General features: G+C 69.1%; 57 protein-coding genes (2 of these 57 only partly in view). 27 read left to right on the top strand and 30 right to left on the bottom strand.

All coding sequences use genetic code 11. The features are described from left to right. The 4 genes in view from VPH46_RS05350 to VPH46_RS05335 are tightly spaced (at most 24 nt apart) and all read right to left on the bottom strand, a layout consistent with a single transcriptional unit that may run on beyond the window. On the bottom strand, positions 1-350 hold the start of the coding sequence (locus VPH46_RS05350; RefSeq protein WP_416609536.1) for an MDR/zinc-dependent alcohol dehydrogenase-like family protein. 628 nt of this gene lie to the left of the window's left edge; 350 of the gene's 978 nt are visible here — the first part of the coding sequence; its start codon is at positions 348-350; its stop codon lies off the left edge, out of view. 24 nt (positions 351-374) lie between these two features. Next, the gene (locus VPH46_RS05345) at positions 375-1,310 is read right to left on the bottom strand and encodes a glycosyl hydrolase (RefSeq protein ID WP_416609534.1); all 936 of its coding nucleotides are present in this window, start codon (positions 1,308-1,310) and stop codon (positions 375-377) included. Beyond that, complete coding sequence (locus tag VPH46_RS05340; RefSeq protein WP_416609532.1) at positions 1,307-2,113, bottom strand: TIGR04290 family methyltransferase; 807 nt, start codon at positions 2,111-2,113, stop codon at positions 1,307-1,309. Before VPH46_RS05340 ends, VPH46_RS05345 begins: the two co-directional genes overlap by 4 nt. Next, positions 2,110-2,697: a histidine phosphatase family protein gene (locus VPH46_RS05335; RefSeq protein WP_416609530.1), complete on the bottom strand. Its 588-nt coding sequence runs from the start codon at positions 2,695-2,697 to the stop codon at positions 2,110-2,112. Before VPH46_RS05335 ends, VPH46_RS05340 begins: the two co-directional genes overlap by 4 nt. Positions 2,698-2,925: 228 nt before the next feature. On the opposite strand from VPH46_RS05335, the gene VPH46_RS05330 reads away from it, so the two are divergent. The 8 genes from VPH46_RS05330 to VPH46_RS05295 all read left to right on the top strand — a co-directional run bounded on the left by VPH46_RS05330 (position 2,926) and on the right by VPH46_RS05295 (position 10,862). Next, complete coding sequence (locus VPH46_RS05330) at positions 2,926-4,038, top strand: NAD-dependent epimerase/dehydratase family protein (protein WP_239435446.1); 1,113 nt, start codon at positions 2,926-2,928, stop codon at positions 4,036-4,038. Then, positions 4,035-5,135, top strand: a complete 1,101-nt coding sequence (locus tag VPH46_RS05325; RefSeq protein WP_416609527.1) for an SDR family NAD(P)-dependent oxidoreductase — start codon at positions 4,035-4,037, stop codon at positions 5,133-5,135. The genes VPH46_RS05330 and VPH46_RS05325 overlap by 4 nt, the downstream gene beginning before the upstream one ends. Continuing rightward, positions 5,135-6,238, top strand: a complete 1,104-nt coding sequence (locus tag VPH46_RS05320) for a glycosyltransferase family 4 protein (protein ID WP_416609525.1) — start codon at positions 5,135-5,137, stop codon at positions 6,236-6,238. The genes VPH46_RS05325 and VPH46_RS05320 overlap by 1 nt, the downstream gene beginning before the upstream one ends. Next, positions 6,235-7,347 carry a CgeB family protein gene (locus tag VPH46_RS05315; protein WP_416609523.1) on the top strand — a complete coding sequence of 371 codons (1,113 nt, stop codon included), beginning with the start codon at positions 6,235-6,237 and terminating at the stop codon, positions 7,345-7,347. Before VPH46_RS05320 ends, VPH46_RS05315 begins: the two co-directional genes overlap by 4 nt. After that, positions 7,344-8,432 (top strand): CgeB family protein, encoded by a 1,089-nt coding sequence (locus VPH46_RS05310; RefSeq protein WP_416609520.1) that lies wholly within the window; start codon positions 7,344-7,346, stop codon positions 8,430-8,432. Before VPH46_RS05315 ends, VPH46_RS05310 begins: the two co-directional genes overlap by 4 nt. After that, the gene (locus VPH46_RS05305) at positions 8,429-9,514 is read left to right on the top strand and encodes a CgeB family protein (protein ID WP_416609518.1); all 1,086 of its coding nucleotides are present in this window, start codon (positions 8,429-8,431) and stop codon (positions 9,512-9,514) included. The genes VPH46_RS05310 and VPH46_RS05305 overlap by 4 nt, the downstream gene beginning before the upstream one ends. After that, positions 9,514-10,566, top strand: a complete 1,053-nt coding sequence (locus VPH46_RS05300; protein ID WP_416609516.1) for a UDP-glucuronic acid decarboxylase family protein — start codon at positions 9,514-9,516, stop codon at positions 10,564-10,566. Before VPH46_RS05305 ends, VPH46_RS05300 begins: the two co-directional genes overlap by 1 nt. 146 nt (positions 10,567-10,712) lie before the next feature. After that, on the top strand, positions 10,713-10,862 hold the full coding sequence (locus tag VPH46_RS05295; protein WP_165889986.1) for a hypothetical protein: 150 nt from the start codon (positions 10,713-10,715) through the stop codon (positions 10,860-10,862). A gap of 26 nt (positions 10,863-10,888) precedes the next feature. On the opposite strand, the gene VPH46_RS05290 is transcribed toward VPH46_RS05295, so the two are convergent. Further along, on the bottom strand, positions 10,889-12,178 hold the full coding sequence (locus tag VPH46_RS05290; protein WP_416609514.1) for an MFS transporter: 1,290 nt from the start codon (positions 12,176-12,178) through the stop codon (positions 10,889-10,891). A gap of 131 nt (positions 12,179-12,309) precedes the next feature. Between VPH46_RS05290 and pgsA the strand changes: the two genes are divergently transcribed. The 3 genes from pgsA to VPH46_RS05275 are packed head-to-tail and all read left to right on the top strand — an operon-like array spanning position 12,310 to position 13,567. After that, positions 12,310-12,876, top strand: a complete 567-nt coding sequence (gene pgsA, locus VPH46_RS05285; RefSeq protein WP_132882722.1) for a CDP-diacylglycerol--glycerol-3-phosphate 3-phosphatidyltransferase — start codon at positions 12,310-12,312, stop codon at positions 12,874-12,876. Continuing rightward, positions 12,876-13,133, top strand: a complete 258-nt coding sequence (gene moaD, locus VPH46_RS05280) for a molybdopterin converting factor subunit 1 (RefSeq protein WP_416609512.1) — start codon at positions 12,876-12,878, stop codon at positions 13,131-13,133. Before pgsA ends, moaD begins: the two co-directional genes overlap by 1 nt. After that, complete coding sequence (locus VPH46_RS05275; protein WP_416609510.1) at positions 13,130-13,567, top strand: molybdenum cofactor biosynthesis protein MoaE; 438 nt, start codon at positions 13,130-13,132, stop codon at positions 13,565-13,567. Before moaD ends, VPH46_RS05275 begins: the two co-directional genes overlap by 4 nt. Positions 13,568-13,604: 37 nt before the next feature. Here VPH46_RS05275 and VPH46_RS05270 read toward each other — a convergent pair whose 3' ends face one another. Beyond that, entirely contained in the window at positions 13,605-14,261 is a 657-nt protein-coding gene (locus tag VPH46_RS05270) for a fasciclin domain-containing protein (protein ID WP_416609508.1), read from the bottom strand. A gap of 108 nt (positions 14,262-14,369) precedes the next feature. Next, positions 14,370-15,272: a hydrogen peroxide-inducible genes activator gene (locus VPH46_RS05265; protein ID WP_239435456.1), complete on the bottom strand. Its 903-nt coding sequence runs from the start codon at positions 15,270-15,272 to the stop codon at positions 14,370-14,372. Between the two features lie 154 nt (positions 15,273-15,426). Between VPH46_RS05265 and epsC the strand changes: the two genes are divergently transcribed. Together epsC and VPH46_RS05255 are read left to right on the top strand one after the other, a co-directional pair. After that, a complete protein-coding gene (epsC, locus tag VPH46_RS05260; protein WP_125960587.1) occupies positions 15,427-16,107 on the top strand; it encodes a serine O-acetyltransferase EpsC in 681 nt (226 codons plus the stop codon). Then, positions 16,107-16,451: a DUF2794 domain-containing protein gene (locus VPH46_RS05255; protein ID WP_125960586.1), complete on the top strand. Its 345-nt coding sequence runs from the start codon at positions 16,107-16,109 to the stop codon at positions 16,449-16,451. The genes epsC and VPH46_RS05255 overlap by 1 nt, the downstream gene beginning before the upstream one ends. A gap of 107 nt (positions 16,452-16,558) precedes the next feature. Here VPH46_RS05255 and VPH46_RS05250 read toward each other — a convergent pair whose 3' ends face one another. The 8 genes from VPH46_RS05250 to VPH46_RS05215 all read right to left on the bottom strand — a co-directional run bounded on the left by VPH46_RS05250 (position 16,559) and on the right by VPH46_RS05215 (position 24,139). Next, positions 16,559-16,885, bottom strand: coding sequence for a hypothetical protein (locus VPH46_RS05250; protein WP_125960585.1), 327 nt, complete (start codon positions 16,883-16,885; stop codon positions 16,559-16,561). A gap of 71 nt (positions 16,886-16,956) precedes the next feature. Further along, a complete protein-coding gene (phoB, locus tag VPH46_RS05245; protein ID WP_125960584.1) occupies positions 16,957-17,649 on the bottom strand; it encodes a phosphate regulon transcriptional regulator PhoB in 693 nt (230 codons plus the stop codon). A gap of 10 nt (positions 17,650-17,659) precedes the next feature. After that, positions 17,660-18,358, bottom strand: coding sequence for a phosphate signaling complex protein PhoU (gene phoU / locus VPH46_RS05240; RefSeq protein WP_125960583.1), 699 nt, complete (start codon positions 18,356-18,358; stop codon positions 17,660-17,662). Positions 18,359-18,368: 10 nt separating this feature from the next. Next, positions 18,369-19,115 carry a phosphate ABC transporter ATP-binding protein PstB gene (gene pstB / locus VPH46_RS05235; RefSeq protein WP_239435476.1) on the bottom strand — a complete coding sequence of 249 codons (747 nt, stop codon included), beginning with the start codon at positions 19,113-19,115 and terminating at the stop codon, positions 18,369-18,371. Between the two features lie 35 nt (positions 19,116-19,150). Then, the gene (gene pstA, locus VPH46_RS05230) at positions 19,151-20,446 is read right to left on the bottom strand and encodes a phosphate ABC transporter permease PstA (protein WP_416609504.1); all 1,296 of its coding nucleotides are present in this window, start codon (positions 20,444-20,446) and stop codon (positions 19,151-19,153) included. Next, a complete protein-coding gene (gene pstC / locus VPH46_RS05225; RefSeq protein WP_416609502.1) occupies positions 20,439-21,815 on the bottom strand; it encodes a phosphate ABC transporter permease subunit PstC in 1,377 nt (458 codons plus the stop codon). Before pstC ends, pstA begins: the two co-directional genes overlap by 8 nt. A gap of 7 nt (positions 21,816-21,822) precedes the next feature. Continuing rightward, positions 21,823-22,854: a substrate-binding domain-containing protein gene (locus VPH46_RS05220; protein WP_125960580.1), complete on the bottom strand. Its 1,032-nt coding sequence runs from the start codon at positions 22,852-22,854 to the stop codon at positions 21,823-21,825. Between the two features lie 73 nt (positions 22,855-22,927). Continuing rightward, the gene (locus VPH46_RS05215) at positions 22,928-24,139 is read right to left on the bottom strand and encodes an ATP-binding protein (RefSeq protein ID WP_416609500.1); all 1,212 of its coding nucleotides are present in this window, start codon (positions 24,137-24,139) and stop codon (positions 22,928-22,930) included. A gap of 119 nt (positions 24,140-24,258) precedes the next feature. On the opposite strand from VPH46_RS05215, the gene VPH46_RS05210 reads away from it, so the two are divergent. The 4 genes from VPH46_RS05210 to VPH46_RS05195 are packed head-to-tail and all read left to right on the top strand — an operon-like array spanning position 24,259 to position 26,844. After that, positions 24,259-24,666, top strand: coding sequence for a hypothetical protein (locus VPH46_RS05210; protein WP_416609498.1), 408 nt, complete (start codon positions 24,259-24,261; stop codon positions 24,664-24,666). Between the two features lie 23 nt (positions 24,667-24,689). Then, a complete protein-coding gene (locus VPH46_RS05205; RefSeq protein WP_416609496.1) occupies positions 24,690-24,983 on the top strand; it encodes an HPr-rel-A system PqqD family peptide chaperone in 294 nt (97 codons plus the stop codon). Beyond that, positions 24,980-25,843 carry an HprK-related kinase A gene (locus tag VPH46_RS05200; RefSeq protein ID WP_416609494.1) on the top strand — a complete coding sequence of 288 codons (864 nt, stop codon included), beginning with the start codon at positions 24,980-24,982 and terminating at the stop codon, positions 25,841-25,843. The genes VPH46_RS05205 and VPH46_RS05200 overlap by 4 nt, the downstream gene beginning before the upstream one ends. Further along, positions 25,840-26,844: a nucleotidyltransferase family protein gene (locus tag VPH46_RS05195; RefSeq protein ID WP_416609492.1), complete on the top strand. Its 1,005-nt coding sequence runs from the start codon at positions 25,840-25,842 to the stop codon at positions 26,842-26,844. The genes VPH46_RS05200 and VPH46_RS05195 overlap by 4 nt, the downstream gene beginning before the upstream one ends. A 3-nt stretch (positions 26,845-26,847) precedes the next feature. Here the strand turns inward: VPH46_RS05195 and VPH46_RS05190 are convergent, their stop codons facing one another. From VPH46_RS05190 to VPH46_RS05180, 3 genes are read right to left on the bottom strand one after another with little or no spacing between them, the layout of a single operon-like run. Next, positions 26,848-27,321: an OsmC family protein gene (locus VPH46_RS05190; RefSeq protein ID WP_416609490.1), complete on the bottom strand. Its 474-nt coding sequence runs from the start codon at positions 27,319-27,321 to the stop codon at positions 26,848-26,850. Positions 27,322-27,329: 8 nt separating this feature from the next. Then, on the bottom strand, positions 27,330-28,121 hold the full coding sequence (locus VPH46_RS05185) for an SDR family NAD(P)-dependent oxidoreductase (protein WP_416609488.1): 792 nt from the start codon (positions 28,119-28,121) through the stop codon (positions 27,330-27,332). 7 nt (positions 28,122-28,128) lie between these two features. After that, positions 28,129-28,812 (bottom strand): HAD-IA family hydrolase, encoded by a 684-nt coding sequence (locus VPH46_RS05180; protein ID WP_416609485.1) that lies wholly within the window; start codon positions 28,810-28,812, stop codon positions 28,129-28,131. 75 nt (positions 28,813-28,887) lie between these two features. Between VPH46_RS05180 and glmU the strand changes: the two genes are divergently transcribed. From glmU to VPH46_RS05130, 10 genes are all read left to right on the top strand, one after another. Continuing rightward, entirely contained in the window at positions 28,888-30,246 is a 1,359-nt protein-coding gene (gene glmU, locus VPH46_RS05175; RefSeq protein ID WP_416609483.1) for a bifunctional UDP-N-acetylglucosamine diphosphorylase/glucosamine-1-phosphate N-acetyltransferase GlmU, read from the top strand. A gap of 1 nt (position 30,247) precedes the next feature. After that, complete coding sequence (glmS, locus tag VPH46_RS05170; protein ID WP_416609481.1) at positions 30,248-32,071, top strand: glutamine--fructose-6-phosphate transaminase (isomerizing); 1,824 nt, start codon at positions 30,248-30,250, stop codon at positions 32,069-32,071. A gap of 141 nt (positions 32,072-32,212) precedes the next feature. Beyond that, positions 32,213-34,078, top strand: a complete 1,866-nt coding sequence (locus tag VPH46_RS05165) for a putative bifunctional diguanylate cyclase/phosphodiesterase (protein WP_416609479.1) — start codon at positions 32,213-32,215, stop codon at positions 34,076-34,078. Between the two features lie 80 nt (positions 34,079-34,158). Next, positions 34,159-35,859, top strand: coding sequence for an ATP-binding protein (locus tag VPH46_RS05160; RefSeq protein WP_416609477.1), 1,701 nt, complete (start codon positions 34,159-34,161; stop codon positions 35,857-35,859). Between the two features lie 132 nt (positions 35,860-35,991). Further along, positions 35,992-38,046 carry a carbon starvation CstA family protein gene (locus VPH46_RS05155; RefSeq protein ID WP_416609646.1) on the top strand — a complete coding sequence of 685 codons (2,055 nt, stop codon included), beginning with the start codon at positions 35,992-35,994 and terminating at the stop codon, positions 38,044-38,046. Next, positions 38,043-38,237 (top strand): YbdD/YjiX family protein, encoded by a 195-nt coding sequence (locus tag VPH46_RS05150; protein ID WP_132882743.1) that lies wholly within the window; start codon positions 38,043-38,045, stop codon positions 38,235-38,237. Before VPH46_RS05155 ends, VPH46_RS05150 begins: the two co-directional genes overlap by 4 nt. An 81-nt stretch (positions 38,238-38,318) precedes the next feature. Then, positions 38,319-39,611 (top strand): Hsp70 family protein, encoded by a 1,293-nt coding sequence (locus VPH46_RS05145; protein WP_416609475.1) that lies wholly within the window; start codon positions 38,319-38,321, stop codon positions 39,609-39,611. A gap of 95 nt (positions 39,612-39,706) precedes the next feature. Further along, the gene (locus tag VPH46_RS05140; RefSeq protein WP_132882747.1) at positions 39,707-40,279 is read left to right on the top strand and encodes a putative colanic acid biosynthesis acetyltransferase; all 573 of its coding nucleotides are present in this window, start codon (positions 39,707-39,709) and stop codon (positions 40,277-40,279) included. An 85-nt stretch (positions 40,280-40,364) separates the two neighbouring features. After that, the gene (locus VPH46_RS05135; RefSeq protein WP_132882749.1) at positions 40,365-40,799 is read left to right on the top strand and encodes a hypothetical protein; all 435 of its coding nucleotides are present in this window, start codon (positions 40,365-40,367) and stop codon (positions 40,797-40,799) included. Then, a complete protein-coding gene (locus tag VPH46_RS05130; RefSeq protein WP_416609472.1) occupies positions 40,796-41,950 on the top strand; it encodes an SGNH/GDSL hydrolase family protein in 1,155 nt (384 codons plus the stop codon). Before VPH46_RS05135 ends, VPH46_RS05130 begins: the two co-directional genes overlap by 4 nt. A 4-nt stretch (positions 41,951-41,954) precedes the next feature. Here VPH46_RS05130 and VPH46_RS05125 read toward each other — a convergent pair whose 3' ends face one another. From VPH46_RS05125 to VPH46_RS05070, 12 genes are all read right to left on the bottom strand, one after another. Then, positions 41,955-43,235 carry a hypothetical protein gene (locus tag VPH46_RS05125; protein WP_416609470.1) on the bottom strand — a complete coding sequence of 427 codons (1,281 nt, stop codon included), beginning with the start codon at positions 43,233-43,235 and terminating at the stop codon, positions 41,955-41,957. Then, complete coding sequence (locus tag VPH46_RS05120; RefSeq protein ID WP_416609468.1) at positions 43,235-44,002, bottom strand: glycosyltransferase; 768 nt, start codon at positions 44,000-44,002, stop codon at positions 43,235-43,237. The genes VPH46_RS05125 and VPH46_RS05120 overlap by 1 nt, the downstream gene beginning before the upstream one ends. Beyond that, positions 43,999-45,210 (bottom strand): glycosyltransferase, encoded by a 1,212-nt coding sequence (locus VPH46_RS05115; RefSeq protein ID WP_416609466.1) that lies wholly within the window; start codon positions 45,208-45,210, stop codon positions 43,999-44,001. The genes VPH46_RS05120 and VPH46_RS05115 overlap by 4 nt, the downstream gene beginning before the upstream one ends. A gap of 26 nt (positions 45,211-45,236) precedes the next feature. Further along, the gene (locus VPH46_RS05110) at positions 45,237-46,148 is read right to left on the bottom strand and encodes a glycosyltransferase family 2 protein (protein WP_416609464.1); all 912 of its coding nucleotides are present in this window, start codon (positions 46,146-46,148) and stop codon (positions 45,237-45,239) included. Next, entirely contained in the window at positions 46,145-47,446 is a 1,302-nt protein-coding gene (locus VPH46_RS05105; protein ID WP_416609462.1) for a hypothetical protein, read from the bottom strand. The genes VPH46_RS05110 and VPH46_RS05105 overlap by 4 nt, the downstream gene beginning before the upstream one ends. After that, a complete protein-coding gene (locus tag VPH46_RS05100; RefSeq protein ID WP_416609460.1) occupies positions 47,443-48,666 on the bottom strand; it encodes a WcaI family glycosyltransferase in 1,224 nt (407 codons plus the stop codon). The genes VPH46_RS05105 and VPH46_RS05100 overlap by 4 nt, the downstream gene beginning before the upstream one ends. Continuing rightward, positions 48,654-49,610, bottom strand: a complete 957-nt coding sequence (gene fcl / locus VPH46_RS05095) for a GDP-L-fucose synthase (RefSeq protein WP_416609458.1) — start codon at positions 49,608-49,610, stop codon at positions 48,654-48,656. Before fcl ends, VPH46_RS05100 begins: the two co-directional genes overlap by 13 nt. Beyond that, a complete protein-coding gene (gene gmd, locus VPH46_RS05090) occupies positions 49,600-50,667 on the bottom strand; it encodes a GDP-mannose 4,6-dehydratase (protein ID WP_416609456.1) in 1,068 nt (355 codons plus the stop codon). Before gmd ends, fcl begins: the two co-directional genes overlap by 11 nt. Before the next feature lie 25 nt (positions 50,668-50,692). Next, positions 50,693-51,370, bottom strand: coding sequence for a hypothetical protein (locus VPH46_RS05085; protein ID WP_416609454.1), 678 nt, complete (start codon positions 51,368-51,370; stop codon positions 50,693-50,695). Between the two features lie 74 nt (positions 51,371-51,444). Beyond that, a complete protein-coding gene (locus VPH46_RS05080) occupies positions 51,445-53,631 on the bottom strand; it encodes a GumC family protein (RefSeq protein WP_416609452.1) in 2,187 nt (728 codons plus the stop codon). Between the two features lie 11 nt (positions 53,632-53,642). After that, positions 53,643-54,329 (bottom strand): polysaccharide biosynthesis/export family protein, encoded by a 687-nt coding sequence (locus VPH46_RS05075; RefSeq protein ID WP_132882762.1) that lies wholly within the window; start codon positions 54,327-54,329, stop codon positions 53,643-53,645. Continuing rightward, positions 54,326-55,450, bottom strand: partial view of an O-antigen ligase family protein gene (locus VPH46_RS05070; RefSeq protein ID WP_132882763.1) — the 3' portion only. Its footprint extends 258 nt past the window's final position; the window shows 1,125 of its 1,383 coding nt (coding positions 259-1,383); the start codon falls outside the window, past its right edge; it ends in the stop codon at positions 54,326-54,328. Before VPH46_RS05070 ends, VPH46_RS05075 begins: the two co-directional genes overlap by 4 nt.

Raw genomic sequence — 55,450 nt, 5'->3', positions numbered from 1 at the left:
GGCTTGCCGGCCAGCGCCTCCGGCAGCTTCACCAGCGCGTCGACGTCGGCGACGTCATATTCGGCGTAGCTCTTGCCCGACAGCATCGCCACGCGGTCCCCGATCGCAATGCCGGTGACGTCCGGGCCGAGCGCGTCGACGATGCCCCAGCCTTCATGCCCCATGCCGCCCGGCTCTCCTGGGAACTGGGACCAAGGCTGGCCCTCGAACGGCTCGACGTTGGAGGCGCAGACGCCGCAGCCTTCCAGCTTTACGCGTACCTGGCCTGGGCCAGGCTCGGGCAGGGCGACCTGCTGCAGTTCCATGGTGGCGGGCGCGGCGAGCACCGCCGCGCGCATCGTCTCGGTCATCGTCATTCCTGGTTGGATCTAGGATCAGGCGCGCACTTCGAGCGCGGGCTCGGCCGCGGCCTGGATGCCGCCCGCGGGGGCATAGCGGTCGATCATCCACGCGCAGAAATCGGCGAACTGCTGCGGCTCGTACGGCGGGCTGGTGTGATGCTTGCCCGGCCCCAGATGCTCGGGCGTGAAGCAGAAGGTGACGGTCACGTCGAAGTCGGCGATCGCCTCCATCTGCCGGTCGAACCAGTCGAGCGCATTGGGGCGGAAGCTGTCGGCCCAGCTGAGGCCTGTGCGCAGCTTCTTCGTGCCCAGTCGCTTCATCCAGGCGACCGCCTCGTCCAGGCGCGGATCCTCATAATGGAACCACTGCATCAGCCCCATCTCGGAGGCGACCTTGGCATAGTCGTCGAGCGCGGGCTTGGGGGTGCCGTCTTCGCGGATCAGCCCCATGTAGAAATGGCGGTAGTAGCTCGACCCTTCCGCCTCGCGATGGCGGGTGGTGGCGCCCCAGCTCTGCGGCAGATCATAGAGCGAATACCAGAAGATGCGCGGCACGCGGCCGATCAGAAGCTCGGCGGTCTTGTTCACGCCAAACACCTGCACCTCCTCGGCGCCGAACGATCCGACGCCGACCTCGGTCACCCAGATCGGCTTGTCCGTCACCGCTTCGATCTCGGCGATCTTGTCGGGCCAGGCGTGGATCGGCCACAGGTTCCAGTCGAGCGGAAAGCCGTGCACCGCGACCGCATCGACCGCGTCGAGCACGCCGCGTGCTTCCATCCGCTGCACCCAGGCCGGATCGATCGGCGACATGCCCCCGAGCACGCGGGTGACGTTCGGATTGATCGCCTGGATCGCATTGCCTGCCCGGACCATCGTGTCGGCGAAGATCGCCCACTCGGGATCGAGCTCGGGATCCCAGTGCGACTTGTTGTTCGGCTCGTTCCAGAGCATCGCGGCTTCGATCACTTGCTTCCCCCCTGTTCCGGCCCGCGGGCCGGGTAGACTGCCGCAGGGCCGTATTCCGCATAGGGAACGGGCGCCACGCGGCACAGATAGACGTCACGCTCCGGGCGCGCCTCGACCGTGAAGCCCGAGGCGCGCAGCATCGCCTCCGACGCGGCATGGTTGGGTGCCCACCAGTTGGTCCAGTCGTGCGCGTATTCGCGCTCGATGAAGTGCATCTTGGGATAGCCCGGATCGTCGAAATAGGCGGGCGCGTCATAGGTGCCCGGCACATAGAAGGGATGATCCTCCGGCACCTCGCACACGTCGTCCGACCCGCGCTGCAGCGTCTGGAACAGCATCATGTCGCCGGCGACATGCTCGCGGATGAGGTCGAGTGCCAGCAGCGGATGGCGCAGGTGGTAGAGCACGCCCATGAAGATCACGAGGTCGAACTTCTCGCCCAGCGACGCCACGTCATAGACGGACAGCTTTGCGAACTCGACGCCGGTGAAGCCCAGCGCCTCCGTCGCGAGCCGTGCCTGCGCCAGGTAGCGCTCGTCGCTGTCGATGCCGAGCACCCGCGTGGCGCCGCGCCGCTTCATCTCCACCGAGTAGAAGCCGGCGTTGCAGCCGATGTCGAGCACGGTCTTGCCCGTCATGTCCTCGGGCAGGGCAGGGCCGAAGCGCTCGAACTTGAAGCGGGGGTAGTCGCCCAGGAAATGCTCGGGCGCGGTCTGGATGCCGTTCCCTAAGTCGATGTTGTGGAACCAGGGCGCGAGCCGCGCCACTTCCTCGCGGAGCCGGTCGGTCGGCATCTTGGTCATTGCGGCACCTCGTTCAGCGTGACGATGCGGCCCTGGCCTCCTGCCAGTGCCAGCGTGGTAAGCGAGCCCGGCGCACAATCGAACGCGAGCAACCGGTCGAGGCCGAGCCCCAGGACGTGCGCGGCCACGCCGCGGATGATGTCGCAGTGACTGACGCAGAGGGTCGTGCCGCCGTCGCCTTCGAGCGAGGCGATGTGCGCCGTCGCACGCGCGACGGCCGCCGCCATCGTCTCCCCACCTGGGGTAGAGGCGGTCGCGCGCTCCGCATTCCAGCGGTCCCAGTCCGGATCGCCATCAAGGCTGTCGAAGCTGCGGCCGGTCCAGGCGCCGAAGTCGACCTCGTCCAGCGCGTCCACCAGGGTCACGGGCAGGCCGTGGCGGGCGGCGACGATCTCGGCGGTTTCCCGCGTGCGGCGGCGGGGGCTGGCGTGGATCGCGCGGAGCGGTGTGGAGGCGAGGCGGTCCGCCAAGCGCGCCGCTTCTGCGCGGCCGGCGGCGTTGAGCGCGATCTCCGATCGGCCGCTCAGAACCGCGCCGACTTCATCATGGCTTCCGTGACGCGCAAGAAGGACGGTCGCGCTCAATGCGCGCCCGTAAAAGGCAGGATCAACATAGATGCTGCAATCGCATCGCGTCCCCCTTTGGTTCCCCGCTCCGGGAAAAATGTTTCCCGCCCGGAATGATTTTCGGGAACAAAGATGAAGAAGAAGCGCTTCTTCTTCCGGGTCGCAAGCCATTGAACAGGCTTGGGACGGTCAAGTCAACGCAGGCACGGCTGGGGGATGCAGTCGATGTCGAGGGCGGGAGGAAGAATGGAACGAGTTCTCATCACCGGGGGGGCGGGATTCATTGGACGCTTCGTCGCCGACGAACTTCTGGCACGCGGCAACGAAGTGCGGGTCCTCGATAGCCTGATCGAGCAGGTCCATGGCGCGACCGACGGCTCGCAGATGCTCAACAAGGAAGCCGAGTTGATCCGCGCCGACGTGCGCGACAAGGACGCGGTGCTGAAGGCGCTCGACGGTGTCGACAGCGTCGTCCACCTGGCGGCTGAGGTCGGCGTCGGCCAATCGATGTACGAGGTCGAGCGCTATACCTCCACCAACGACGTCGGCACCGCGGTGCTGTTCGAGGCGCTGATCGACAAGCCGGTCCGCCGCGTCGTCACCGCCTCCTCCATGAGCATCTATGGCGAGGGCCTCTACCGCGACGCCGATGGCGAACTGGTCGAGAACGCCGAGCGCAAGACGCTGAAGGACGGGCAGAAGAACTGGGAGCCGACCGACGCGCAAGGCCGCCCGCTCAGCCCCGTCGCGACCCCGGAGTGGAAGCGCCCGAACCTCGCGTCGATCTACGCGCTCAACAAATATGTGCAGGAACGCACGACCCACATCATGGCCGAGCCGTACGGCATCGAGGGCGTGTGCCTGCGGCTGTTTAACGTCTATGGCCCCGGCCAGGCGCTGTCGAACCCCTACACCGGCGTGCTCGCGATCTTTGCGTCGCGCTTCCTCAACGGCCAGTCGCCGCTGATCTTCGAGGACGGCGAGCAGCGCCGCGACTTCGTGCATGTCAGCGACGTGGCACGCGCCTTTGCCGACGCGCTGGTGCTGCCGCAGGCAGTGGGCGGCACGTTCAACATCGGCTCGGGCAACCATCGCTCGGTCAAGGAAGTGGCCGAGGAACTCGCCAAGGCGATGGGCAAGAACGACCTGACCGCCGAAGTGGTGGGTAAGGCGCGCATCGGCGACATCCGCCACTGCTTCTGCGACACGACGCTGGCGGCCGAGAAGCTCGACTTCCGCGCGAAGCAGGACTTCCAGCAGGGCCTGGCCGAACTCGCGGAGTGGGTGGCGCAGCAGACCGCCCAGGATCGCGTCGAGCAGATGCGCTCCGAATTGGAGAAGCGGGGCCTGGTGGCATGACGGTCGAGGGGAACGCTGCGGCGGACCCGCGGCCGATCCTGGTCACTGGCGGCGCGGGCTTCATCGGATCCAACCTCGCCGATCGTCTGGCCGGCGAGGGGCATCGCGTGCTCGTCTATGACGCGCTGTCGCGGGCGGGGGTGGACACCAACCTCGCCTGGCTGCAGCAGCGCCACGGCGACCGGATCGACTTCCTGCACGCCGACATTCGCGACGAGGCGCGCCTGGCGGATGCCGCCGCCGGGGCCAAGGCGGTGTTCCACCTGGCGGCACAGGTGGCGGTGACCACCAGCATGGTCGATCCGCGCGACGACTTTACGATCAACATCGCCGGCACGCTCAACCTGCTCGACGCGATCCGTACGCGCGCGCCGGAGACGCCGGTGATCTTCGCGTCCACCAACAAGGTGTATGGCGACCTGATCGACCTCGACTTCGTGCTGGAGGACGATGCCTATCGCCCCGTCGACACAGAAGTGCGCGCGCACGGCATCGGCGAGGCGCGGCCGCTCGATTTCCATACCCCATATGGCTGTTCCAAGGGCGCGGCCGACCAATATGTGCTCGACTATGCGCGCAGCTTCGGCCTGAAGACCGCGGTGCTGCGGATGAGCTGCATCTATGGCCAGCGCCAGATGGGCACCGAGGACCAGGGATGGGTCGCCCACTTCCTGATCCGCGCGCTCGAGGGCAAGCCGATCACGCTCTATGGCGACGGCCACCAGGTCCGCGACATCCTGGACGTGTCGGACGCAGTCGACGCCTATGTCGCGGCATGGCGCAACATCGACGCGGTCGCGGGTCAGGCGTTCAACCTCGGCGGTGGCCCGGACAATGCGATCAGCCTGCGCCAGCTGCTGGCCTATATCGGCGAAGTGCTCGGTCGCGACGTGGACCTGAGCTTCTCCGACTGGCGCGCCGGCGACCAGCGCTATTTCGTCGCCGACACGCGCAAGGCGCAGGCGGCGCTCGGCCTGGGCAAGCGCATCGACTGGCACGACGGCGTCGCGCGGCTGGCCCGCTGGCTGGCCGAGGCGCGCGGCATCAACGCGCCCATCGGTGTCCCGGCGGCGGATGCGCCGGCAGGGGTTGCTTGATGGCGGCGCGGATCCTGATCACCGCCGATGCCGTGGGCGGGGTCTGGCAATATGCGACCGATCTCGCCTGCGCGCTTGCCCCGCTCGGCTTCGCGCCGACCGTGGCGGTGCTCGGGCCGGAGCCGAATGCCGCGCAGCGCGCGCCGGTCGAGGCCGCAGGCATTCCGATCCTGGAGACCGGCCTGCCGCTCGATTGGCTGTGCGACGGCCCCGTGCCGGTGCGCGAGGCCGGCGAGGCGTTGGCGAAGCTGGTTCGGGAGCAGGGCTTCGATCTCGTTCACTGCAACATGCCGACGCTGGCGGCGAGCGGCGCGTTCGGCGTGCCGGTGGTCGCGGTGGCGCACGGCTGCCTCGCCACCTGGTGGGATGCCGCCAACGGCACCAAGCTGCCGCCGGACTATCGCTGGCAGCGCACGCTGACCGAACAGGGTTTCCGCGCCGCCAGCCGCGTGGTCGCGCCGACCGCAGCGTTCGCCGCGGTGATCCAGCGCACCTATGGCCTCACCGACCTGCCGCTCGCCGTCCACAACGGCCGCCGGCCGCTGGTCGAAGGGGAGGGCGCGCCCACCGATTGCGTCTTCACCGCCGGCCGACTTTGGGACCAGGTCAAGCAGACGCGTCTGCTCGACCGCGTGGCCGCCCGGCTGCCGGTGCCGTTCCACGCGGCCGGCGCGTTGGTCGGCCCGCATGGCGAGCAGGTCCCCGCCGATCATCTCCAGCCGCTCGGGCTGTTGAGCGAGGCGGAACTGGCCGAGTGGCTCGTCCAGCGCCCGATCTTCGTCTCTGCCGCGCGGTTCGAGCCGTTCGGGCTGGCGGTGCTGGAGGCGGCGGCTGCCGGCTGTCCGCTGGTGCTCGCCGACCTGCCGACCTTCCGCGAGCTGTGGGACGGCGCGGCCGTCTTCGTGGCGCCACAGGACGAGGACGGCTTCGTCGCCGCGATCGAGGCGGTCCGGGCCGATCCCGCGCGCCGCGTTGCGTTGGGCGCGGCTGCGCAGCAGCGGGCGGCGCGCTACACGCCGGCGGCAGTTGCGCGCGACATGGCCGCGCTCTACCGCGACCTGCTCGAACCCGGCGCAACCCTCACGCGGAGTGCCGCGGCATGAAGATCGCCTATTTCACCCATTCGCTGCTGTCGTGCTGGAATCACGGCAACGCGCATTTCCTGCGCGGCGTGCTGCGGGAGCTGATCGCGCGCGGCCACGACGTCCGCACGCTGGAGCCGGAGGGCAATTGGAGCCTCGCCAACCTGCTCGCCGACGGCGGTGACGCAGGGCTGGAGCCCTATCGCACCGCTTATCCGGAGCTGTCGTCGCAGAGCTTCGCGCCCGGCACCGATCCGGCCGAGTTGGTTGGCGATGCCGAGCTGGTGATCGTCCACGAGTGGAACGACCCCGCGCTCGTCGCCGCGATCGGCGAGCTGCGCAAGCGCGGTGGCCGCTTCACGCTGCTGTTCCACGACACGCACCACCGCGCCGTCAGCGATCCCGACGCGATCCGCGCGTTCGACCTCTCGGGCTACGATGGCGTGCTCGCGTTCGGCGAGACGCTGTCGGAGGTCTATCGCCGCTGGGGCTGGGAAGGGCGCGTCTGGACGTGGCACGAGGCCGCCGACACCCGCCACTTCCACCCGCCGGTGCACGAGGGCACCCGCGAAGGGCTGGTGTGGATCGGCAATTGGGGCGACGGCGAGCGTACGCAGGAACTGGAGGACTTCCTCTTCCGCCCAGCCAATGCCGCGGGCCTGCCGCTCGACATCTATGGCGTGCGCTACCCGGACGAGGCCAGGGCGATGCTCGCCTCGCACGGCGCGCGCTATCGCGGCTGGGCGCCCAATGCCAAGGCGCCGGAGATCTTTGCCCGGCACCTCGCCACCGTGCACGTGCCGCGCCGCTACTATGCGACGATCCTGCCCGGTATCCCCACCATCCGCGTGTTCGAGGCGCTGGCGTGCGGGCTGCCTTTGGTGTCCGCGCCATGGGAGGATGCCGAGGGGTTGTTCCGCCCCGGCACCGACTATCTCGTCGCCCGCGACGGCGCCGAGATGGCCCGCCACCTGACGGCGTTGCGCGACGACCCGGACCTGCGCGCGAGCCTCGCTGCCGCCGGGCTGGAGACGATCCGCGCCCGCCACACCTGCGCCCACCGCGTCGACGAGCTGCTCGCCGTCGTCGCGAGCCTCGGCGCCCCGCAAGTTGAGAGGAACGTGGCGTGAAGATCGCCTTTTACGGATCGAGCCTGGTGTCCTCCTATTGGAACGGCGCCGCCACCTATTACCGCGGCATCCTGCGCGACCTGGCGCAGCGCGGCTATCAGATCAGCTTCTACGAACCGGACGCCTTCGATCGTCAGAAGCACCGCGACATCGACGCACCCGATTGGGCGCGCTCGGTCGTCTACCCGGCGACGGAAGAGGCAATGCGCGGCGTCCTTGCCGAAGCAGCGGACGCAGACATCGTCGTCAAGGCGAACGGCGTGGGCGTGTTCGACCGCGAGCTGCTGGAGGGCATCGTCGAGCATGCGGCGCCACACGCGCTCAAGATCTTCTGGGACGTCGACGCCGCGGCCACGCTGGACGAAATGCGCGCGGACGCGGACCATCCCGTGCGCCGCGCGCTGCCAGATCTCGATGCGGTGTTCACCTATGGCGGCGGCCCGCCGGTCGTGAACGCGTACAAGGGCCTCGGCGCCGCCGACTGCGTGCCGGTCTACAACGCGCTCGACCCGACGACCCATTTCCCGGTCGAGCCCGACCCGCGCTTCGCCTGCGACCTCGCCTTTCTCGGCAATCGCCTGCCCGACCGCGAGGCCCGCGTGGAGGAATTCTTCCTCAAGGCCGCGGAGCGCTTGCCTGAGCAGCAGTTCCTGATCGGTGGCAACGGCTGGGAGACGAAGGCGATGCCCGGCAACGTCCGCCACCGCGGCCACGTCTACACGGCCGAGCACAACGCCTTCAACTGCACGCCACGTGCGGTGCTGAACGTGGCCCGCGACAGCATGGCCAATGTCGGCTTCTCGCCCGCGACCCGCGTGTTCGAGGCGGCGGGCGCTGCCGCCTGCCTCATCACCGACGCCTGGGAAGGCATCGAGCAGTTCCTGATCCCGGACGAGGAAGTGCTGGTCGCCCGCGACGGCCAGGACGTGGCAGATCATCTCGCCGCGCTGACCCCCGAACGCGCGCAGGCGATCGGCCAGGCAGCGCTCAAGCGCGTGCTCGCCGGGCACACCTACACCCTGCGCGGCGCGCAGGTGGACCAGCTGTTCCAGGCCCATGCCGAGCGGCAGCGGGAAGTCGCATGAAGCTCGTCGTCCTCGGCCTTTCGCTGTCCTCCTCCTGGGGCAACGGCCACGCCACCACCTTCCGCGCGCTGCTGAAGGCCTATGCCGCGCGCGGGCATGACATCCTGTTCCTGGAGCGGGACGTGCCCTGGTACGCCTCGCACCGCGACCACGTCGATCCCGACTATTGCCGGCTGGAATTCTACGCCGACCTGAACGGCCTCGACGCCTGGCAGGACGAGATCGCGCACGCCGACGCGGTGATCGTCGGCTCCTATGTGCCGGAGGGCGTGGCGGTCGCCCGCTATGTCCAACAGGTGGCCGAGGGCGTCACCGCCTTCTACGACATCGACACGCCGGTGACGCTCGCGAAGCTCGAACGCGGCGACTTCGAATATCTCTCGCCGGAGGTCATCCCCGGCTATGACCTCTACCTGTCGTTCACCGGCGGTCCGACGCTGGAACGGCTCGAGCGCACCTTCGGCTCGCCGGCGGCGCGTGCCTTCTACTGCTCAGTCGACCCGGCGCTTTATGCGCCGACCGGCACGGAGAAGCGCTGGGACCTCTCCTACCTCGGCACCTACAGCGATGATCGCCAGCCCACGCTGGAGCGGCTGCTGATCGAGCCGGCGCGCGCGCTGCCGCACCGCCGGTTCGTGGTGGCGGGGCCGCAATATCCCGACACCATCGACTGGCCGGCGAACGTCGAGCGCATCGACCATCTGCCGCCGTCCGAGCACGCCAACTTCTACTCGGCGTCGCGCTTCACCCTCAACGTGACGCGTGCGGACATGATCGCGGCAGGCTGGTCGCCCTCGGTGCGCCTGTTCGAGGCGGGCGCCTGCGGAACCCCGATCGTTTCGGATCGCTGGGAGGGGATCGAAGACCTGTTCACTCCCGGCCGCGAGATCCTGCTGGCAGACGATGGCGCCGCCGTGATCGCCGCGATCGAAGGGGCGGATGCCGCGGCAATGGGGGAGGCGGCACGCGCCCGCGTGCTGGACGCCCACACCGCTGCGCATCGCGCCGCAGAATTGGAACTGCACCTCACCGAAGCGGCAGCACGGCAGGTGCCGCAGTCTGCTTTGGCAGGAGCCGCCTGATGAACGACATAAGGGACAAGAAGGAGCGGAACATGGCGCAGAACGAAGCTGGAGTGGCGCTGGTCGCGGGCGGAGCGGGCTTTATCGGCTCGCACCTCTGCCGGGCGCTGGTGGATCAGGGCTATGAGGTGCTGTGCCTCGACAACCTCCAGACGGCGCGCCCGTCCAACCTGCGGCTGCTGGAGGCGCTGCCCAACTTCACCTTCGTGGAGGCGGACATCGTCAACCCGCTGCCCCAGGCGGTGCTGGAGCGGGCCGATCGCATCACGCGCATCTACAATCTCGCTTGCGCCGCCTCGCCGCCGCAGTACCAGGCCGACCCCGAGCATACGATGCTCACCAACGTGGTCGGCACCAACCACCTGCTGCGCTTGGCTGAGAAGACCGGCGCGCGCTTCCTGCTCACCTCGACCAGCGAGGTCTATGGCGACCCGGAAGTGCATCCGCAGGCGGAAGGCTATCGCGGCTGGGTGAGCTGCACCGGTCCGCGCGCCTGCTATGACGAGGGCAAGCGCGCTGCCGAGGCGCTGACCTTCGACTATGCCCGCATGAACCGCGCGGAGGTGCGCGTGGCCCGCATCTTCAACACCTATGGTCCGCAGATGCATCCGGACGACGGCCGCGTCGTCTCGAACCTGATCTGCCAGGCCCTGTCCGGCCGCGACATCACCGTGTATGGCGACGGCAGCCAGACGCGCAGCTTCTGCTATGTCTCCGACATGGTCGATGCGCTGATGCGGCTGATGGAAAGCGACATCAATCCGATGGAGCCGGTCAACCTTGGCAACCCGACCGAGTTCACCGTCAACGAGCTGCTGGAAAAGGTGCTGGTCGCGACCGGCGTCGAGGGTCGCGTGACCTACACCCCGCTGCCGCAGGACGATCCGCGCCGCCGCCGTCCCGACATCAGCCGTGCCAAGGCGGTGCTCGGCTGGGAGCCGACCGTGCCGCTGGAGGACGGGCTCGCCCGCACCAGCGCCTGGTTCGCGGAAGAGCTCGGCGTCGAGCTGGCCCAGCCGGAGATCCAGGAGCCGCTGCGCGCCCGCGCCTGATCGAACTCTTAGAACGTCGTGCCCCGCTCCGGCAGTAGCCGGGGCGGGGCGTTTCATATCGGGACCCGGTACGTCGGCGACGAACGTGCAATTCGTAAACGACTCGTTAACCTGTTCCTATGGAACCACGACACGCGCACTCGCCTGTGGCCGTTTCCGGCCCACCGCATCCCTTTCGCCGTGCTCTGGCGGATGCTCGCAAGGCATCGAAGGACGCCAGCAGCGAAGAGGATCTGAAGCTCTTCGTCCTGAGCTTCACCGCCTTCTTCGTCTGCTTCTACACCTTCCTGCTATAGCCGCGCTTGCGGCCTGAAGCGGCGGTTCAGTCGCACGCGCAGTGCAGCTTCCAGGCCAGCCAGGCGGAAAGCACGCACATGCCGGCGACCACCAGCAGCATGTCCTCCGGCGTCACCCCGGCCGCGCTGACGGCGCTCACCACGATCGCGCCGATCGTCATCGCGCCTGCGTTGACGATGTTGTTGGCCGCCACCGTCCGCGCCGTCTGGTCCTTGGTCACCGTGGTGGTCAGGAAGGCGTAGAGCGGCACCACGAACATGCCGCCCGTGACTGCGACGGCAAGCATCGTCAGCAGCAACCCGACCGCAGGCGGCAGCGTGATGAAGTCGTAGAAGCCATACAACGTGCCGGCCGGCGCCTGCACCCAGCCACGCGCCTCCAGCGACAGCGCGATCACGGCGACGCCCATCGCGATCACTGAGCCCGGCGCATATCTGGCCGAGACCTTGCCGCGCAGCAGCGCATTGATGACCACCGAACCGATCGCCACGCCGACCGAGAAGATCGCGATGGTGAGGCTGGCGACCCGCTCGTTGGCGGTGAGCACGTTCTTCACCAGCGGCGGGAAGATCACGATCATCACCGACGCGATCGTCCAAAAGAAGCTGATGGCGAGGATCGCCAGGAACAGCCGCCGGATGTGCATCGTCGCCGCGACCAGCTTCCACGAGGAGGTGATCGGGTTGTAGTTGAGCTTCAGTTCGGCACCCAGCCGGGGGGCCGCGGGCACCATGCGGCCCGTAATCCAGCCGATCACCGCAACCCCGATCACCAGGATCGCCGAAGCCTCGACGGAGATCCATCCTGCGATCACCGTTCCCAGCAGGATCGAGAGATAGGTGCCGGCTTCCACCAGCCCGGTGCCGCCCAGCACCTCATCCTCCTTCAGATGCTGCGGCAGGATCGCGTATTTGATCGGCCCGAAGAAGGTCGAGTGGGTGCCCAGCAGCAGCACGGCGCCCAGCATCATCGCAAGGCCGAGGTTGATCCACCCGGCCTGCGCCACGAACACGCCCGCCGCGCCGAAGATCATGATGCCGATCTCGGCCGTCTTCACGATGCGGATGATCCGTGCCTTGTCGCTCGTGTCCGCGAGCTGCCCGGACAGCGCCGAGAGGACGAAGAAGGGGATGATCCCGATCGCCGTCGCCAGGGCGTTGAAATTCTGTTCCGCCTGCGCGTCCGAGAAGATCTGGTAGGTCGCGAACAGCACGATCGCCTGCTTGAACAGGTTGTCGTTGAAGGCACCCAGAAACTGCGTGACGAACAGGGGAAGGAAGCGGCGCTTCCTGAGCAGCCCGAGCGCATTCAGCATCGTGTCGTCAGTACCTTGTGTCGTTGCATCGCGCAGGCTTGATGCCCGCAGCCATAGCCCAGCGTGGCAAGCGGCTTCAATGCGCGATTAAAGCTTCTCCCCGCTCGCGCCCCGGTGCTAGACCCCGGCGGGTGCTGACGCTTCCCAATATCCTCACGCTCTCGCGGATCTTCGCGGTGCCCCTTCTGGTCGCGTTCCTCTGGTGGCCGCAATGGCATGCCGGCTACGCGATCGCCTTCGCCCTCTACTGCCTGATGGGCGTCACCGACTATTTCGACGGGTATCTCGCCCGCTCGAACGGCACGGTGTCGAAGCTCGGGGTCTTCCTGGATCCGATCGCCGACAAGATCATGGTCGCTGCCGTGATTCTGATGCTGGTGGGAACGCGGCACGATACCGCCCTCATTACCGGCATCCACCTCATCGCCGCGCTCGTCATCCTGTTGCGCGAGATCGCCGTGTCGGGCCTGCGCGAGTTTCTTGCGGGGCTGCAGGTCTCGCTGCCGGTCTCCAAGCTCGCCAAGTGGAAGACGACGCTGCAGCTCGTCGCGTTCGGGGCGCTGATCCTGGCCGGTGCGGTCCCGGACATCCTGTGGGTCCGCGCGGTCGGGCTCGCCTGCCTCTGGGGGGCTGCCGTCCTGACCCTCGTGACCGGCTGGGACTACCTGCGCGTCGGCCTCCGGCACATGGACAGCTGATGGCGCTCGCCATGCTTTATTTCGCCTGGGTGCGCGAGACGATCGGGACGGGGGCGGAGAGCGTCGATCCTCCCGCGGACGTGGCCACGGTCGAGCACCTCATCGACTGGCTCTCGATACGCAGCCCTGCGCACGCCGAGGCCCTGGCCGATCGCGCACGGCTGCGTGCTGCGGTCGACCAGCGCTTCGTGCCGCTCGACGCTTCCATCAGCGGAGCCCGCGAAGTCGCGATCTTTCCCCCGGTGACCGGCGGATGATCCGCGCGCTGGTCCAATTCGAGCCGATCGACCTCGCCGCCACGCTCGCGGCGGTGGAAGGCAGCGGTTCCGGCGCGGTCGCGAGCTTCTCCGGCTTCGTGCGCGAGGATGACGGCGTGCGCGAGCTCGCGCTCGAGCATTATCCCGGCATGACCGAGGCCGTGTTGCACGCCCTCGCCGAGGAGGCGGTCGCACGCTGGCAGCTACACGCGGTTGCGGTGGTCCATCGCGTCGGTCCCATGGCTCCCGGCGAGCGGATCGTGCTGGTGGCAACCGCCGCACCCCATCGCCATGCGGCGCTGGAGGCCTGCGCGTTCCTGATCGACCGGCTCAAGACCGATGCGCCGTTCTGGAAGCGCGAGCGTCGCGAAGAGGGTGCGCGCTGGGTCGCAGCCCGCGATGGCGATGCCGGCGCGGCCGACCGCTGGCGCTAGAAAAGAAGGGAGGAGGGCGAACCCTCCTCCGAAAAGGTCAGCCGAGCTTCGGCACCAGCACGCCGTTCACGACATGGAAGACGCCGTTCGACTGGTTGACGTCGTAGGTCGTCACATAGGCCTTGGTGCCATTCGCATCCGTCAGCGTGATCGCGCCGTTCTCCAGGCCTGCGGTAAGCGGCTGGCCCGCGACCGTGGTCAGCGTCAGCGTCCCGCCGGCGCTTTCGATTTGCTTCTTGAGCGTCACGGCATCGAGCTTTCCCGACACCACATGGTAGTTGAGGATCTTGGCGAGCGTCGCCTTGTTCTCCGGCTTCAGCAACGTGTCCATGGTGCCGGGCGCAAGCCGGCCGAACGCATCATTGTCGGGCGCGAACACGGTGAAGGGGCCTGGGCCGGCGAGTGCCGCGTCGACGCCGGCGGCCTTGAGCGCGTTGACCAGCGTCGCCAGGTTCGGCGCTGCGGCCAGGTTCTCGACGATCGGCTTGGTAGGCGCCATCTGCGCGCCGCCGACGGCCGGGTTCGGCTTGGCGGCTGTTGCTGCATCGGCGGGTGCGGCGGTGGTGCCGGGCGCGGCCGGCGTGGTCTGCGGAGCCGTCTGGGGTGCGGGCGTCGCGGTCGTGGTCTGCGCCAGCGCCGGCGCCGCGGTAGCGGCAACGACGGCCAGAGCGGATACGATCGGAAGACGGAACATCAGTTTCTCCTCAACAGGGATGGATTGCGCGACTGCGGCGCAACGCCTGGGGAGGACGATCGGAGCTTCCGGGGGACATGCTGTCCACCCCGCCGGGATGAGTCGTGGTCAGCGCGCGGTGGAGAGCACCCCCGCCAACAGTCGGAAGTCGCGCTCGCGCGGGGAGGCGCGGCGCCACACCAAGGCGATCTCGCGCGATGCCTTGGGTGCATCGATCTTGCGGGCGACCACCTGCGTATGATCGAGGATGCCGGCATCCACCGCCATCTCGGGCAGCATCGTGTGGCCGAGACCATTGTCGACCATCTGGACGATGGTGTGGAGCGAGGTGCCCAGCATCGTCGCCCGTCCGCGCAGCTCCGGATGCGGGCAGGCGCGCAGCGCATGGTCCTTCAGGCAGTGGCCGTCCTCCAGCAGCAGCAGGCGGGCGGCGTCGATGTCGTCGGCCACCATCGGCCCGGCTCCGGGACGTGCCTCGCCCTGCGGCACTGCCAGGTAGAGCGGGTCTTCGAACAGCGGCGCCACCTCTACGTCCCCACAGGCGAAGGGAAGGGCAAGCAGCACGCAGTCGGAGCGTCCGTGGTGCAGCGCTTCGCACGCCGCCTGGCTCGGCTCTTCGCGCAGGAACAGCTTGAGGTCGGGATAATCCTCGCGCAGCCGCGGCAGGATGCGGGGTAGCAGGAACGGGGCGATGGTGGGGATCACGCTCATCCGCATCTCGCCCGACAGCGGCCGCCCGGCGGCGCGCGCCATGTCGGCGAGCTCCTCCGCCTCGCGGATCACCGTGCGCGCCTTGTCGACGATCGCCTCGCCCAGCGGCGTGAACCGCACGACCCGCCGCGTCCGCTCGACCAGCGTGACCCCGATCAGCGTTTCGAGTTCGCGAATGCCCGCCGACAGGGTCGACTGGGTCACGAACGACGCCTCCGCCGCGCGCCCGAAATGGCCCGCGTCACGCAGTGCGACGAGATACTGGAGCTGCTTCAGGGTAGGCAGATAGGTGGTGCTCATGGCACCGTCTTATCGGCGGTGTCGATCAAGTTCCAGCGATTGAGCGAGCAGAGCGTTGATGCGTCGAACAGACGTGTCGCGCGTTCCATACCGCGGTTGCTGGAAATTCCGCAGCAGGAGTCCTAAATGGCCTCGAAACGGGGAAGGGACTAGCATGGTCGGCCGGCTCGGCGCGTATCTGGATTCGATCAAGGCCCGGGACCCGGCGCCGCGTTCGCGTGCCGAGATCCTGCTGTACCCGGGTGTCTGGGCGCTCGGCTTCCATCGCATCGCGCACCGCCTGTTCCAGGCGCGGCTGTTCTTCCTCGCCCGCGCGGTGAACCACCTCGCGCGGTTCCTGACGGTGATCGACATCCATCCGGGCGCGAAGATCGGCCGCAACTTCTTCATCGATCATGGCTTCACGGTGATCGGGGAGACGGCGGAGATCGGCGACAACGTCACCATCTACCAGAATGTGACGCTCGGCGGGACGAGTCCCGACAATGGTATCGCCGGCAAGCGGCACCCGACCATCGGCGATGGCGTGATCATCGGCTCTGGTGCGCAGGTGCTGGGACCGATCCAAGTCGGCGCGCGTGCACGGGTCGGCGCCAACGCCGTCGTCACGCGCGACGTGCCGGAAGGGGCGGTGATGGTCGGCATCCCGGCGCGGCCGACCCTGGTCGACTCCACCGCCTACCAGCGCGACTTCGTGCCCTACGGAACGCCGTGTCGGGAGATGCAGGACCCGCAGGCGCAGAAGATCGAGACGCTGCGCTGCGAGCTGGAAGCGCTGCGCCGCCGCCTGGATGCGGCGGTGGCCGAAGCCGAAGAGCATCGCAACCGCGCCTGATGGGAATCGTCACCCCCTTTCCAGCCAGTGCCGGGCGCCCGAGCCAGACGGGGTTCGAGCGTGCCGAACTGGCGCGCATCCTCGACCTCTACGGCCGAATGGTCGCAGCCGGCCATTGGCGAGATTATGCGATCGACCTGGGGCGCGATGCGGCCGTGTTCTCCGCCTTCCGGCGATCTGCCGAGCGGCCGGAGTTCCGCATCGAGAAGCGCCCGGCGCTCCGCAATCGCCAGGGCATGTGGGCGCTGGTCAACGAGGTTGGCGCGGTGCTGAAGCGCGGGCACGAGCTTGGGCCCGTGCTGGCGCCGGTGGAACGCCGCCTGATGAAGCTGGTCGAGGACTGACACCGCACCCGACGCGCGGTGTTCGCGTCCGGCACCCCTGAATGCACAAACGCGCGCCCTCCACTCGGGAGGACGCGCGCTGCTGGCGTCTCTCGACGCTTAAAGGCTTACTTGCCGCCCGGATTGCGGCAGCTGTCCTTCACGGTGCGCGAGCACACCGGGTAGTTCTGCTGTGCGGCCGGCGGCGGGGTGGTCGACGGCGGTGCAAAGGTCACCGGACCGGTCGTGGACGGCGTCATCGTCGACGAGGGCACGCCCGAGGTCGTGTCGGTGCCGGTGGTGGTGGTCGTATCGGTGCCGGTCGTCGTGGTCGTGTCCGACGTCGTCGTGCCGGTCATGTCACCAGTGGTGGTCTGTCCGGTGGTGCCCGGGGTCGTCTGGGCAACCGCGGCGCCGCTGAGCGTGAGGGCGGCAGCAAGAGCAAGGAGTTTCATTGTATCTTCTCCTGGAACTGGTTCTGGCCGACCCTCAACGCGCGATTTTCGGAATCTTTCCGTAACGATTCTCAGTTTCCCGCATCCAGCGCATAGCCTGCCGACCGGACGGTGCGGATGATGTCCGGCATCCCTTCGCCATTGATCGCCTTGCGCAGGCGTCGGATGTGGACGTCCACCGTGCGCGTCTCGATCTCCGTGTCCCGTCCCCAAACCGCATCCAGCAGCCGCTCGCGCGAGAACACCCAGCCGGGATGCTGGAGGAAGTGCTTGAGAAGGCGGAATTCCGTCGGGCCCAGCGGGACGAGTTCGCCCGCGCGGCGCACCTTGTGCCCCACGGTGTCCATCTCGATGTCGGCATAGCTCAGCGTCTCGCCGGCAAGGGCGGGGCGCACGCGGCGGAGCACGGCCTTTACGCGCGCGACCAGCTCGCGGGGCGAGAAGGGCTTGGTAACATAGTCGTCCGCACCCGTCTCCAGGCCGCGCACCCGGTCCTCTTCCTCGCCTCGTGCGGTCAGCATGATGATGGGCACGTTCGCCGTCTCGGGCGTGCGGCGCAGGCGCCGACACACCTCGATTCCCGACAATCCCTCCACCATCCAGTCGAGCAGCACCAGGTCCGGCGTGCCCTCGCGCGCCAGCAGCAGGGCCTCTTCGCCGTCGGGCGTGTGGCGGACGTCGAAGTCCTCGCGGCGGAAATGATAGGCGAGCAATTCCGCCAGTGCCGCGTCATCCTCGACGAGCAACATGCTTGGCTTGGCCATGGCGGGTCCCTCAGCGGTTCGATGTGTCGGCGGTCTCGCGGTCGGCGAGGTACCGGCCGGTCGCCGCGAAATAGACCATCTCGGCGACGTTCGTGGCGTGATCGCCGATGCGCTCCAGGTTCTTGGCGACGAACAGCAGGTGGGCGACCTGGCCCACGGTCCGCGGGTTCTCCACCATGAAGGTCACCAGCGTGCGGAAGATGCTGTCGTAGAAATCGTCCAGCGCCCGGTCGCGCTCGCACACCGCAACGGCAGCCTCGGCATCTCGTGCAGAGAAGGCGTCGAGCACGTCATGGACCATGTCGCTCGCCATCTGCGCCATGGCGGGCAGCAGCGAGACCGCCTCGATCCGGTCGTCGCCCTGGTGGATCATCGGCACGCGCTTGGCGATGTTCTTGGCATAGTCGCCGATGCGCTCGACCACGGCGGCGATCTTGAGCGCCGCGACCACCTCGCGCAGGTCGTCCGCCATCGGCGCGCGCAGCGCGATTACCCGCACCACCAGCCGCTCGACCTCCGCCTGAATGGCGTCGATCTTCGCGTCGGCGCTGCGGACTTCCTTCGCCAGCGTTGGATCGTTGCGCTGGAGCGCGAGCATCGCGTCCGAGATGCCCTGCTCGGCAAGGCCGCCCATCTGCGAGATCAGCGCGCGCAGGTGCCCGATCTCCTCGTCGAACGCCTTGACCGTGTGTTCGTGGCCCGTGGGCATGCTCGTCTCCTCAGCCATAGCGGCCGGTGATGTAATCCTTGGTCCGCTCCTGGCGGGGATTGGTAAAGATCTCGGACGTGACGCCATATTCCACCAGGTTGCCCAGGTGGAAAAAGGCGGTGCGCTGCGACACGCGCGCCGCCTGCTGCATGTTATGGGTGACGATCACGATCGCGTAGCGGCCGCGCAGCGCGTGGATCAACTCCTCGATCTTGGCGGTCGCGATCGGATCGAGCGCCGAGCAGGGCTCGTCCATCAGGATCACTTCCGGATCGACCGCGATCGCGCGGGCGATGCAGAGGCGCTGCTGCTGGCCACCCGACAGCGCCGTGCCGCTGTCCGAAAGCCGATCCTTGACCTCGTCCCACAGGCCCGCGCGCCGCAGCGAGCGCTCGACGATCGCCTCCAGGTCCGCCCGGCTCGGAGCAAGCCCGTGGATGCGGGGGCCGTAGGCCACGTTCTCGAAGATCGACTTGGGGAAGGGGTTCGGCTTCTGGAACACCATGCCGACGCGGGCGCGCAGCTGCACCACGTCCATCGACTTGTCGTAGATGTCTTCGCCATCCAGGCGGATGTCGCCGGTCACGCGCGCGTTGCCGACGGTGTCGTTCATGCGGTTGAGCGTGCGCAGGAACGTCGACTTGCCGCAGCCCGAAGGGCCGATGAACGCGGTCACCCGGTCCATGTCGACTTCGATCGACACGTCCTTGATCGCCTGCTTGTCGCCGTAAAAGACGTTGACGTCGCGCGCCGACATCTTCGGCGCTGCGGTGTCGGATGTGGGGCTATGGTTCACCAGCGGGTCTCGAAACGGTTGCGGAGGTAGATGGCAAAGGCGTTCATCGCGAGGAGGAACGCCAGCAGCACCAGGATTGCCGCCGACGTCTTCTCGATGAAGCCGCGGCTGACCTGGTCGGACCAGAGGAAGATCTGCACCGGCAGCACGGTCGCCGGGGCGTTCAGGCCGTCCGGCGCCTGGACGATGAAGGCGCGCATGCCGATCATCAGCAGCGGCGCGGTTTCGCCGAGCGCGCGCGCCATGCCGATGATGGTGCCGGTCAGGATGCCCGGCAGCGCCAGCGGCAGGACGTGATGGAACACCACCTGCACCGGGCTTGCCCCGACACCCAGCGCCGCGTCGCGGATCGAGGGCGGCACCGCCTTGATGGCGTTGCGCCCGGCGATCACGATGACCGGCATGATCATCAGCGCGAGCGTCAGGCCGCCGACGATCGGCGCCGAGCGCGGCAGGTTGAAGGTGCCGAGGAACAGCGCCAGCCCCAGCAGGCCGAAGATGATCGAGGGCACTGCCGCCAGATTGTTGATCGACACCTCGATCAGGTCGGTCCAGCGGTTCTTGGGCGCATATTCCTCCAAGTAGAGCGCGGAGAGCACGCCTACCGGGAAGGCGATCAGCAGCGTGATCGCCATGGTGAGCAGCGAGCCCTTGAGCGCACCCCAGATGCCGACTGCGGTCGGATCGGTGGAGTCGGCGCCCGTCAGGAAGCCCCAGTTGAAGCCGCTGCGGATCGCGCCGGCTGTCTTCAGGCGCTGGACCATCTGCTCGGCGGCAGGCTCGCCGGTCGCCTTGTACGCTTCCTCGATCCCCGGGGCCGCAGGCACGTAGAGCGCGGCGCGGCGCGTCAGCAGGGTCGGGTCCGCCTTGATCGCATCCCGAACCGTTAGCCAGGCGCTTTCGGCGATGACCGGCTGCTCCTCGCCGAAGGCCTTCACCGCGGCGAGGCCGGTCACCCCTTCCAGCCCTGCGCCGGACAGCGCCAGGTCAGCGCCCGCGGTCGCGAGCTGGGCCGGAGCCACCTCCAGCTGCGCTGCCGGGAAGTCGATGGGCAAGGCCACCTGCACCCGCTGGAAGCCACCGATGCCGGCAGTCAGCATCGACACCAGCAGGAAGGCGAGGAAGCCGGCGGACAGCAACACCGCCAGCAGCCCCATCAGCCGGAAGCGACGCTCGGCAGCGTAACGGCGACGGATGCGCCGCTGCATCGACTGCGTATTCCAGTCCGTCGGGCGGCGCTCGGCCGGCTCGTGGCCGGCGGCGGGGACGCCCGCGACGAGGGGGCTATTCATAGGCTTCCCGATAGCGCTTCACGACGCGCAGCGCGACGATGTTGAGGAGCAGGGTGACGACGAACAGCGTCAGGCCCAGGGCGAAGGCGGCAAGGGTCTTGGGGCTGTCGAACTCCGCCTCGCCGGTCAGCAGGTCGACGATCTGCTTGGTGACGGTGGTGGTGCTCTCGAACGGGTTCAGCGTGATGGTGGCGGCGCCGGAGGCGGCCATCACCACGATCATGGTCTCGCCGATCGCGCGGCTGACGGCGAGCAGCACGCCGGCGACGACGCCGGGGAGAGCGGCGGGGAGCAGCACGCGGCGGATCGTCTCGGACGTGGTGGCGCCCATCGCCAGGCTGCCGTCGCGCATCGAGCGGGGGACCGCCGCGATCGAGTCGTCGGCCATGGACGAGACGAACGGGATGATCATCACACCCATCACCAGCCCTGCCGAAAGCGCGCTTTCGGAGCTGGCATAGGGCATGCCCAGCATCACCGCGAGATCGCGAATGGCGGGGCCGACGGTCAGCGCGGCGAAATAGCCGTAGACCACGGTCGGGATGCCGGCGAGGATCTCCAGGATCGGCTTCATCCAGCGGCGCGTGGTCGGGCGCGCGTACTGGGTAAGATAGATCGCGCTCATCAGCCCGAACGGGATCGCGACCAGCATCGCGATCACCGCGCCGATGAAGAAGGTGCCCCAGAACAGCGGCACGGCGCCCAGCGTCTCGCCGGGGTCGCTCGCCCGGATCACCTGCGGGCTCCAGCGCGTGCCGAACAGGAAGTCCGTGATCGGCACGATCGAGAAGAAGCGTCCGCTCTCGAACAGCAGCGACAGAAAGATGCCGAGCGTGGTCAGGATCGCGATCAGCGAGGCGCCGAGCAGCAGCAGCATGACCGCGCGCTCGACGCGGGTGCGTGCGCGGAATTCCGGGCGGATCCGCGTGAAGGCAAAGGCCGCACCGGCAAAGGCGAGCAGCAGCGCCACCGCCGTCCCGATCCAGCGATAGCGCGCCTGCGCCGTCGCGAAGACCGGCGCCAGCGGCTCCGAGGCGGGGTTGAATGCGCCATAGGCGGTGCCGTTGGCGAGCGCGCGTGCCTCCGCCAGCACCGCCGCACGTTCGAAACCGTCGGCAGGAAGCGTGGCCGCGGTCGGGCTCGCCAGCACGGCCTCCTGCGCCAGCTGCGGGGCGACCGCGGACCAGACGGCGAGGAACAGCAGCGCGGGGATCGCGACCCACATCGCCATGTACCAGCCGTGCTGGCTGGGCAGCGAGTGGACGCGCCCGGCACCCAGCCGCGCGAAGCTGCCGGCGCGCGCGCGGGCGACGATCCAGCCGATCAGCGCCAGGCCGATCAGCAGGAAGAAAAGGGCAAAGCTGCTCATGGGCGGATCAATGCAACGTCGTGGGATCGAGGGGCGTGCTCTGCGCGACCGTCGCGCGGGAAGCGGACCGGACCGCGTCCGGAGCGGCGATCATGCCGCGCCGGGTGAGCGGACCGTCGGGGTTCCAGGAGTCGGCATAGCGCGTCAGGAAGTCGGCCATGCCGGGGACCGCGCGCAGGTGCGCCTTCTTCACATAGATGAACAAGGGGCGCGCGCCGGGATAGCTGCCGTCCGAGATCGTCTGGTAGGTCGGCGTGACGCCGTCGAGCGGCACCCCATGCAGGCGGCTGCGGTTTTCCTCCAGATAGCTGAAGCCGAACACGCCGATCGCATTGGGGTTGGTCGAAAGGTTCTGCACGATCAGATTGTCGTTCTCACCTTTGTCGACGTACGCGGCGTCGTCGCGAATGCGCGTGCAGACGTCTTCGTAGCGTTCCTTGTTGCTCTCCTTGAGCGCCTTCGCCTCGGGCAGACCGGCCTCGCAGGCGGGGACCATCACAAGCTCGACCAGTGCGTCGCGCGTGCCGCTGGTGGAGGGGGGGCCGAACACCTGGATCGGCAGGTGCGGCAGCGACGGGTTCACGTCGCTCCAGAAGCGGGCCTTCTGCGGCTTGCCCAGCGGATTGGCGGCGAGCGCCAGATACACGTCGCGGTCGTTGAGCTGGAGCTTGGGGCCGTTGTTCGCCTCTGCCAGCACGACCCCGTCGACGCCGACCTGGACCTCCATCACCTCTTTCACGCCGTTGGCGATGCAACCCTGCATCTCCGACTTCTTGATGCGGCGCGATGCGTTGAGGATGTCGGGATGCTGCGGGCCGACGCCCGCGCAGAACAGCTTCACGCCGGCCCCGGTGCCCGTCGACTCGATCACCGGTGCGCGCAGTGCGGGATTGGCGTTGATCATCGCCTCGGCAACGGCAGTGGTGAACGGGAATACGGTCGAGGAGCCAACCACCCGTATCTGGTCGCGCGAAACGTTGCGATCGCACGCCGCGAGCGCGAGCAGCGCAGCGGTGGCAATCGCGATACGGCGGATCATCGTCGTCATCTCCACAGCGGGCGAGGGACTCGGCCGTCCGTTGCTGCCGCCCTTCCGTACGTTGGTTGCGCTTTTATGACACTGCGCCGTCATCCGCCCTCGGCAAAATCACGGTAACCGTCGTTCCGACGCCCACTGTGCTTTCGATGTCGAGCCGCCCGCGATGCCGCTCGACGATGTGGCGCACGATGGAAAGGCCAAGTCCCGTGCCGCCGACGGAACGGCTTCGGCCCGCATCGACGCGGTAGAAGCGTTCCGTCAGGCGGGGCAGGTGCTTGGCAGGGATGCCTTCCCCCTGGTCCGTCACGCGCAGCCGGACCATGTCTTCCACCGGCTCCAGCTCCACGCGCACCGGCGTACCGGGGCGACCATAAGCCATGGCATTGCCGACGAGGTTGTGGATGAGCTGCGACAGCTGCGCACGGTCGCCCTTCACCGCCGGCACCTCCGCCACCTCCAGCACCAGGTCGGCACCCCGGCCGCCGTGCAGGTCCACCAGCGCGCCGCGAACCTCCCGTACCAGCCCGTCGAGTGCGACCGTCGTGTCCGGCGCACGGAACTTGCCCGCCTCGATCCGCGAGAGCGAGATCAGTTCGTCGATCAGCCGCTGCATGCGCCGGGTCTCGTCGAGCATGATGCCGAGGAAGCGGTTCCGCAGCTGCGGGTCCTCGCCCGCTTCCTCGCGCAGCGTCTCGGCAAAGCCGCGCAGCGAGGCGAGGGGGGTGCGCAGTTCGTGGCTGGCGTTCGCCACGAAATCGACGCGCATCCGCTCGGCGGCATAAAGCTGGGTCTCGTCGACAAGTTGCACCAGGCGCCGCTCGTCGCCGAGGGGCCGCACCCGCATCTCCCAGCGCTGCTCGCGCGTGCCGATGCCGACCAGGTGCGTGGTGCTGCCGGCGTCTTCCGCCGGGTCCGCGATCAGCCGCTCGGCAGCAGCAGGGTGGCGGATCGCGATGCGGACGTCCTGGCCGACGATATGGGCGCCCAGCAGCGTGCGTGCCGCCTCGTTCGCACAGGCCACGCGCGTGCCCGCCGTCACCAGCACCGGACCCGCCAGCGCGTCGATCAGCGCCTGGACGCTCGGTTGCTCCGGACGCGGACGGGTGGGAGGCCGCGGCACGCTTTCCGGCGCCTCGCCCGCTGCCGCGATCAGGACGGCGGCGAGTCCCGCGACCGCGGCCACCACGACGGCATTGATGTCGGCGCCCAGCAGGAAACCGGCCGCGGCACCGCCAATCGCGACCCCCGCGGCGACGAGCGTACGAATCCCTGAACCGATGGCCATGGGCGCCCTATAGGGCAGCCGGAGGCCAGCGGAAACGTCCCGCGGCGATACGACGTATCCCGAGGCGACCCCGTGCTTGGGGATTGCGCATTCGCGTCGCTTCCAACACACAGGCCCTCGTGAGCGACGAGCAGACACCCGAGGGCGAAGGCGCCCGCTACGGCCTGGGCCGACGCACGCTGCTGTTGGGGGCGGCTGGCGCCTCTGCGGTGGTATCGATCCGCCCGGCGCTGGCGAACACCGCCGCGTCGGTGTCGCTGTGCGAGATCCCGGTGCCCGATCCCGGCCGAGCGGGCAGCTATGTCGCGCCCAATGGCGACCTGGTGCCGCCGGGCACCCGGGGTGCCTATCCGGCCGCCCGCCGGCCGTTCAAGGCCGCGGACGTGAAGCGCGCGCTCAACAACGGCATCAACCTGCCGGGCACCACCAGCGACCAGTCGCGCGCCTACACCAACTACATCCGCCGCCTGCAGTCGGGAACGAGCGGCTTCACCTGCTTCGCTTCCCTGCAGATGCCGCGCGGCTGAACGGCCCCGCGGCGTCCACCCGCATGGAGGCGGAGGCAGGCGACGGCCCGGTGCGGTTCCGCGCGCCGCCGGCGGGCGTGCTGCGCATCGTGCCGCTCGACGAACTCACGGGGATCTATCATCGCGCTTCCGGCCAGACCCATCTGGTCGCGTCTCCCGTGCCGGAGATCCTGGCCGCCCTGGCCCAAGCACCCGCCTCGATCGAGGAGCTGCTCGCTCGGCTGGCGGCGCGCTACGACCTTGCCGATCCGGACGCGGAAGCTTTGGGCGCCCGCCTCGCGGAGCTGGTGACGCTCGGCCTGGTGCAGAGCGGGTGAGGCACGCCTACCAGCTGCGGATCGGCCCAGTCGGCTTTCGGGTCGGTGCCGATTGGCGCGAACCCATTGAGACGCTAACCGCGCTGTACGACGACTATCCCAAGCCGCACGACGGCATTCCCGACTTTTCGGTCCGCCTGTTCGCCGCGCGCCGCTGGCGGCGGTGGGTGCGGCCGTCGATCACGATCGGCGGTGACTATGTCCTGCCCGACGCCGCGCCCTTGCCGCTGCCGCTCGGGCTGCTCGCGGCCGAGATGGGCATGAACCTGCAGATGGCGCTCGGCCAGCGCCGCTACCTCCTGCTGCATGCCGCGACGGTCGAGCGCGACGGCCGGGCGCTGCTGATGACGGGCGTCTCGGGCGCGGGCAAGTCGACGCTGGCGGCGCTGCTGATGGCGCGCGGCTGGCGGCTGATGGGCGACGAGTTCGCGCTGCTCGATCCCGCAACCGGGCTGGTGCACGGTTTCCCGAGGCTGGTGAGCCTCAAGAACCAGGCGATCGGTGTCGTCGAACAGGCGCTGCCGGCGGGCAGGTTCGGTCCCCTCCAGCCGGACACGCCGAAGGGCGACATCCGCCACCTGAAGCCGGATGCCGCATCGGTCGCGGCGATGGACGTGCCCGCACGGCCGGTGGCGATCCTCTTCCCCAGCTTCGGCCATGCGCCCGATGTCCGGCCGGTGCCGCCTGCCGAGACGTTCGTGCGGCTGACCCAGGCCTCGACCAACTATGTCGCGCTCGGAGAGCGGGGCTTCGACGCGTTGACCCGCCTGGTCGCAACTGTGCCGGCGCAGGCCATCGACTATCCGGACACGGAGACCGCCGTGGCCATGGTCGAGCGGTTGTGGGAAGAGGCCGGGTGAGCGGCGCTTTGCTGGTCTGGGCGCTCCGCGATCCCGCCTCGATCCGCGAGCTGGACGCCGCCGGCTGGACCGGTCTCATCGCCGCGGCGCGCGCGGAACAGATCCTCGGCACGCTCGCCCACCGGCTGCATGGGCTTCCCATGCCGGCTACCGTCGAGCGGATCCTGGCGGACGCCCGCGCCACAGCCGAGCAAGGCCGCACGCTTGCGCTGTGGGAGGCGGAGATGGCGGCACAGGCGCTGCTGCCGCTCGGCATCCCCGTCGTGCTGTTGAAGGGGACCGCCTATGTGGCCGCCGGCCTTTCGGCGGGGCAGGGGCGGAGTATCGGCGACCTCGACATCCTGGTGCCCCGCGACGCGCTCGATGCGGTCGAGACGGCGCTGCTGGCAGCCGGCTGGGAATGGGTGAAGCCCGACGCCTACGACGACGCCTATTACCGGCGCTGGATGCACGAGCTGCCGCCGCTGATCCACCGCGAGCGCGACCGGATGATCGACGTGCACCACACGATCCTCCCCCTGACGGCGCGCCCTACTCCAGACGCAGACGCGTTGCTGGCAGGCAGCGTGCCGCTCGCAAATGGCCTGCGCGTGCTGTCGGCCGAAGACATGGTCTGCCACGCCGTCGCGCACCTGTTCGCCGACGGCGATCTTGCCGGCGGGGTTCGGAACCTCTGGGATATCCACGGCCTGCTCGATGCCTTCGAAGCGCCCGAGGCGCTGGCGCGGCTGCGAGCACGCGCATCGCTGCACCAGATCGCGACGCATCTGGAAGGGGCATTGCGCTTGCGGGAGGCGCTGTACGGGGAAGGGGCGCGATTGAGCGCAACCGATCGCCTCTACGTTCGCCGCCTGCTCGCTCGCGACGGGTGGGGGCGACCGACCGCCAGGGCGACGCGCACCGCCTTCTACCTTCGCTCGCACCTGCTGCGCATGCCGCCGGGGATGCTCGCCCGCCACCTGTGGACCAAGTGGCGCAAGGGACATCGCGTCACGCCCTGACGATCACTCCGCCACGATCACCGGCTCATGCTTGATCGGGAACCGGACCGAACGCGCGAGGAAGCACAGCCGAGCGGCTTCCTCGTGCAGCGCGCGGGCATGCTGGACATTGTCGCCCGCGCCGATGGTGACTTCCGGCCGCAGCGTCACCTGCGCGAACTGGCCCGAGCCATCGGCATTTTCCGCCATCACGCCGGTCGCCGCATCGCGATAGGCGAGCACGCGAATGCCTGCGCTTGCGCAGAGGTGGAGGTACCAGAGCTGGTGACACGCGGCGAGCGCACCGACCAGCATCTCCTCTGGATTCCAGCGACTCGGATCGCCGCGGAAATCGGGATCGGACGATCCCGCGATGTCGGGCTTGCCGGGCGTGGTCAGCAGGTGATCGCGGCTATAGCCGGCATAGCTCTCGGTGCCCGACCCGGTGTTGCCGGTCCATTCGACGGCCACGGCGTAGCGATGCTCCCGGCTGGCCACCTATCGCCTCAGTGATAGCGATCGGCGGTGCGGTCGCGCGAACTGTTGGGAGCGATCTTCGCCTCCGCAGCCAGATAGGCTTCCCAGTCGCGAATGTCGGGCAGGGAGGGGATGCACACCGGCTCCTCCATCTCCAGCGCCCGCAGCGATGCGACCACCAGGTCGTCTGCCTGCATCACGCGCTCCGGCGGGAAGTTCTCGATGGCATTGCCCGCCACCGCGTGGAAGTCGGTCGCAATCACGCCGGGGATCAGCAGCTGCACCCTGACGCCGCTGTCCGCCAAGTCCAGCTGCATGGTGCGGGTGAAATAGGCGACGAACGCCTTGGTCGCGCCATAGCCGGCGTTGCCGGCGAACTGCATGAACAGCGTGCCCGAGCCGACGTTGATGATGGTGCCGCGGCCCTCGCTACGCATCCGCGCCGCCGCCGCGTTGGCGAGCCGCGCGAAGGCAAGCACGTTCACCCGGATCATCGACTCCAGGGCGGCCGCATCGAGGCCGCCGACCGCGCCCCGCGCGGCGAAGCCGGCGTTGTTGACGAACAGGTCGATCGGATCGCCTTCCGCCAGCCGTGCTTCGACTGCGGCGACGCCTTCCGGCGTCTCCAGGTCGGCAGGCAGCACCTCGACCACGATGTCGTGCGCCTCGCAGAGTTCCTCCGCGAGCGCCTCCAGCCGATCGGCGCGGCGGGCGACCAGCACCAGGTCATGACCGGTGCGGGCGAGGTGGGTGGCGAAGCTCTTGCCGATGCCGGCGGAGGCGCCGGTGACCAGGGCGGCGGGGCGGGTGGAATTGCTCATGGGCGGCTCAACGCGCAACCGTGCCCAGCCGCTCCAGCACCGGCAGCAATTCGTCGTACCCGTCGATCACCGCGTCCGCCTCCAGCTCCTCGACCGGCTGCATCAGGAAGCCGAAGCTGCATGCGACGGAGGGGATGCCGGCGTTGCGTGCGGCGCCCGTGTCGTAGATCGAATCCCCGACGAACGCGGCGCGCCCGCCGCCGCAGCGCCGGATCATCTCGTCGATCGGCGCGCGGTGCGGCTTGCCGAAGCCCTTGCCCATGGTGTCGCCCCCGATCAGGCAGGCAAAGCGATCGCGAATGCCGAGCTCGTGCAGCAGCTGTTCCGCAAGCACCTCCAGCTTGTTGGTAACGACCGCCACCTTCACGCCGCGCGCTTCCAGCGCGTCGATCGCGTCCATCGCGCCGGGAAAGGGCGCACTCTCGATCGCGATATGGCTCTCATAATGGTCGAGCAGCAGGCGGTAGAGCCGGTCGAGTTCCATTTCGGAACAGCCGCCGGTGCTCGCCATCCCCTGCATCAGCATGTGCCGCGCTCCGCCGCCGATCATGGTGCGCACCGCGTCGCGCGCCAGCGGGGGGCGGCCGGCGTCGGCAAGCGCATGGTTGAGCGCGTTGGCAAGATCGCCGCTGGTGTCCACCAGCGTGCCGTCCAGGTCGAAGCCGACGATGTCGAAAGGGAAATCCGTCATGGCGGAGCTCATGCGGGCAAGGCACTGGCAAAGGCAAGATCGGCGTGGCAGGGCGCAGATGCCTCGGAGACGTTCATGACCCCTCGACCCATCGCCGCGATCATCCTTGCCGCCGGCAAGGGCACCCGCATGCAATCCGACCTGCACAAGGTGCTCCACCCGGTGGCTGGCCGCCCCATGCTGCTGCACCTTGTGGACAGCGTCGCCGCGCTAGTGCCGGACCGCAGCGTGGCGGTGGTGGGTGCCGGCCGCCAGCAGGTGGAGGCCGCCGTGATCCCGCTCGGCATCGCCACCGCGCACCAGGCGCAACAGCTCGGCACCGGCCATGCGGTCGCCCAGGCGGAGGCTGCGCTCGACGGGTTCGATGGCGACGTGCTGGTCCTCTACGGCGACGTACCTCTGGTCTCGACCGCGACCATGCGGCGGATGCTGGATCGCCTGCACGGGGAAGACGCGCCCGCGACGGTCGTGCTCGGCTTCCGTCCCGCAGATCCGGGCGCCTACGGCCGGATCATCGCCGAGGGCGACCGCATCGTGAAGATGGTCGAGTTCAAGGACGCGACGGCCGAAGAGCGGGCGCAGACCCTGTGCAATTCCGGCCTGATGGCGGTGCGCTCGTCGGATCTGTTCGCGCTGCTCGCCCGCGTGGGCAACGACAATGCGGCGGGCGAATATTACCTGCCCGACGTGGTCATGCTGGCCGCTGCCGACGGGCGTCCCTCGGCCGTGATCGAGACCGATGCGGCAGAGGTGGCCGGCGTCAACAGTCGCGCCGAGCTCGCCGGGATCGAGGCCGCGTGGCAGACGACGCGCCGCGCGCGCGCGATGGCGGAGGGCGCCACGCTGGTCGCGCCGGAGACCGTCTGGTTCGCGCATGACACGCAGATCGGCCGCGACGTCGTGATCGAGCCGAACGTCGTGTTCGGCCCCGGCGTGCGCATCGCCGACGGCGTGACCATCCGGGCGTTCAGCCACCTGGAGGGAGCGAGCGTAGGCGAGGGCGCGGAGATCGGCCCCTACGCACGGCTGCGGCCCGGGGTGGTCCTGGAGCCGGAGGCGAAGGTCGGCAATTTCGTCGAGATGAAGAATGCGGTGCTGGGCCGCGGCGCCAAGGCCAATCACCTGACTTATCTGGGCGATGCGGAGGTCGGCGCGGGTGCGAACATCGGCGCGGGCACGATCACCTGCAACTACAACGGCTTCCTCAAGAACCGCACGCGCATCGGCGAGGGGGCGTTCATCGGCTCGAACAGCGCGCTGGTGGCCCCGGTCACGATCGGCGCCGGAGCGATCGTCGCGGCCGGGTCGGTCATCACCCGCGACGTGGAGCCGGATGCACTGGCGGTGGCGCGGGGAAGCCAGGAGGTGCGGTCCGGCTGGGCCGCACGGTTCCGGGAAAAGATGGCGGCACTGAAGGCCGCGGGGAAGCGATAGTATGTGCGGAATTGTGGGTATCATCGGCGGCGGCGACGTCGTGGACAGCCTCGTCGACGGGCTGCGGCGGCTCGAGTATCGCGGCTATGACTCGGCCGGGGTCTGCACCGTCCACGACGGGGTGCTCGATCGCCGTCGCGCCGAGGGCAAGCTCGCCAACCTGATCCGCGAAGTGCGCGAGGCGCCGCTCCCCGGCGCCACCGGCATCGCCCACACCCGCTGGGCGACCCATGGCGCGCCGACCACGGCCAATGCCCATCCCCATGCCACCGACGAGGTGGCGCTGGTGCACAACGGCATCATCGAGAATTTCAAGCCGCTGCGCGACGCGCTGATCGCCCGCGGGCGCGAGTTCCACAGCCAGACCGACAGTGAGGTCGTCGCCCATCTCGTGAGCGAGCGGATCGAGGCCGGCGAAAGCCCGGAGGATGCGGTCAAGGCGGTGCTGCCCCAGCTCCACGGCGCCTTTGCCCTCGCGATCCTGTTCCGGCAGTTCCCGGACCTGCTGATCGGCGCGCGCCTCGGTTCGCCGCTGGTGGTCGGCTATGGCGATGGCGAGACCTATCTCGGCTCAGACGCGCTCGCGCTGGCCCCGCTCACCCAGCGCATCTCCTATCTGGAAGAGGGCGACTGGGTAGTCCTGACCCGCGAGGGCGCGCAGGTCTACGACAAGGACAACAACCCGGTGGAGCGGCCGATCACGATCAGCGGCGTCACCGGTGCGCTGATCGACAAGGGCAACCATCGCCACTTCATGCTCAAGGAGATCTATGAGCAGCCGGTGGTCGTCGCCCAGACGCTGCGATCGTACCTCCGTCCCGTCGAGGAAAAGGTCGCGCTGCCCGACATGGACTTCGACCTGTCGAGTGTCGAGCGCGTCGCGATCGTCGCCTGCGGCACGGCCTCTTACGTCGGCATGATCGGCAAATACTGGATCGAGAAGTTCGCGCGCCTGCCCGTCGAGGTCGATGTGGCGTCCGAGTTCCGCTACCGCGACCCGGTCTTGCTGCCCAACACTCTGGGCGTAGTCGTCTCGCAATCTGGTGAGACTGCAGACACGCTGGCGGCGCTGCGCCACATGAAGGCGAACGGCGTCACCACCGCGGGCATCATCAACGTGCCGACGAGTTCCATGGCGCGCGAGGTCGACCTGCTGCTGTCGACCCACGCCGGGCCAGAGATCGGCGTCGCCTCCACCAAGGCATTTACCTGCCAGCTGGCGGTGATGGCGGCGCTCGCGGTCAACCTCGCCTGTGCCAAGGGCAAGCTGACGCCGGAGGAAGAGCGGGAGATCGTCCGCCACCTGGTCGAAGCGCCCGCGGCGATCAATGCTGCGCTCGGCCACGACTCCGAGATCCAGCGGATGGCAGGAACCATCGCGGGCGCACGTGACGTCCTCTACCTCGGTCGCGGGCCGGATTATCCGCTCGCCCTGGAAGGCGCGCTCAAGCTCAAGGAAATCAGCTACATCCACGCCGAAGGCTATGCGTCCGGCGAAATGAAGCATGGCCCGATCGCGTTGATCGACGAGCATGTGCCGCTGATCGTGCTCGCACCGTCGGGACCGCTGTTTGAGAAGACGGTGTCTAACATGCAGGAGGCCCAGGCCCGCGGCGCGCAAGTCGTGCTGATCTCGGACGCGGACGGTCTGGCGCTGGCCGGCGAGGATGCGGTCGCGACCATCGAGATGCCGAAGGTTCATCCGCTGATCGCACCGCTGGTCTATTCGGTGCCCGTCCAGCTGCTCGCCTATCACGTCGCAGTGGCGAAGGGGACGGACGTCGACCAGCCGCGCAACCTCGCCAAGTCCGTCACGGTCGAATAGCTTCGGGGGCAGTCGCCGCAGAAAAAAACCAATCCGGCGCGACGTTTACCTCGCTGTAACGCGCCGCCCGTTAAGCTTCCGTCCATTTGGTGAGGGAGTCGGGCCGCGGTGCGGGTACTGATTGTAGACGACGAACCGGCGATGCACGAATCCTACCGGCATGCGTTCCGCAGGCCGGAGGGCGAACGCTCTCTGTCCGCCATGGCGGCCGAGCTCTTCGAGGAAGGTGACGCCGGGGCTGGGCCTCTGGAGCCGGCTGCGGAACTCGAATTCGTGCATGTTTCCCAGGGGCTGGAGGCGGTCGCTGCGGTCGAAGAGGCCGCCCGCGCGGCCAGGCCGTTCGCCGTGGCGTTCATCGACGTCCGCATGCCGCCCGGCATCGACGGCAAGGAAACGGCGCAGCGGATCCGCGCCATCGATCCGGACGTCAACCTGGTGATCGTCACCGGCTTCTCGGACTTCGCGCCGGCCGAGATTTTCCGCGCGGCCGGTCCGGCCGACAAGATCTTCTACATCGCCAAGCCGTTCGAGGCGGTCGAGGTGGTGCAGACCGCAACCGCGCTCGCGCACCGCTGGCAGCTGGACCGGGAGCTCGCGGCGACCCGCGCGGCGCTGGCGGAAAAGGTCGTGCAACTCGAGGAACAGGCGCGGGAGCTCGCCGCCAACGAGAGCAAGGCGGCCCATATCGCCAGCCACGACCCCCTGACCGAAGCGCCCAACCGGCTCGCCTTCCTGCGCGCGCTCAGCGAACGCGTGCATGTGCCGGGTTGCTTCGCCGTGGCGATGCTCGACATCGACCGGTTCAAGACGATCAACGACACCTTCGGCCATTTCGCTGGCGACGAAGTGATCCGCACCGTCTGCAACTTCCTTTCCGAGCAGATCGGCGAGGAGGGCTTGGTTGCCCGGCTGGCCGGCGACGAATTCGGCTTGATGATGTCCGTGTCCGGCGAGGACGAGGCGGTGATGCGCTGCGAGCGGCTGCTGCGCGCCTGCTCGGGCACGCTCAGCATCTTCGGCCAGTCGGTGCAGAATACCGCCTCGATCGGCCTCGTGGTGGCCGACGCGGATCATGAGCGCGACTCGGTCGACGTCATGCGCCGTGCAGACCTGGCGCTGAACGAGGCGAAGCGCGCAGGGCGGAACCTGGTCCGGGTGTTCGACGAGAGCATGGACGAGTCGGTCCGCTTCCGCCGCCAGATCGAGACCGGGCTCGGCCAGGCGATGGCCAACGGCGAATTGTCGCTCGTCTACCAGCCGATCTTTGCGCGCGGCGGATTGGAAGTGGTCGCGTTCGAGGCGTTGCTCCGCTGGTGCAGCCCCGAACATGGCATGATCTCGCCAGGCATGTTCATCCCGGTGGCCGAGGAGAGCGGCCTGATCCACGACCTCGGCGACTGGGTCGTGGAGGAAGCGCTGGAGACGGCGAAGCGCTGGCCCGGGCAGTTCGTTTCGGTGAACTTCTCCCCGCGCCAGTTCCGCCGGCAGAACTTCGTCGCGCAACTGGTGGCGCAGGTCCAGCGGGCCGGCGTTTCCCCGAACCAGCTGCAGATCGAGATTACCGAGACGGCGCTTGCCGAAAACGCCGAACGTGCCGCCGACACCCTCTACCGGCTGCGGCAGATGGGCTTCCGCGTGGCGATCGACGATTTCGGTACCGGCTACTCCAGCCTGTACAACATCCGCACCTTCGCGCTCGATACGCTGAAGATCGACAGCAGCTTCGTGGATGGCATGGGACGCGAGCGCGAGTCCGCCGCGATCGTGCACTCGATCATCCACCTGGGCCGCGCGCTGGGGCTGGAGGTCGTGGCGGAGGGCGTCGAGAACGAGACGCAGCTCCAGGCGCTGCGTCTGGCAGGCTGTTCTCACGTCCAGGGCTATTACCTCTCTGCGCCGCTGGTCGCCGATGATGCCGTGCGGCTGGCCCAGGGCGGCAGCGTGCTCGAACCGCAAACCCCCTGCGCACCCGAGGCGCAGGTGCCGGGTACCGGCACCACCGGCTGATGCCGCGGCGCCGGCGCGCGCGTCAGGGCTGGCGCCGACACCTGCGTCGGGCGGGCCCGACGTCCCTGTCCGGCAAGCTCGTGTGGATCCTCACCGGCATCGGTGTTGCGGGGACGCTCGGCATCGCCCTGATGCTGACGCTGGTGCTCACTCCCGGCTTTCGTCAGTTGGAGGATCAGGCGATCCAGCGCGAGACGGAGCGCGCCGCCGCCGTGCTGGACACGCTGCGCCTGCAGGTCGAGGCGGCGGCGCGCACGGTCGGTGAGACCGGTGGCGCCCAGAAACCGGCAGTGTGGCTGGTGGAGGAAAGCCGGCGTGCCCGGCTGCTCGTGCCGGATGATCCCCTCGACGCCCAGCGTACGGCGGAGGCCTTGCGCGGCATCGATCCGGTTGCGGCACTGTCCGGGGGGGACGCGGGCAGCTTTTTCGTCTGGAACGGCGGCACGCTGAGTGCCGTCGGCGTCGCGCGCGTGCTCGTCCCCTCGGCTATCGTCCCCACCTATGTCGCGGTTGCCGAGCCCGTGCACCGCGCGCAAATCCAGCAGCGCCTCCAGCGCGCGGTCCGGCTCGTGCCGATGGGTGCCGCCACTCCGCGGGTGGACCGACACCGCGATGGTCTCGACCTTCGCGTGCCGGTTCCCGGCTGGGACGGCCGCCCCGTCGCGGGCGTTGCCTTCTCCATCGATCGGAACCTCTGGGGACTCGGCAGCAAGCTGCTGATGTACGCCGCCGCGGGCGTCACCGCGCTGATGCTCCTGCTTCTCATCATGCTGCGGCGCATCTTCCACCGGCTGGTGCTGCAACGGCTGCATTCGGTCGAGCGGCACATGCATCAGATCGGCGACTCCGGCTCGATGGCGACGCTTCCGGATCCGGTCACCCGGGATGAAATCGGCTCGCTCGTGGCCAGCTTCAATGCGATGCTCGGCCAACTTGCCAGCCTCCGCGAGCAGCTGGAAGTGCAGTCCTTCCGCCTCGGCCGGACCGAAAGTGCGGAGGCCGCGATGCACAATGTCCGCAACGCGCTGAACCCGATCAGCACCATCCTGTCGAAGGGGCTCACCCACGCGCTGCCCATCGAGCCGGCCACGATCGACCGCGCGCTGAACGAGCTCGGCGAGCCGGGGATCGAGCCCGAGCGCCAGGCGAAGCTCGCCGCGTTCCTGCGCGCTGCGCTCGACGCCGAGCGGAGCGCGCGCGCGGAGCGGCTCTCGCAGCTCGAAATGGGGCGCGACGCGCTGCAGAATGTGCTGGAGATCATCGGCAGCGGCTCCCAACGGGATCAGGATCGGCTCCCGCTGGAGATCTGCGACGTCACGCAGTTGATCGCCCGCAACGGCGCGATCGCGCGCTATTCGCGCGAGTTGTCCATCGCCACCGTGTTTCCGTCCAAGTCCTGCCTGGTGCGCGCGAACCGCGTGATCCTGAGCCAGGTCATCGGGAACCTCTTCTCCAATGCGGCGGAGTCGATCGCAGCCGCAGGAACGCCCGGCGCCAGCATCCGCGTCTCCATCACCGAACGGGAGGGGCGCGTGGAGGTGGTCATCCGCGACAATGGCGAGGGCTTCGACCCCGCGGATGCACCGGCGTTGTTCCAGCGCGGCTTTTCGACCCGCAAGAACCGCTCCGGCGGCCTCGGCCTGCACTGGTGCGCGACGTCGATGATGGCGATGGGCGGTGCGCTTCGGCTGGAGAGCGAGGGCTGGGGGAAGGGAGCGCGCGCGGTGCTGACGCTCCAGCGGGCGCAGGCGCCGGCCCAAGCGCCGGAAATCGCCGCCTGAAGAGCGCGGCGCCTGTCGCCTCCTTCCAGACTTTGGTAGGGGGCCGACGAGACGGAATGCCGCATCCGCGCGATGCGGTCGCGCGCCGCCGAGGCGGCGGGCGCATCGAAGAGAGGATGCACGGTGACGGCGATTTCCAAAGCAGGCTGGGCGGCGCTTGCGCTGTTGGCGGCGGCCGCGCTCGGCGTGGTCGCCTTTTCCCGCGGTGAGACGGTCAACGCGCTGTGGATCGTCGTCGCTGCGGTCGCGATCTACCTGATCGCCTATCGCTTCTACGCGCTCTACATCGCCCGCCATGTGATGCGGCTCGATCCCGCGCGCGCGACGCCTGCGGTCCGGCGCGCGGACGGGCTCGACTATGTCGCCACCGATCGCAACGTGCTGTTCGGCCACCATTTTGCGGCGATCGCCGGGGCGGGGCCGCTGGTGGGTCCAGTGCTCGCGGCGCAGATGGGCTACCTCCCCGGTACCCTGTGGATCCTGGCAGGCGTCGTGCTCGCAGGCGCGGTCCAGGACTTCATGGTGCTGTTCATCTCGATGCGGCGCGACGGCAAGTCGCTGGGCGAGCTGATCCGCATCGAAATGGGCCCCGTTCCCGGCACCATCGCGCTGTTCGGCGCCTTCATGATCATGGTGATCATCCTGGCGGTGCTGGCGCTCATCGTGGTGCGCGCGCTCGCCGACAGCCCCTGGGGCATGTTCACGGTGGCGGCCACGGTGCCGCTCGCGATCCTGATGGGCATCTACACGCGCTGGCTGCGGCCGGGAAAGATCGGCGAGGTCTCGATCCTGGGCTTCGTCGGCCTGATCCTGGCGATCGTCTATGGCGGGCAGGTGGCGGCCTCGCCCACCTTCGGGCCGCTGTTCACCTTTTCCGCGGTTGAGCTGTGCTGGATTCTGATCGGGTATGGCGCGGTTGCCTCCGTGCTGCCGGTGTGGCTGCTGCTGGCGCCGCGCGATTATCTCTCCACCTTCCTCAAGATCGGCGCGATCGCCGCGCTGGCGATCGGCATCGCGATCATGGCGCCGCCGCTGCGCATGCCTGCGGTGACCCAGTTCATCGACGGCAGCGGCCCGGTCTGGTCCGGCGCGCTGTTCCCGTTCCTGTTCATCACCATCGCCTGCGGCGCGGTCTCCGGCTTCCACGCGCTGATCGCGAGCGGCACCACGCCCAAGCTGATCGCCAGCGAAGGCGACGCGCCCTTCATCGGCTATGGCGCGATGCTGATGGAGAGCTTCGTCGCCATCATGGCGCTGGTCGGTGCCTCGATCCTCGATCCCGGCGTCTACTTTGCCATGAACAGCCCGGCGGCGGTGCTGGGCACCGACGTCCATTCCGCGGCCACGGCCGTCACGGTGATGGGCTTCCCGGTCACGGCCGAGACGCTCGCCCAGACCGCCAGTGACGTCGGCGAGACCACGATCGTCTCGCGCTCGGGCGGCGCCCCCACGCTGGCGGTCGCGATGGCGCACATCTTCAGCCATGTCGTCGGCGGCAAGGCGATGATGGCCTTCTGGTATCATTTCGCCATTCTGTTCGAAGCGCTGTTCATCCTGACCGCGGTGGATGCGGGCACGCGCGCGGGCCGCTTCATGCTCCAGGACCTGATCGGCCTCGTCGTGCCCCGCTTTCGGGAGGCGTCGGCGATCGTGCCGGGCGTGGTCGCGACCGCGCTGTGCGTCGCCGCCTGGGGCTTCTTCCTCTACCAGGGCGTCACCGATCCGCTCGGGGGCGTGAACACGCTGTGGCCGCTGTTCGGCATCTCCAACCAGATGCTGGCGGCCGTGGCGCTGGTGCTGGCGACGGTCGTGCTGTTCCGCATGAAGCAGCAGCGCTTCGCCTGGGTGACGATGGTGCCGGCCGCCTGGCTGCTGGTCTGCACGGGCAGCGCGGGCTTGTTGAAGCTCTTCTCGGCCGATCCGAAGGTCGGGTTCCTGGCGCACGCGGCGCGGTACGGGGACGCGCTCACCAGCGGCCAGGTGCTGGCGCCTGCCAAGGACCTCGCCGAAATGCGCCGCATCGTGTTCAACGATCGCATCGATGCAGGGCTGTGCGCGATCTTCCTCGCGGTGGTATTCTCGATCGTCTTCTACGGCATCCGCACCTGCCTCCAGGCGCGGCGGATCCCCCGGCCGAGTGTGACGGAGATCCCGCCGACGCTGGCGCGGGTGGAGGCGGCGGAATGAGCCGGCTCGCCGCCCTTGCGGCACGCGTGCGGGAAACGGCCCACCTGATGGTCGGCATGCCCTCCTATGCTGCCTATCGCCTGCACATGGAGCAGCATCACCCCGAGAGGCCCACCATGAGCGAGGCGGAGTTCTTCCGCGACCGGCAGCAGGCCCGCTATGGCGGCAAGAACGGCGGTCGCTGCTGCTGACCCGCGCGTTCGGTCCTTCGTGCGCCCGGGGGCCGTCAAACGGCTTGAGCCGGCCAGCCAAGCGTGTAGGGCCGCACGCCCATGTCGCACGCACGCCCCACCGCCCTCGGCCTAGATTTCGGCACCACCAACTCCGTCGCGGCGGTAGCACGAGGCGGTGCGGCCGACCTCGTCCTGCTGGACGCACCCGACGGCCCGGATGCGGTGTTCCGATCCGCGCTCTGCTTCTGGCAGGACGACGCGGTGCCCGGCGGCGTCGCATCCGAGGCTGGCCCTTGGGCAATCGCCGAGTATCTCGAATATCCGGAGGGCAGCCGTTTCCTCCAGTCGTTCAAGTCGGTCGCGGCGAGCAGCGCCTTTGAACAGGCGACCGTCTTCGATCGGCGCTACCGCTTCGAGGACCTGGGCCGTCTGTTCCTCGACAAGCTCGCCGCATGGGCCGGCGGCGCGCTTGGCGGCATCGGCCGGGTCATCGTGGGAAGGCCGGTGGAATATGCTGGCCATAGGCCCGACGAAGCCCTGGCGCGCACCCGCTATGACGCGATGTTCGCCGCGCTGGGGGCGGAGATCCACTATGTCTACGAACCCGTCGGCGCGGCGTTCAGCTACGCGGCGCGCATCGAGGATCCGGCCACCATCCTGGTGGCCGATTTCGGCGGCGGCACCAGCGACTTCTCCGTCGTCCGCATCGCGGCACCGGGCGCCGAGCGTCGGTGCGAGCCGCTCGGACATGCCGGTGTCGGCATCGCCGGCGATCGCTTCGACTACCGCATCCTCGACCATCTCGTCCTGCCGCTCTTGGGCAAGGGCAGCAGCTATCGCTCGTTCGACAAGGTGCTGGAGATCCCGCGCGGCTATTTCACCGACTTCGCCGATTGGTCGCGGCTCGCGCTGATGCGCAACCGCCGCACCCTGGCCGAACTCGACAAGCTGCGCCGCAGCGCGCTCGATCCGGACGCGGTCGGGCGCATGATGGCGGTGATCGAGGAGGAGCAGGGCTTCCGCCTCTACGACGCCGTCGGCCGGGTGAAGCGCGACCTCTCTGCAGCGGAGAGTGCCAGCTTCCGGTTCGCCGGCGGCGGGCTGTCGATCGAGGCGGAGGTCACGCGCGCGCAGTTCGAGGCGTGGATCGCGCCCGACGTCGCTCGCATCGAGGCGGCCGTCGACGCGGCCCTGGCAGCGGCCGCCGTGCCACCGACCGCGATCGACCGCGTGTTCCTGACCGGCGGCACCTCGCTCACGCCCCGCATCCGGCGGCTCTTCACCGAGCGGTTCGGCGAGGAGAAGATCGCCAGTGGCGGCGAACTGACCTCCATCGCGCACGGCCTGGCATTGATCGGCGAGCAGGAGGATGTCGCTGCCTGGGCAGTCTGAGGCGTCATCGCTGTAGAAGATGCGGGCAGAGTAGTTATGCTCCCCCCCGGGGGCGGTCGTGACGGGTGCTGCGGTCCGCGTCGGGGGAATGGGCGATGGATCGAGGGACCGGCACTTCGCGACCGCTGGAGACGGCCGAGCGGCACCAGCCGAGCTTCTCGCTCGGCAATCGGCTGTCGCGGGTGGGGTGGGGGATCTGCTGGCTGATCCTTGCCCGATGGACGCCGCCGCCGCTCCATCGGTGGCGTTGCATGTTGTTGCGCCTCTGGGGCGCGGAGATCGGCCGCGGCGCACGCATCTATGGCTCGGTCCGGATCTGGCACCCCGCGAACCTCGAGGTCGGCGACGGCTCGGTGCTCGGCCCGCGGGTTCGCTGCTACAACCAAGGGCGCATCACCATCGGGCGGTCGGTGGTCATCTCGCAGGACGCGAGCCTCTGCGCCAGCACGCATGACGTGGTCGATCCCGTGTTCCCGGTCCGCCTGCGGCCGATCCGGATCGAGGATCACGCCTGGGTCGCAGCGGAAGCCTTCGTCGGGCCGGGCGTTCGGGTGGGGACGGGGGCCGTGCTCGGCGCGCGGGGCGTGGCGATGCGCGATCTCGCGCCATGGACCTTCTTCTCCGGCAACCCGGCCCAACCGCTGAAGCCTCGACCGCAGCTTCCATAATAACCAGAACGGTACGTTTCTTCTTTCCTACACGAGTGATTCCGGATCACACCTGCCGCGGATTTTCACCCTCGGGAGGCTCCGCATGTCTTCTTCCATCCCCATCGACGTACCCGCGCCATTCGTCCCGGCCGTCGGACTATCGTTCGGCCAGCCGGGAGCCGACGCCGTGTTCGTGGACGCCGCCAATCCGATGCCCGTGCGGCTGGCGCGCGGCCGGGCTGCCGCATCGCCGTTGGCGGGGACCGCGTCCACGTCCGGCCGGGTCGGGCCGTTCGTGCCGGAACTCGATCGCCCGATCCACCTCACCCTGTCCGGCAACTGGTCCGGCAGGGTGCGCGTGCTGCGGTCCGTCGACGGCGGTGCCACGCTCGATCCGCTGACGCTTGCCGGCGAGTCGTGGGGCCTGTTCACGACCAACGCCAATGAGCCGGTCGCGGAGGAGAGCGTCGCCGGCACGAGCTATTATCTCGAGCTTTCGTTGCTCAGCGGCGCGGTCACCTATCGGGTGGCGCAATGAGCGCGGACCTGCTGGCGCGCGGGATCGGCGCGCGCGCGCATGCCGTCGCCCGGCGCAGCGCGCGTGAAACCGCGATGCAGGCGGCTGCGGCCATCCCCCTCGGTACGCTCCCCTGCTTCACCGTGGCGGCAAGCCCGCCGCTCATCACCGCGACGGACGCTGCCGCAAGCACCATCTCCGCCGCCGTCCGGGTGACGGCGACCAACGCCTGCTTCCGCGTGACCGGCACGCCGATCATGCCAGTGGCGGCCGATCCCTCCACCTATGGCGCCTCGGACGGAGCAGGAGGCACCGGCTTCACACGCCCGATCCAGTGGGAGTGGATGAGCGACGCTGCGCAAGTCGAACTGCTCGTGTTGAAGCACAATGCGCTGTTCGATCTCTTCATCGACGGGCAGCTGGTCCAGGATGGCGCGTTCGCCACGCCCGCGACGGGGGATCGGCGGCTGGTGAAGCTCGACTGGAATGCCACCGGCGATCCCCGCCGCCCGCGGCACTATCGGCTTGCTGGGATCAACCTGCTGTTCGGTGGCCTCTATCTCGACCCTGCCGGCAGCGCCTGGTTCTCTGGCGACTCGGCGCGACGGGGGTTCATCGCCATCCTCGGTGACAGCTATAGCCAGGGCACCGGCGCGCCATCGGTGGCGCGAACCTGGGCGGCGGCCGCCGCCGCTCAGCTCCAGATGGATGTGTGGAGCGATGGCGTGGGCGGCGCCGGGTGGAACAGCGGGGGCGCGAATGTACCGGCCTTGCGGGTAGCGAAGGGCGTGGCCGCCCTCACTCGGGCACCAGATTTGCTGGTGACCGCGATGGGCTACAACGACTTCGCCGCGGATGCGCCCGCTCTGGTCGGCCTGCGCACGCGCTATGATGCGTGCGTTGCTGCGATGCGGTCGGCATGGCCGGCTGCCCGCGTGGTGACGCTCGGGCCCTGGACACCGCTCGGCCCCACGACGGCGCTGGGGCGGGTCAAGGCGGCGCTGATCGAGGCAGCGGCCGCCAACGGAGCGACGTACGTGGATGTCGAGAACTTCGTCGGCGTCGGCAACCGCGGCATCTACACCGCGCCGGACAACGTTCACCCGACCGCAGCCGGCCACCTCTACCTCGGGCGCCGTATCGGGCAGGCGATCGCGGAGGCGCTGGCGTAGTTGGCTAGAGCAGAACGCCCGCCGGCCGGCCCCACGCCGGCCGGCGGGCAGGCGCCGCTTCCGTCGCAGCGCAGCTCTCTACGGCAGGCCGAGCCGGGCGAGCCGCGGTCCGACAGGCGACGATGAAGTAGTAGGTGAGCAGGGAGGACTCGATCGATAGGAAGCTGCCGGAAATCGCGGTGGACAGCAGCAGGTAGAGCAGCGCCGCGGCCGCCTCGCGTCGCCCGGAGAACACAAGCGCCGCAACCCCGACGAACGCGGCGGCCAGTGCAGCGACGCCCAGCACGCCGAAGTAGAGCAGGACTTCGTAGATGCCGTTGGTGATCTTCGCCTCACCGGTGCGCTCGGCATAGCCGGTGGCGTCCGCCACCAGTTCCGCCGCGCCGATCGCGACGCCCGCCGGATTGGCGGCGAGCGTCTCCACCACCGGCGTGAGCGGCGCGACGGTGCGGCGATAGGTGGATGCCTCCGCCTGGACCGCCGCGTCGTTGCGCAGGCGCTGCTCGAACGCGGCACCTTGCACCCCGGCAACCAGCACCGTGAGCGACGCCAGCGCCAGCGCGCCGCGCCGCGAGCGGCCGAGCAGGATCATGCCGATGGCGGCGGCCAGCACCAGCAGGCCGAGCGACTGCGTCAGCAGGAGGGCGGCGAGCAGCACCCCAGCTGCCCGCACCGCGCGCCGGTGCTGGAGGAAGTCGATGAAGGCGAGCGTCCCCAGCACCCGGCCGCACATCGACGGTTCGTAATAGAGGCCGATCGCCCGCACGCCCCAGCCGGGCTCCATCCGGAGATAGCCGTGCACCAAATCGATGCCGAGCAGGGGTGCGACAAGCTCGAACCCCGCCAGGGTTCCGGCCAGTCCTGCCATGAGCCACTGGGCACCCGCTACCAGGAGGATCATCGACGCGAGAGCGAAGGGCGCCGGCAGTTGCAACGGGCGGTTGCTGAGGAATGCCAGGCCTATCAGCACCACGGATGCAGCCCACAGGGCATAGGATTGCAGAAACGCGTCGGCCGTCGGCAGCAGCGGCGTCTCCGCCAGCGACGCGCCCAGGAACAGCAAAAGTGGCCACAGCAGCAGGGCTGCGGCGATGGCCAGGGGCGCCAGCGACAGGCGAACCTCGCGTAGGGAGACCAGCAGCACGACCGCCGCCGCGAGCCCGCCCAGGGTGACGGCGTAGCTCCCGACTTCCCCAACCCGCACATAGAGGCCCAGCACGCTCGCCCCCGCCAGCAGCCGGAGCGGCACGCGTTCCCGCGGATCGGCAGGGTCGAGGCGCAGCATCAGCGTGCCGATCTACGCGGCGCGATGCTGGTGAGCAGCGTGAACACCGCCGAATGGAGCGTACGCCGTCCGACGCTCACCGCCACCTTCCATCGTGGCAGGCGCAGCACTGCGCGCTGGATGGCAGCCGCTTCGCGGATCAACAGCCGCTTGTTGCTGGACATGGCGCCGCGCTCGAACCGGTTCACCCCGATCGTGTCGGCGAAGCTCTCCATTCGCGCGCCCGCCACCGCCATGCGCGTGAGCGCATCATAGTCGCCGCACACCCGATATCGTTGCGTGAAGGGGTGGCGAAGGTGCAGCGTGCGCCGGACGAAGGTCGCCTGGTGCAGCCCGGGCTGGCCGTGCCACAGATACCCCGCTGGCTTGGCCGGTCGGGCAAGGATGCGCCCGCCGAAATCCATCTGCGACCCGAAGAAGGCGATGTCGGGGTCACCCAAGGCTGCCATCGCCGCCGTAGCGCGAGCGAGCGCGTCAGGACCGATCAACCGGTCACCCGCATTGAGGAACAGCACATGCTCGCCGCGGGCAAGCCGCAGCCCCTTGTTCATCGCGTCGTAGATGCCGGCATCCGGCTCCGATACGCCCCGCGCGACGTCCTGATCCAAGAGCGCCTCCACCAGCGGCCGGGTTGCGTCCGTCGACGCGCCATCCACGAGGATCCACTCGAAGTCCCGCAGGCGCTGATCGCTGAGCGAGCTTCGGGTCCGCTCCAGTCCCGCCCGGTCATTGCGCACGATGGTGATGATCGACAGCGGAACGCTCATGCTGCCGCCTGCGTGTCGGCAGGCCGAAGCGCACGTGCGTAGACGCCCAGATAGGCGTCGAGCATCGCGGCTCCCGACCAGATCTGCCGCGCCCGCCGTGCCAGTTCGGCAGGGGAAATACCGGTATAGAGCGCCGCCTGACGGCCGGAGCGGACCAGCGCCAGCGCTTCGTCCGCGGACTGCACGCAGCGGCCACCGACCAGCGCGAGCATCTCGCGGGCCGCGCTGGAGGGATAGGCGAGCACATAGCAGCCCGCGCTCAGCGCCTCGATGATGGTGAGCGGGGCGTTGTCCATGCGGGAGGGAAAGAGCAGCCCGCACGCGCCTCCATAGAGCGTCGCCAGCGCCGCGCGGGAGCGGACCTCGCCATGCTCGACGGCAGCGGTGTCGCGAAACGGGTTGCCGCGGCCGATGAGGCCGATCGTCACGCCGGGCTCCGCCGCCAGCGCACGGACGAGCCCGGGGTCGATCTTGCCCGGCGCGGCGAGATCCGATGCGCAGAACAGGTGTCCGCGCCGGTCCGTCGTCGGAAGGACAGGGCCCAGCCCCGCTTCGAAATCCCGGTCGAGCGCGTTCGGTACGCACACGACCTGCAGCTCTGGAAAGATGCGGGCGTGGTCCTGCGCGAGGTGGCGGGAAGGGCAGACGATCGTCAGGCGGTCGCCGAGCATCCGCAGCGCTTCGTGCCGCGCCCGGCGGACTGCCACGGACCGGTCCAGGAAGCTCGGCAGGTCCTCGAAGCGCCGCTTCCCGCACTCGCCGCAGCGTCGCTCCCACCCGGAACAGTCGCGCACGAAGCCGCAGCGACCGGTCAGCAGCCACCAGTCGTGGGCGGTGATCACCACCGGCTTGCCGCTATCCCGCAGCATCCGCGTGAGACCGGCCCATCGGACGTACCAATGATGTACCGCGTGCAGGTGGATCACGTCCGCTTCGGCGACGGCATCCCGGATCGCCGCGGCTCCGGCTGTCGCGATCTCCCGGCCGCCCAGCAGATGCGCTGCGAAGTTCGCGAGCACGACGGGCCGGGAGCCGATCATCTCGATCTCAGGCTCTGCCAGTACCTGCGGGTCCGGCGCGATCCCCGACCCGTAGCCGTAGAAAAGGCGCGGCTGGTGGCCGGCACCGCGTAGCCGCTGGTGCAGATCATAGGCTACGCGTCCGGCGCCCCCCTGAGTGGCGCGGATGTTGAGGGCCAGGATCCGCAAGGATGGAAAAGCCGTGCCACCGCGCATCAGCCTTGCCTTCCCCGCGGGCCGGAGACTGCGCGCAGCGCGAGTGCCGGCGTCCGCTTCAGCGCCCGCTCGGTCGGGCACCGGAGCAGCGAGCGGAGCATGTAGGGGAGCGCCGCGCGCGTGCGTTCGAAGCGGCTTTCGATCTCCGCGAGCGTCCACAGATGCTCCGCGGCGACATAGCGCTGCTCCGCTTCGCTCGACGCCATCGCTGCCGCGCGACGATGGACCAGCGCATGTCCAGTCTCGACCGCCCGCGCCGAGGTCGTGATGCGGGCGTGCGGCCCCACGTCGAGGAAGGTGAGCGGTTCGGGGACGAAGGCGAAGCGGCCGCGCCGGCTCAGTCGCAACCAGAGCTCCCAATCCTGGCAGCTCGGCAGTTCCGGATCGAAGCCGCCCACCGCGCGAAACGCCTCGGCCTGGACGCAGACGCTCGAGCAACTGCCCACGAAGTTCCAGCCTGCAATTGCCACGCGCAGCGGCCACCGCTTGGGCGGCGCACGCCCGACCGTGCCCCGGCCCGTGCCCGCGCCGGACCGCGTGAGCCGGGCGCGGTTATAGGACAGCACGGTGCCCGGAGGAGAGGCGAGGGCGGCGCAGTGGCTCGCCAGCCGGTGCGGCAGCCACCAATCGTCGGAGTCGAGAAAGGCGAGCAGGTCCCCCGACGCCTGCCGCGCCGCGAGATTGCGCGCGGCCGCCCCTCCGGCGCTCCGCTCCTGGCGCAGCAGTCGTGCGGCCGGCGTAGCCCCGACGAGCGCGGCGATCCGCGCTGCTTCCTCGGCGCAGGAGCCATCGTCCACGACCAGGATCTCCTGCGGGGGATCGGTCTGGGCCGTCACGCTGGCAAGCGCGCGGGCGAGCTTGTCGGCGCGATCGCGGGTAGGAATGATGACGGAGATGCGCGTGCCGCTCATACTGCGCGCGCTCCGATGGAGGGGAAGGGTCGGGGCAGGTGAATGTGCGCACCGTGGCGCGCGACCGTGGCGACCAGCACCGCAATGCCCAGCGCCTGCCCCAGCAGCGATGCGTGGAGGACTGCCGCAAGAGGAGCACTGCCGGCCCGAGTGAGGATCGCTGCGCCGAGTGCGGTGACGCAGAGCGCGACGCCGCCGCTCAGGCACCGCTGCCACAGCCAGTCCCCGCCAAGCGCTGCGATCGAGCAGTGGCTGTAGGCAGCGACACAGGCGGTGACCGCGGCGAGCGGGACCAACTGGGGCCTTAGTGATAGCGCCAGTTGCACCAGCGTTAGCTCGCCGATCTGCGGCAGCATTGCCGCGACGGGCGCAAGCAGGAGCAATCCCGCAGCGTTGAGCGCGAAGACCAGCACTCCGGACGCGAGTGCCGGACGCAAGTCGAACGTCCGCCGGCTCCCGCTGTCATAGTAGCGTTTGAGCCGGGTGGTGACGGTTACCGACAGGAGGGCGACCTCCAGCCCCAGGATGCGCTGATACAGCGCCACCTGGGGTGTCGCCGTGCCGTTCCCCAGGCTCGCCACGATCAGGATGGGCGCGTTGAAGGTTGCGGTCGCGACGAACGTCTCGATGCCGACCAGGCTTGATCGACGGAGTAGGATAGCCAGGCCTGCCGCCACCCGGTGGACCCGTGCGCGCGCCAGCATCGCCGCCCCCTTCGCCCAGCTCGCCCCTGTCCGGGCAGCCGCGATCGACAGCAGGAACCCCAAGAAGGTGGCGAGCAGGTACAGCAGCAGCGCACCGTCGACGTCCAACCGCACGGCCCCCGCAAGCGACAGCGCCACGCCTACGCAGAAGAACAGCGCCGGCGCTGTTTCGACGAGGATCGCGGCGGCGACGCGCTCCTGCAGCAGCAACAGGTGACGGTTGAGGTAGGCCAGCTGGAACAGGAGGTTCGCCGCGAAGCCCAGCAGGAGCGCTGCCGTCGACACCTCTGCTCGCCAGCCGTGCACCAGTAGCAACGGCAGCAGCAATGCCGTCGTGGCAAGCCGGAAGCCAAGGCTCCAGCACACCAGCACTCGTGTCGCTCGGCCGCGATGGGCCAGCCGGAACAGGTAGCGGCCGATCCCGAAGTCGGCGGCTTGTGCCGTGATGCTGGCGATCGACAGCACGAGCGAGTAGCTGCCGAAGCCCTGAACCCCCAGGGCCTGGGTGATCAGCACCAGCGTCGCCGCCTGCGCGGCAAGGCCCAGCCCCTTGATCGCGAAGCTGGCAACAGCCCCGGCCGCCCGCCCGCTCATGCGGCAACCGCCTCCACCTGCGCGACGAAGCCGTCCAGGATCGCCCGGCGGCTCCAGCGTGCCTCGGCCCGCCTGCGAGCCGCGACGCCCATGGCCTCCGATCTGAGACCATCGTCGATCAGCGTGGCGATCGCCTCGGCCATGGCGGCGGGGTCGCCCGGCGGCGTCACCAGCCCGCACCCCTCCACCTCGCACGCGAGGCCCGATCCGGCGGCTGCGGTGGCCACGACAGGGCGCCCGCTCGCGAGCATGTTCGCAAGCTTCGACGGCAGCACCAGGTCAGCCGCTCCCGCGCTTTGCGGCAGCAGGTGCACGCTCGCCAGGCCCAGCAGCGCACCCATTCGCTCGGCGGGTTGGAGGGGATGAAACTGGACGTTGGTGAGGGCCGCGGCCCGTGCTTCCAGCCGAGCCCGGTTCGGCCCCTCGCCGCAGATTACGAAGACGATGTCCTCGCGATGGGCGAGCCGGTGCGCCGCCTCGACCAGGATCTCGATGCCCTGCTTGTTGGCGATGTTGCCGGAATAGAGCGCGACATGCCGGTTGCCCAAACCCCATTCGCTGCGGTATCCGGATGGCACGCCCAATGGCGTGATCGTATCCAGCTCCGCCCAGTTGCGGAACTCGACCACCCGTTCGGCCGGAACGCCCTTCTGCTCCAGACGGCGGCACATCTGCGGCGAGATGCTGCTGGCGATATGGGCGGATTTCAGCGCCATCGCCTCGAAGGCGTGTGCCAGTCGCGCAAGCGGCCCCGCGCCCTCCAGCAGGCCCGTCGCGAATGCTGCCTCCACTTCGAAATCCTGGACGTGGATCCACAGCGGCGCGCCCGCGATCCGCGCCGCCAGCTTGGCGACGGGAACGGACAAAAGGCAGGGCGCTACCGTCAGTACCAGCTGCGGTCGAAAGCGGGCTGCCGCTGCCAGCATCGGGGGCAGGGCCGCGAGCGCAAAGCTCAGGTGATGCGCCACCCGGCGGGCGCCTGATGGTTGCCTGGGCACATACAAGGGGCAGCGCCAGATCGTCGTCCTGCCACGCGTTTCGCGACTGTAGAGCGTGCCCGAACATCCCGGGGCGTGGGCCCAGCCGGGATAATAGGGCTTGGCGGTGACCAGCTGCACCTCGTGCCCCGCCGCTGCCAGGGCCGCAACTGCCCCTGCCGTATAGGGCCCGATTCCAACGGGTTCCGGCGCATGGTTGATGCCCAGGATCAGGATGCGCATGGCTGTGCCTGCTGCTGATGGTGGGCGTACACCTGGGCGACGCCGTCGCGTAGCCCGATCCGGGGCTGCCAACCGGTGGCCCGTAGGCGGCGGCTGTCGAGCAACTTGCGCGGTGTGCCGTCGGGCCTCGTCCGGTCGCAGCGGATGTTGCCTGCGAATCCCACGACCTCCGCCACCAGGCGGGCGAGGTCGAGGATAGAGATATCCTCGCCAGACCCGATGTTTACGTGGCACTCTTGCGAGTAGATGTGCATCAGGTGCACGCACGCATCGGCAAGATCGTCCACGTGCAGGAACTCGCGGCGGGGTGTGCCGCTGCCCCAGAGCTCCAGCGTGTCGGCACCGGCCAGCTTCGCGGCATGTGCCTTCCGGATCAGGGCGGGAAGGACGTGGCTCGTCTCCAGGTCGAAATTGTCGCCCGGGCCATAGAGGTTGGTGGGCATGACCGAGATGAAGTCGCAGCCGTGCTGGCGACGATAGGCCTGGCAGAGCTTGATGCCCGCGATCTTGGCGACCGCGTACCATTGGTTGGTCGGCTCCAGCGGCCCGGTGAGCAGCGCTTCCTCCGGGATCGGCTGGTCGGCGAACTTCGGGTAGATACAACTGGACCCCAGCAGCATCAGCTTGCCGACGCCGGTGCGGTGCGCCGCCTCCACCACGTTCGCCTCGATCAGCAGGTTGTCGTAGAGGAAGTCCGCCGGTGCGCTATCGTTGGCCAGGATGCCGCCGACCTTGGCCGCCGCAAGGAAGATGGCATCCGGACGACGGGCCGCCATCCACTGCTCCACGGCGTCCTGCCGCCTGAGGTCGAGCTCGGCACGCCCGGCGGTGATAATCGTGCAGGCTTCGCGCCCGAGCCGCCGGACCAGCGCGGAGCCGACCATGCCGCGATGCCCAGCGACCCACACGCGCTTGCCGGCGAGCGGGAAGCCTTCATTCGGCACTGCAACGCTGCTCCCGTGCGACGGCGACGAGGTCCTCGCGCACCATTTCGGCGCACAGGGCATCCCACTTGGTGCCGTGCTCCCAGCCCAGGCGCTCCCGTGCCTTGCTCGGGTCGCCGATCAGCAGATCCACTTCGGTCGGCCGGAAGTAGCGCGGGTCGACCTCCACCAACGTCCGGCCGGTACGCGCGCAGACGCCGGTCTCGGCCACGCCCGAGCCGCGCCATTCGAGCGGGAGCTCGACGAGTTCGAACGCCTTGGCGACGAAGTCGCGCACCAGCGTCGTTTCGCCGGTCGCCAGCACATAATCGTCGGCCCAATCCTGCTGCAGCATCATCCACATTCCGCGGACATATTCGCGGGCATGGCCCCAATCGCGGCGCGCATCGAGGTTGCCGAGGTAGAGCTTGTCCTGAAGCCCCAGCTTGATGGCAGCGGCCGCGCGCGTGATCTTGCGGGTGACGAAGGTCTCGCCGCGCAACGGGCTCTCATGGTTGAAGAGAATGCCGTTGGAGGCATGCACGCCATAGGCCTCGCGGTAGTTCACGACCATCCAGTAGGCGTAGAGCTTGGCGGCGGCATACGGGCTGCGCGGGTAGAAGGGTGTGGTCTCGCGCTGCGGTACTTCCTGCACCAGCCCGTAAAGCTCCGAGGTGGACGCCTGATAGAAGCGCGTCCTGTCCCCCAGCTTGAGCAGCCGGATCGCCTCCAGCAGCCGGAGCGTGCCGACTGCATCGGCATTGGCGGTATATTCCGGCGTCTCGAAGCTTACCGCGACATGGCTCTGCGCGGCGAGGTTGTAGATCTCGTCCGGCTGCGTCTCCTGCACCACCCGGATCAGGTTGGTGCTGTCGGTCATGTCGCCATAGTGGAGGATGAAGCGGGGCTCCTCGACATGCGGATCCTGGTAGAGATGCTCGATCCGCGACGTGTTGAAGGAGGAGGATCGCCGCTTGATCCCGTGCACGGTGTAGCCTTTGGACAGCAGCAGCTCGGACAGATAGGCGCCGTCCTGGCCGGTGATGCCGGTGATCAATGCGGTCTTGCCGGTGCTCACGGTTCGTTCTCCCCCTGAAAGATCGTCAGCGTCTGGTTGTCTGCTCCACGTCTCTTGTCCGTGCGTTCGGGCCGGTCGACGCGCAGGTCGCGCGCCACAGGTGAGATGCGGCCTGCCAGGCGCCGCGGTCGAACAGGGTCCGTACCGTCGCCGCGACGGCTTTGCAGTCGACGGGCATGCCGCCGGCGCGGGCCCGCTGCAGCACTGCGATCCGCCGGGCGAGTGGTGTGCCGGAGAGGGCGCCGGTGCTCGCGACAAATGCTTCCCGCCAGTTCGATGCAGCCAGGAGGTGCGTCGCCAGTGCCGAACGGCCAGCGGGCGAGGCTTCCAACTGCAAGAGCGCCGCATGGATGGCCGCGCTGCGCTGCCCGGTACGCAGCAGCGCGTCGAGCCGCTCGGCCGCAAGCGCGTAGTCCTGCGCTTCCAGGCCGACACCCAGCCAATAGAGCTGCGCGGCCGGATTGCGCCATCCGAGCCGCGCGCTGACCGCAAAGGCATCGTGCGCAGCTAGCGGATCGCCCGACTTCAGGTCCACCGCACCCAGCAAGGCGCTCGCGCCAGCGTTCATCGGGCTGGCGGCGACCGCGGCTGCCGCGCGAGCGCGCGCCGCCATCGGATCGGCCGAGACGAACGCCTCCCGCGCCGCCCGGATTGAGGCACCGGACGCGAGACGTGCTGGCAGCAGGCCGAGCGGCACGCCCATACGGTCGGCGGCACTGGCGAGGCACGCAAGCGCTAGCGGCACGGGGCCTACGATCGTCAGGATCGCACGCGCGCTCATTCGGCCGCCTGCCGGAGCGTGTCGGGCTCGCCATAGTTGTAGTAGCCGCTGCGGTAGTAGCGTTGGCCGGCGCCAGCCTTCCGCAGGTCGAACTTGGTGAGCACCACGCCCAGTATGGCGGCGCGTTCGGCGCGCAGCCGGCGCAGCGCCGCCTTGGTGGCGCCCCTGCCGCGACGCCCTGCCTCGACCACGAACACCGTCGCCTCCGCCTGCGCGGCGAGCGTCGGCGCATCCGCGAGGCCGAGCACCGGCGGCGCATCGAGCACGATCGCCTCGAACCGCTCCACCAGCGTAGCCATCATCTCCGCCATGCTCGCGCTGCCAAGGAGCTCCGCAGGGTTCGGCGCCGCCGGACCCGCCGTCAGGACAGCGAAACCGAGCGCCTGCGCGTGCTGCAACGCGCTTTCCAGCCGTGCCTCGCGGGCGAGCACGTCGCTCACTCCGCAGCCGTTCGGAAGGTCGAGCATCCGGTGGAGCGACGGCCGGCGAAGATCGAGGTCGACCAGCACGACCCGCTTGCCGAGGCGCGCGAGGCCGGCGGCGATCGCATAGCTCGAGGTCGACTTGCCTTCGCCCGGCTGGCTGCTCGTCACCAGGAGCGTACGCGGTAGCCCGTGCGGGCTGGCATGCAGCAGCGCGCTGCGCAGCGCATTATACGCCTCGCCGGCGGGGGACCGTGGCCGCGCCGCCTCGGCCGCGATGTCCTGGACCAGCGGAATGGCTCCCAGCAGGGGGAGGCCCAGCTTGCCCTCGACCTCATCAGGTGCCCGCACCGCGTCGTCGAACTGCTCGCGCACCAGCACCGCCGCGCCTGCCAGGATCAGGCCGAGTGCCAGCGCGGCGACCAGGTTGAGCGCCAGTTTCGGTGAAGAGGGGGCAAGCGGCGGCTCGGCCACATCGACGATCGACAGGTTGTTCGCGTTGATCCCCGCTGCGGCGCTCAGCTCCTTGTAGCGCTGGAGCAGCCCGTCATAGAGGGTGCGATTGGTGTCCGCCTCCCGTGCCAGGATGGCGTAGCGCACGCTGCGGTCCTGCTCGGCAAGCGTAGCTCCCTTCAGCGCGTCCACCTGCTCCGCCAGCGCGCGTTCGCGGCCCAGCGCATCGCGATACTGGTCGTGGATCGAGCTGCGGATGGCCGTCGCAAGGGTGGAGACCTGCCGGTCCAGCTCCGCCTGCTGGGCCTCCAGCTGGCGCACGCCGGGATGCCCGCTCAGGTGGCGTGCGCGTTCACGCTGCAGCTCGGCGGCGCCGGCTGCGCGCTGCTCCAGCAGTCGTTCGACGGCCTGATTGCCGAGTACCTCCGGTATGTTGAGGACGGGCACCTGCGCGATCGAGCGCCACTTCTGTTCGGCTTCGATGCGGGCGGCGCGGGCGTCATTGGCGGCGGCGTTCAGCTGTACGAGGCTGGCCGCGGTGACCGAGCCCGGCATGCCGGAGGGCGATCCTTCATCGGCGTCCGCGGTTCGGATGAGCCGGGCCGCTCGCGCATAACGGGTCAGGGCGCGCTCCGATTCCTCCAGCCGCAGCTTTGCGGCCGCCAGCTGGCGCGACAGGAATTCGCGCGCATATGCGGAGCTGTCGAACTTCCGCTGAAGGTTCGCCTCGATGAACTCGCCAGCGTAGGCGTTGGCGACGCGTGCGGCGATCTCCGCGTCGGTGCTCTCGAACGCGAGCCTGGCGACGCGGGAGTTGCGCGGCAGTTCGACGGCGAGATGCTCCTGGAGCAGCCGCAGGGTCGCTTCCCGGCTGCGGGCGGTTCCGGCTGCGGTCGGCGCCTCCTGCGGCAGCGGTGCCTCCATCGCACGAAAGAAGGCGGCATCACCGAACAGCTTCAGCCGCTCCGCCACCCGGATCGCGAGCGCCCGGCTCCGCAACACGTCCGCCTGGGTCTGAAGAAAGCGCTCCGCATCGGCATAGCCGGCCTGCGGCTGCACCTCGGTGCCTTCCAGCACGCGATCGGCTTCCTGGTCGATCTGGATGCTGGCGGTTGCGACATATCTGGGGCTGATCAACAGCGTCACGATCAGGCCGCCAAGCAGTGCCGTTGCCAGCGTCGCGGCGATGAGCAGGCGATTGCGGCCGAGCATCGCGAGCAGCGCCGTCAGGTCGAAGCGGAGGGTCGCGTCGGGCGCCGGTTCCGCGGCTCGGGGCAGGGGAGCGACGGGTACGGAGGCGAGGGACAAGGCCGGCGCTCCTAGAAGGTGCGGAACGCGCTGACGAGCGGCGCGGTGGTGAGGAAGTCGCGGAAGGCGCCTTTCACGGCGTCGAAGCCCACGACCACCACGTCGCCGCCGAGCAGCTCCGGATCGGGTGCCCGGCCGTTGCGGATCGCGGCTACGTCGAACACGGCGCCCGCGCGCCGGCCATCGATCGTACGGAACACCACCACTTCCTGCAGCCGTGCGACTCGCGTCGGACTTCGGGCGCGGGCCAGCGCCTCCAGCAGGGTCGGCGCACCCGTGATGTCGTAGACGCCGGGCATGGTGACGTTGCCCTCCACCGTCACCTGCTGCGAGACGGAGGCGGTGACCGTGACGGTGACCTGCGGGTCGACCAGATACTCGGTGCCGAGCCGCTCGGCGATCTCGCGGGAGAGCTGATGCGCCGTCTTGCCGCGGGCCTGCACGGTTCCGACCAGGGGCATCAGCAGGTTGCCGGACGCGTCGACCTGCACGTCGCGCTGCGACAGCTCCGGCTCCTGGAAAACGGTGATGGCGAGCACGTCGAGCGGGCCGATGCGGTATGCGGCGCGGGTGGTGCCGGACGCAGGCGGCGGGATCACTGCATAGGCAGCGGGCCCGTGCGGAAGCCCCGCGCGCGGCGACTGGCAGGCGGGAAGCAGCCCTGCGGCGAGCAGGACGATCGGACGCAGGCGCATCATGCGACCCCTCCGGATCGCGGCGGATGGGCGAGCATGCCGGCTGCGATTGCGGCGACGCAGGCGAGCGTCATCGCCCGCATTGGGTAATCGACGAAGGCGTGCAGCGCGAAGATGCCGAGTGTGGCGAGCGCAAACAGCAGCTGGGCACGGCGCTCTCGCTCAATGCCGGCGCGCAGCAGCGGCGCGGCGCGCCGAAGGATCGCGGCGACGGCCGCGAGCAGCAGCAGCGGGGCGGCGGCTCCGGCTTCCAGGGTGAACTCCAGATAATCGTTGTGCGCGCGATTGGCGGGGGAGGAGTCCACTGTCTCCAGCCGCTCGGCCGCGGCAAAGACCGGGACGAAACTGCCGAATCCAGAGCCGGCGGGCCAGCTCCGCGCGATCGCATGCAGCGTGTCGATTCGGAGATCGGCGCGATTGTCGGGCGCCAGCGCGAACCGTTGCCAGCTATGGCGCAGTGCCGGGCTGCCGCTGGCGAGCGCCAGCGCCGCGCCGCCGATCCCCAGTGTCGCAGCCGCCCAGCCGAACGCCCGCCGCCGGTCGAAGCGCCAGGGCCGCAGCGTCAGGGGCGCGAGCATCACCGGCACGAGAACCAGCATCATCCCGGCGCGCGAGCGGGTCAGCGCCACCGAGAGCAGCAGGAACAGCGCCAGCATCGACCAGGCGAGGCGCGCAGAGAGAGTGCGCAGCAGTTCCGGACGCGAGAAGGCCAATGCGAGCATCGCGACCAGCCCGGCGAGCAACAAGTCGGCAGCGGCGTTGCGATTGGCGAACAAGCCGCTGGCGTACGTGAAGCCGCGGCTGCCGTAGAAGCGGAGCCCTCCCGCACTTCCCCTCGCCACCTGCACCACGCCGACGATGGCCGAGAGCGTGGCGGCTGCGATCACCACCGCGAGCAGCCTGGTCCGCTCGGCAAGCGGAGCATGGATCACGAACGTGAGCACCACCAGCGGCGGGATCAGGGACAGCGCCGAGGCGAGGGTGCGGTCCGGGGTCATCGACAGCGGCATCCACTGCCCGGCCGCTCCGACGAGTTGGAGCGCGGCAAGCTCCGTCTCGCGTCCCGGAAGTCCCTGCCAGAGCTGGGGCGGCAGGGGCACGAGCTGCAGGAGCGCAACGCCCGG

The organism is Sphingomonas sp. MJ1 (PH-R8) (genome assembly GCF_048058635.1).
Classification (GTDB): domain Bacteria; phylum Pseudomonadota; class Alphaproteobacteria; order Sphingomonadales; family Sphingomonadaceae; genus Sphingomonas.
The sequence above is the reverse complement of the archived record's forward strand: the minus strand, read 5'-3'. Positions and strand labels throughout refer to the sequence as shown.

What these genes read in the sequence shown, in the direction of transcription:
- VPH46_RS05340 (WP_416609532.1), bottom strand. Translation starts at nt 2,113, where the DNA reads ATGACCAAGATGCCGACCGACCGGCTCCGCGAGGAAGTGGCGCGGCTC.
- VPH46_RS05330 (WP_239435446.1), top strand. Translation starts at nt 2,926, where the DNA reads ATGGAACGAGTTCTCATCACCGGGGGGGCGGGATTCATTGGACGCTTC.
- VPH46_RS05325 (WP_416609527.1), top strand. Translation starts at nt 4,035, where the DNA reads ATGACGGTCGAGGGGAACGCTGCGGCGGACCCGCGGCCGATCCTGGTC.
- VPH46_RS05320 (WP_416609525.1), top strand. Translation starts at nt 5,135, where the DNA reads ATGGCGGCGCGGATCCTGATCACCGCCGATGCCGTGGGCGGGGTCTGG.
- VPH46_RS05315 (WP_416609523.1), top strand. Translation starts at nt 6,235, where the DNA reads ATGAAGATCGCCTATTTCACCCATTCGCTGCTGTCGTGCTGGAATCAC.
- VPH46_RS05305 (WP_416609518.1), top strand. Translation starts at nt 8,429, where the DNA reads ATGAAGCTCGTCGTCCTCGGCCTTTCGCTGTCCTCCTCCTGGGGCAAC.
- VPH46_RS05300 (WP_416609516.1), top strand. Translation starts at nt 9,514, where the DNA reads ATGAACGACATAAGGGACAAGAAGGAGCGGAACATGGCGCAGAACGAA.
- VPH46_RS05290 (WP_416609514.1), bottom strand. Translation starts at nt 12,178, where the DNA reads ATGCTGAATGCGCTCGGGCTGCTCAGGAAGCGCCGCTTCCTTCCCCTG.
- moaD (WP_416609512.1), top strand. Translation starts at nt 12,876, where the DNA reads ATGGCGCTCGCCATGCTTTATTTCGCCTGGGTGCGCGAGACGATCGGG.
- VPH46_RS05275 (WP_416609510.1), top strand. Translation starts at nt 13,130, where the DNA reads ATGATCCGCGCGCTGGTCCAATTCGAGCCGATCGACCTCGCCGCCACG.
- VPH46_RS05270 (WP_416609508.1), bottom strand. Translation starts at nt 14,261, where the DNA reads ATGTTCCGTCTTCCGATCGTATCCGCTCTGGCCGTCGTTGCCGCTACC.
- VPH46_RS05265 (WP_239435456.1), bottom strand. Translation starts at nt 15,272, where the DNA reads ATGAGCACCACCTATCTGCCTACCCTGAAGCAGCTCCAGTATCTCGTC.
- epsC (WP_125960587.1), top strand. Translation starts at nt 15,427, where the DNA reads ATGGTCGGCCGGCTCGGCGCGTATCTGGATTCGATCAAGGCCCGGGAC.
- VPH46_RS05255 (WP_125960586.1), top strand. Translation starts at nt 16,107, where the DNA reads ATGGGAATCGTCACCCCCTTTCCAGCCAGTGCCGGGCGCCCGAGCCAG.
- VPH46_RS05250 (WP_125960585.1), bottom strand. Translation starts at nt 16,885, where the DNA reads ATGAAACTCCTTGCTCTTGCTGCCGCCCTCACGCTCAGCGGCGCCGCG.
- phoB (WP_125960584.1), bottom strand. Translation starts at nt 17,649, where the DNA reads ATGGCCAAGCCAAGCATGTTGCTCGTCGAGGATGACGCGGCACTGGCG.
- phoU (WP_125960583.1), bottom strand. Translation starts at nt 18,358, where the DNA reads ATGCCCACGGGCCACGAACACACGGTCAAGGCGTTCGACGAGGAGATC.
- pstB (WP_239435476.1), bottom strand. Translation starts at nt 19,115, where the DNA reads ATGTCGGCGCGCGACGTCAACGTCTTTTACGGCGACAAGCAGGCGATC.
- pstA (WP_416609504.1), bottom strand. Translation starts at nt 20,446, where the DNA reads ATGAATAGCCCCCTCGTCGCGGGCGTCCCCGCCGCCGGCCACGAGCCG.
- pstC (WP_416609502.1), bottom strand. Translation starts at nt 21,815, where the DNA reads ATGAGCAGCTTTGCCCTTTTCTTCCTGCTGATCGGCCTGGCGCTGATC.
- VPH46_RS05220 (WP_125960580.1), bottom strand. Translation starts at nt 22,854, where the DNA reads ATGATCCGCCGTATCGCGATTGCCACCGCTGCGCTGCTCGCGCTCGCG.
- VPH46_RS05215 (WP_416609500.1), bottom strand. Translation starts at nt 24,139, where the DNA reads ATGGCCATCGGTTCAGGGATTCGTACGCTCGTCGCCGCGGGGGTCGCG.
- VPH46_RS05205 (WP_416609496.1), top strand. Translation starts at nt 24,690, where the DNA reads ATGGAGGCGGAGGCAGGCGACGGCCCGGTGCGGTTCCGCGCGCCGCCG.
- VPH46_RS05185 (WP_416609488.1), bottom strand. Translation starts at nt 28,121, where the DNA reads ATGAGCAATTCCACCCGCCCCGCCGCCCTGGTCACCGGCGCCTCCGCC.
- VPH46_RS05180 (WP_416609485.1), bottom strand. Translation starts at nt 28,812, where the DNA reads ATGACGGATTTCCCTTTCGACATCGTCGGCTTCGACCTGGACGGCACG.
- glmU (WP_416609483.1), top strand. Translation starts at nt 28,888, where the DNA reads ATGACCCCTCGACCCATCGCCGCGATCATCCTTGCCGCCGGCAAGGGC.
- glmS (WP_416609481.1), top strand. Translation starts at nt 30,248, where the DNA reads ATGTGCGGAATTGTGGGTATCATCGGCGGCGGCGACGTCGTGGACAGC.
- VPH46_RS05165 (WP_416609479.1), top strand. Translation starts at nt 32,213, where the DNA reads ATGCACGAATCCTACCGGCATGCGTTCCGCAGGCCGGAGGGCGAACGC.
- VPH46_RS05150 (WP_132882743.1), top strand. Translation starts at nt 38,043, where the DNA reads ATGAGCCGGCTCGCCGCCCTTGCGGCACGCGTGCGGGAAACGGCCCAC.
- VPH46_RS05145 (WP_416609475.1), top strand. Translation starts at nt 38,319, where the DNA reads ATGTCGCACGCACGCCCCACCGCCCTCGGCCTAGATTTCGGCACCACC.
- VPH46_RS05140 (WP_132882747.1), top strand. Translation starts at nt 39,707, where the DNA reads ATGGATCGAGGGACCGGCACTTCGCGACCGCTGGAGACGGCCGAGCGG.
- VPH46_RS05135 (WP_132882749.1), top strand. Translation starts at nt 40,365, where the DNA reads ATGTCTTCTTCCATCCCCATCGACGTACCCGCGCCATTCGTCCCGGCC.
- VPH46_RS05130 (WP_416609472.1), top strand. Translation starts at nt 40,796, where the DNA reads ATGAGCGCGGACCTGCTGGCGCGCGGGATCGGCGCGCGCGCGCATGCC.
- VPH46_RS05125 (WP_416609470.1), bottom strand. Translation starts at nt 43,235, where the DNA reads ATGCTGCGCCTCGACCCTGCCGATCCGCGGGAACGCGTGCCGCTCCGG.
- VPH46_RS05120 (WP_416609468.1), bottom strand. Translation starts at nt 44,002, where the DNA reads ATGAGCGTTCCGCTGTCGATCATCACCATCGTGCGCAATGACCGGGCG.
- VPH46_RS05110 (WP_416609464.1), bottom strand. Translation starts at nt 46,148, where the DNA reads ATGAGCGGCACGCGCATCTCCGTCATCATTCCTACCCGCGATCGCGCC.
- VPH46_RS05105 (WP_416609462.1), bottom strand. Translation starts at nt 47,446, where the DNA reads ATGAGCGGGCGGGCGGCCGGGGCTGTTGCCAGCTTCGCGATCAAGGGG.
- VPH46_RS05100 (WP_416609460.1), bottom strand. Translation starts at nt 48,666, where the DNA reads ATGCGCATCCTGATCCTGGGCATCAACCATGCGCCGGAACCCGTTGGA.
- VPH46_RS05085 (WP_416609454.1), bottom strand. Translation starts at nt 51,370, where the DNA reads ATGGGCGTGCCGCTCGGCCTGCTGCCAGCACGTCTCGCGTCCGGTGCC.
- VPH46_RS05075 (WP_132882762.1), bottom strand. Translation starts at nt 54,329, where the DNA reads ATGATGCGCCTGCGTCCGATCGTCCTGCTCGCCGCAGGGCTGCTTCCC.